The 57,671-nt window shown below is 45.1% G+C and carries 52 protein-coding genes and 2 pseudogenes (2 of these 54 only partly in view); 37 read left to right on the top strand and 17 right to left on the bottom strand.

The genetic code is table 11. The features are described from left to right. From AC0C66_RS20015 to AC0C66_RS19995, 5 genes are all read left to right on the top strand, one after another. A protein-coding gene (locus tag AC0C66_RS20015) for an extracellular solute-binding protein (RefSeq protein ID WP_461845925.1) crosses the window boundary here: on the top strand, positions 1–78 show its 3' portion. Its footprint begins 1,431 nt before the window's first position; only the last 78 of its 1,509 coding nucleotides appear in the window; its start codon lies off the left edge, out of view; its stop codon occupies positions 76–78. A gap of 54 nt (positions 79–132) precedes the next feature. Next, positions 133–1,089 carry an ABC transporter permease gene (locus AC0C66_RS20010; RefSeq protein ID WP_014112973.1) on the top strand — a complete coding sequence of 319 codons (957 nt, stop codon included), beginning with the start codon at positions 133–135 and terminating at the stop codon, positions 1,087–1,089. A gap of 13 nt (positions 1,090–1,102) precedes the next feature. Then, positions 1,103–1,990 carry a carbohydrate ABC transporter permease gene (locus AC0C66_RS20005; RefSeq protein ID WP_014112974.1) on the top strand — a complete coding sequence of 296 codons (888 nt, stop codon included), beginning with the start codon at positions 1,103–1,105 and terminating at the stop codon, positions 1,988–1,990. 8 nt (positions 1,991–1,998) lie between these two features. Further along, complete coding sequence (gene lplD / locus AC0C66_RS20000) at positions 1,999–3,342, top strand: alpha-galacturonidase LplD (protein WP_072182244.1); 1,344 nt, start codon at positions 1,999–2,001, stop codon at positions 3,340–3,342. 75 nt (positions 3,343–3,417) lie between these two features. Next, positions 3,418–4,113 (top strand): YetF domain-containing protein, encoded by a 696-nt coding sequence (locus tag AC0C66_RS19995; protein WP_461845924.1) that lies wholly within the window; start codon positions 3,418–3,420, stop codon positions 4,111–4,113. A 36-nt stretch (positions 4,114–4,149) separates the two neighbouring features. Here AC0C66_RS19995 and hmoA read toward each other — a convergent pair whose 3' ends face one another. The 3 genes from hmoA to AC0C66_RS19980 form a co-directional block, all read right to left on the bottom strand. After that, on the bottom strand, positions 4,150–4,473 hold the full coding sequence (gene hmoA / locus AC0C66_RS19990; RefSeq protein WP_139026428.1) for a heme-degrading oxygenase HmoA: 324 nt from the start codon (positions 4,471–4,473) through the stop codon (positions 4,150–4,152). A gap of 100 nt (positions 4,474–4,573) precedes the next feature. Further along, the gene (locus AC0C66_RS19985) at positions 4,574–4,936 is read right to left on the bottom strand and encodes a VOC family protein (RefSeq protein ID WP_014112977.1); all 363 of its coding nucleotides are present in this window, start codon (positions 4,934–4,936) and stop codon (positions 4,574–4,576) included. Positions 4,937–5,031: 95 nt separating this feature from the next. After that, positions 5,032–5,610 (bottom strand): hypothetical protein, encoded by a 579-nt coding sequence (locus AC0C66_RS19980; RefSeq protein ID WP_461845923.1) that lies wholly within the window; start codon positions 5,608–5,610, stop codon positions 5,032–5,034. A 196-nt stretch (positions 5,611–5,806) separates the two neighbouring features. On the opposite strand from AC0C66_RS19980, the gene AC0C66_RS19975 reads away from it, so the two are divergent. The 4 genes and pseudogenes from AC0C66_RS19975 to AC0C66_RS19960 all read left to right on the top strand — a co-directional run bounded on the left by AC0C66_RS19975 (position 5,807) and on the right by AC0C66_RS19960 (position 8,708). Next, on the top strand, positions 5,807–6,649 hold the full coding sequence (locus AC0C66_RS19975; protein WP_472973685.1) for an STAS domain-containing protein: 843 nt from the start codon (positions 5,807–5,809) through the stop codon (positions 6,647–6,649). Positions 6,650–6,835: 186 nt separating this feature from the next. After that, positions 6,836–7,003 (top strand): YezD family protein, encoded by a 168-nt coding sequence (locus AC0C66_RS19970; RefSeq protein WP_014112980.1) that lies wholly within the window; start codon positions 6,836–6,838, stop codon positions 7,001–7,003. 108 nt (positions 7,004–7,111) lie between these two features. Then, positions 7,112–7,756: a Bax inhibitor-1/YccA family protein gene (locus AC0C66_RS19965; RefSeq protein ID WP_014112981.1), complete on the top strand. Its 645-nt coding sequence runs from the start codon at positions 7,112–7,114 to the stop codon at positions 7,754–7,756. Further along, a pseudogene (locus AC0C66_RS19960) lies at positions 7,756–8,708 on the top strand (DMT family transporter). Before AC0C66_RS19965 ends, AC0C66_RS19960 begins: the two are co-directional and overlap by 1 nt. Positions 8,709–8,731: 23 nt before the next feature. Here the strand turns inward: AC0C66_RS19960 and yetL are convergent. Further along, positions 8,732–9,235 (bottom strand): transcriptional regulator YetL, encoded by a 504-nt coding sequence (gene yetL, locus AC0C66_RS19955; protein ID WP_014112983.1) that lies wholly within the window; start codon positions 9,233–9,235, stop codon positions 8,732–8,734. 159 nt (positions 9,236–9,394) lie between these two features. Between yetL and AC0C66_RS19950 the strand changes: the two genes are divergently transcribed. Together AC0C66_RS19950 and AC0C66_RS19945 are read left to right on the top strand one after the other, a co-directional pair. Further along, positions 9,395–10,504, top strand: coding sequence for an FAD-dependent oxidoreductase (locus AC0C66_RS19950; protein WP_461845922.1), 1,110 nt, complete (start codon positions 9,395–9,397; stop codon positions 10,502–10,504). Between the two features lie 219 nt (positions 10,505–10,723). After that, positions 10,724–11,413: a hypothetical protein gene (locus tag AC0C66_RS19945; RefSeq protein ID WP_461845921.1), complete on the top strand. Its 690-nt coding sequence runs from the start codon at positions 10,724–10,726 to the stop codon at positions 11,411–11,413. A gap of 143 nt (positions 11,414–11,556) precedes the next feature. Here AC0C66_RS19945 and AC0C66_RS19940 read toward each other — a convergent pair whose 3' ends face one another. After that, positions 11,557–12,621, bottom strand: coding sequence for a DUF3900 domain-containing protein (locus AC0C66_RS19940; protein ID WP_072182902.1), 1,065 nt, complete (start codon positions 12,619–12,621; stop codon positions 11,557–11,559). 149 nt (positions 12,622–12,770) lie between these two features. On the opposite strand from AC0C66_RS19940, the gene cypD reads away from it, so the two are divergent. From cypD to AC0C66_RS19905, 7 genes are all read left to right on the top strand, one after another. Beyond that, positions 12,771–15,956 (top strand): bifunctional P-450/NADPH--P450 reductase, encoded by a 3,186-nt coding sequence (cypD, locus tag AC0C66_RS19935; RefSeq protein WP_461845920.1) that lies wholly within the window; start codon positions 12,771–12,773, stop codon positions 15,954–15,956. Between the two features lie 435 nt (positions 15,957–16,391). Further along, positions 16,392–18,311 carry a lipoteichoic acid synthase LtaS1 gene (gene ltaS1 / locus AC0C66_RS19930; RefSeq protein WP_072182904.1) on the top strand — a complete coding sequence of 640 codons (1,920 nt, stop codon included), beginning with the start codon at positions 16,392–16,394 and terminating at the stop codon, positions 18,309–18,311. A gap of 236 nt (positions 18,312–18,547) precedes the next feature. Next, positions 18,548–19,312: a glucose-1-phosphate cytidylyltransferase gene (locus AC0C66_RS19925; RefSeq protein ID WP_014112990.1), complete on the top strand. Its 765-nt coding sequence runs from the start codon at positions 18,548–18,550 to the stop codon at positions 19,310–19,312. Positions 19,313–19,318: 6 nt separating this feature from the next. Further along, positions 19,319–20,287 (top strand): GDP-mannose 4,6-dehydratase, encoded by a 969-nt coding sequence (locus AC0C66_RS19920; RefSeq protein WP_072182905.1) that lies wholly within the window; start codon positions 19,319–19,321, stop codon positions 20,285–20,287. Positions 20,288–20,310: 23 nt separating this feature from the next. Beyond that, a complete protein-coding gene (locus AC0C66_RS19915; RefSeq protein WP_061187089.1) occupies positions 20,311–21,222 on the top strand; it encodes a putative nucleotide-diphospho-sugar transferase in 912 nt (303 codons plus the stop codon). Positions 21,223–21,250: 28 nt separating this feature from the next. Next, positions 21,251–22,414, top strand: coding sequence for a glycosyltransferase family 2 protein (locus tag AC0C66_RS19910; protein WP_072182906.1), 1,164 nt, complete (start codon positions 21,251–21,253; stop codon positions 22,412–22,414). Between the two features lie 14 nt (positions 22,415–22,428). Continuing rightward, entirely contained in the window at positions 22,429–23,364 is a 936-nt protein-coding gene (locus tag AC0C66_RS19905) for a putative nucleotide-diphospho-sugar transferase (protein ID WP_072182907.1), read from the top strand. A gap of 28 nt (positions 23,365–23,392) precedes the next feature. On the opposite strand, the gene AC0C66_RS19900 is transcribed toward AC0C66_RS19905, so the two are convergent. The 3 genes from AC0C66_RS19900 to AC0C66_RS19890 form a co-directional block, all read right to left on the bottom strand. Continuing rightward, positions 23,393–24,622 (bottom strand): MFS transporter, encoded by a 1,230-nt coding sequence (locus tag AC0C66_RS19900; RefSeq protein ID WP_072182908.1) that lies wholly within the window; start codon positions 24,620–24,622, stop codon positions 23,393–23,395. A gap of 110 nt (positions 24,623–24,732) precedes the next feature. Beyond that, positions 24,733–25,440 carry a YjjG family noncanonical pyrimidine nucleotidase gene (locus tag AC0C66_RS19895; protein ID WP_072182909.1) on the bottom strand — a complete coding sequence of 236 codons (708 nt, stop codon included), beginning with the start codon at positions 25,438–25,440 and terminating at the stop codon, positions 24,733–24,735. 92 nt (positions 25,441–25,532) lie between these two features. Next, a complete protein-coding gene (locus tag AC0C66_RS19890) occupies positions 25,533–26,918 on the bottom strand; it encodes an amino acid permease (protein WP_014112995.1) in 1,386 nt (461 codons plus the stop codon). A gap of 248 nt (positions 26,919–27,166) precedes the next feature. Here AC0C66_RS19890 and yfmT point away from each other — a divergent pair, with 248 nt between their 5' ends. From yfmT to AC0C66_RS19860, 6 genes are all read left to right on the top strand, one after another. Then, positions 27,167–28,624 carry a benzaldehyde dehydrogenase gene (gene yfmT, locus AC0C66_RS19885; protein ID WP_014112996.1) on the top strand — a complete coding sequence of 486 codons (1,458 nt, stop codon included), beginning with the start codon at positions 27,167–27,169 and terminating at the stop codon, positions 28,622–28,624. A gap of 13 nt (positions 28,625–28,637) precedes the next feature. After that, positions 28,638–29,498 carry a methyl-accepting chemotaxis protein gene (locus AC0C66_RS19880; RefSeq protein ID WP_072182910.1) on the top strand — a complete coding sequence of 287 codons (861 nt, stop codon included), beginning with the start codon at positions 28,638–28,640 and terminating at the stop codon, positions 29,496–29,498. Between the two features lie 134 nt (positions 29,499–29,632). Then, positions 29,633–31,522: an ABC-F family ATP-binding cassette domain-containing protein gene (locus tag AC0C66_RS19875; protein ID WP_072182911.1), complete on the top strand. Its 1,890-nt coding sequence runs from the start codon at positions 29,633–29,635 to the stop codon at positions 31,520–31,522. A 123-nt stretch (positions 31,523–31,645) separates the two neighbouring features. Beyond that, entirely contained in the window at positions 31,646–32,092 is a 447-nt protein-coding gene (locus tag AC0C66_RS19870; protein WP_072182912.1) for a YfmQ family protein, read from the top strand. Positions 32,093–32,215: 123 nt separating this feature from the next. Then, positions 32,216–32,638, top strand: a complete 423-nt coding sequence (locus tag AC0C66_RS19865) for a MerR family transcriptional regulator (RefSeq protein WP_003223002.1) — start codon at positions 32,216–32,218, stop codon at positions 32,636–32,638. Positions 32,639–32,702: 64 nt separating this feature from the next. Then, positions 32,703–33,893, top strand: a complete 1,191-nt coding sequence (locus tag AC0C66_RS19860) for an MFS transporter (RefSeq protein WP_461845919.1) — start codon at positions 32,703–32,705, stop codon at positions 33,891–33,893. Positions 33,894–33,927: 34 nt separating this feature from the next. On the opposite strand, the gene AC0C66_RS19855 is transcribed toward AC0C66_RS19860, so the two are convergent. Continuing rightward, positions 33,928–34,473 (bottom strand): GNAT family N-acetyltransferase, encoded by a 546-nt coding sequence (locus tag AC0C66_RS19855; RefSeq protein WP_072182913.1) that lies wholly within the window; start codon positions 34,471–34,473, stop codon positions 33,928–33,930. A 191-nt stretch (positions 34,474–34,664) separates the two neighbouring features. On the opposite strand from AC0C66_RS19855, the gene AC0C66_RS19850 reads away from it, so the two are divergent. Continuing rightward, positions 34,665–34,802, top strand: a complete 138-nt coding sequence (locus AC0C66_RS19850) for a hypothetical protein (RefSeq protein WP_014113002.1) — start codon at positions 34,665–34,667, stop codon at positions 34,800–34,802. A gap of 186 nt (positions 34,803–34,988) precedes the next feature. Next, a pseudogene (locus AC0C66_RS19845) lies at positions 34,989–36,137 on the top strand (IS3 family transposase). Positions 36,138–36,202: 65 nt separating this feature from the next. Here AC0C66_RS19845 and AC0C66_RS19840 read toward each other — a convergent pair. Then, on the bottom strand, positions 36,203–37,759 hold the full coding sequence (locus AC0C66_RS19840; protein WP_087987746.1) for an ABC-F family ATP-binding cassette domain-containing protein: 1,557 nt from the start codon (positions 37,757–37,759) through the stop codon (positions 36,203–36,205). Between the two features lie 171 nt (positions 37,760–37,930). On the opposite strand from AC0C66_RS19840, the gene AC0C66_RS19835 reads away from it, so the two are divergent. Then, positions 37,931–39,061 (top strand): DEAD/DEAH box helicase, encoded by a 1,131-nt coding sequence (locus AC0C66_RS19835; protein ID WP_461845945.1) that lies wholly within the window; start codon positions 37,931–37,933, stop codon positions 39,059–39,061. Positions 39,062–39,128: 67 nt separating this feature from the next. Then, positions 39,129–39,569 carry a GNAT family N-acetyltransferase gene (locus tag AC0C66_RS19830; RefSeq protein ID WP_014113006.1) on the top strand — a complete coding sequence of 147 codons (441 nt, stop codon included), beginning with the start codon at positions 39,129–39,131 and terminating at the stop codon, positions 39,567–39,569. A gap of 52 nt (positions 39,570–39,621) precedes the next feature. Here the strand turns inward: AC0C66_RS19830 and AC0C66_RS19825 are convergent, their stop codons facing one another. Continuing rightward, the gene (locus tag AC0C66_RS19825) at positions 39,622–40,641 is read right to left on the bottom strand and encodes an NADP-dependent oxidoreductase (protein WP_461845946.1); all 1,020 of its coding nucleotides are present in this window, start codon (positions 40,639–40,641) and stop codon (positions 39,622–39,624) included. 481 nt (positions 40,642–41,122) lie between these two features. After that, positions 41,123–42,343: an MFS transporter gene (locus AC0C66_RS19820; RefSeq protein WP_088679824.1), complete on the bottom strand. Its 1,221-nt coding sequence runs from the start codon at positions 42,341–42,343 to the stop codon at positions 41,123–41,125. A 336-nt stretch (positions 42,344–42,679) separates the two neighbouring features. Between AC0C66_RS19820 and AC0C66_RS19815 the strand changes: the two genes are divergently transcribed. Further along, positions 42,680–44,143: a formylglycine-generating enzyme family protein gene (locus AC0C66_RS19815; protein ID WP_088679823.1), complete on the top strand. Its 1,464-nt coding sequence runs from the start codon at positions 42,680–42,682 to the stop codon at positions 44,141–44,143. Positions 44,144–44,720: 577 nt separating this feature from the next. Here the strand turns inward: AC0C66_RS19815 and yfmF are convergent. The 5 genes from yfmF to AC0C66_RS19790 form a co-directional block, all read right to left on the bottom strand. Then, on the bottom strand, positions 44,721–45,521 hold the full coding sequence (yfmF, locus tag AC0C66_RS19810; protein ID WP_088679822.1) for a Fe(3+)-citrate ABC transporter ATP-binding protein YfmF: 801 nt from the start codon (positions 45,519–45,521) through the stop codon (positions 44,721–44,723). Between the two features lie 12 nt (positions 45,522–45,533). After that, positions 45,534–46,535 (bottom strand): Fe(3+)-citrate ABC transporter permease YfmE, encoded by a 1,002-nt coding sequence (gene yfmE / locus AC0C66_RS19805; protein WP_088679821.1) that lies wholly within the window; start codon positions 46,533–46,535, stop codon positions 45,534–45,536. After that, on the bottom strand, positions 46,532–47,533 hold the full coding sequence (fecD, locus tag AC0C66_RS19800) for a Fe(3+) dicitrate ABC transporter permease FecD (protein ID WP_461845947.1): 1,002 nt from the start codon (positions 47,531–47,533) through the stop codon (positions 46,532–46,534). Before fecD ends, yfmE begins: the two co-directional genes overlap by 4 nt. A 72-nt stretch (positions 47,534–47,605) precedes the next feature. After that, entirely contained in the window at positions 47,606–48,553 is a 948-nt protein-coding gene (yfmC, locus tag AC0C66_RS19795; RefSeq protein ID WP_088679820.1) for a Fe(3+)-citrate ABC transporter substrate-binding protein YfmC, read from the bottom strand. A 109-nt stretch (positions 48,554–48,662) separates the two neighbouring features. Further along, positions 48,663–49,031: a YfmB family protein gene (locus AC0C66_RS19790; protein WP_014113014.1), complete on the bottom strand. Its 369-nt coding sequence runs from the start codon at positions 49,029–49,031 to the stop codon at positions 48,663–48,665. A gap of 240 nt (positions 49,032–49,271) precedes the next feature. On the opposite strand from AC0C66_RS19790, the gene AC0C66_RS19785 reads away from it, so the two are divergent. From AC0C66_RS19785 to AC0C66_RS19750, 8 genes are all read left to right on the top strand, one after another. Then, positions 49,272–49,619, top strand: a complete 348-nt coding sequence (locus tag AC0C66_RS19785) for a YflT domain-containing protein (protein WP_003223026.1) — start codon at positions 49,272–49,274, stop codon at positions 49,617–49,619. Between the two features lie 192 nt (positions 49,620–49,811). Beyond that, positions 49,812–51,074 carry a pectate lyase gene (locus tag AC0C66_RS19780; protein ID WP_088679819.1) on the top strand — a complete coding sequence of 421 codons (1,263 nt, stop codon included), beginning with the start codon at positions 49,812–49,814 and terminating at the stop codon, positions 51,072–51,074. A 126-nt stretch (positions 51,075–51,200) separates the two neighbouring features. After that, positions 51,201–52,637 carry an anion permease gene (locus AC0C66_RS19775; RefSeq protein ID WP_014113016.1) on the top strand — a complete coding sequence of 479 codons (1,437 nt, stop codon included), beginning with the start codon at positions 51,201–51,203 and terminating at the stop codon, positions 52,635–52,637. Positions 52,638–52,816: 179 nt separating this feature from the next. Next, positions 52,817–54,403: a sensor histidine kinase gene (locus AC0C66_RS19770; protein ID WP_088679818.1), complete on the top strand. Its 1,587-nt coding sequence runs from the start codon at positions 52,817–52,819 to the stop codon at positions 54,401–54,403. A 13-nt stretch (positions 54,404–54,416) separates the two neighbouring features. After that, the gene (gene citT, locus AC0C66_RS19765) at positions 54,417–55,097 is read left to right on the top strand and encodes a two-component response regulator CitT (protein WP_072182775.1); all 681 of its coding nucleotides are present in this window, start codon (positions 54,417–54,419) and stop codon (positions 55,095–55,097) included. 2 nt (positions 55,098–55,099) lie between these two features. Next, positions 55,100–56,059: a tripartite tricarboxylate transporter substrate binding protein gene (locus AC0C66_RS19760; protein WP_072565933.1), complete on the top strand. Its 960-nt coding sequence runs from the start codon at positions 55,100–55,102 to the stop codon at positions 56,057–56,059. 189 nt (positions 56,060–56,248) lie between these two features. Next, positions 56,249–57,550 (top strand): citrate transporter CitM, encoded by a 1,302-nt coding sequence (gene citM / locus AC0C66_RS19755; protein WP_072182779.1) that lies wholly within the window; start codon positions 56,249–56,251, stop codon positions 57,548–57,550. A 55-nt stretch (positions 57,551–57,605) separates the two neighbouring features. Further along, positions 57,606–57,671: the 5' portion of an MBL fold metallo-hydrolase gene (locus AC0C66_RS19750; protein WP_088679817.1), read on the top strand. Its footprint extends 729 nt past the window's final position; the window shows 66 of its 795 coding nt (coding positions 1–66); it begins with the start codon at positions 57,606–57,608; the stop codon falls past the right edge of the window.

Below are 57,671 nucleotides of genomic sequence, written 5' to 3'. Positions count from 1 at the left end.
GCGGTGGAGCTTTGGAAAAAAAGCGGCGGCAATGAACTGATGAAGGACTTGAACAAATTGTATCAATCGTCAAAATAAACCGATGTGCCTGCCGTTCGGCGGGCGCACCGGTACCACGAAAGGAGAACAGATATGGAAACAGTGCCGAAGAAGGGAGATTCACCTGTTCTCACTGCTGGAAAAGGCATCAGCTGGATGGCTGCACTCAAACGGGACAAATGGCTTTATCTTCTTCTTATTCCCGGTCTGCTTTATTTTTTGATTTTCAAATACTTGCCGATGTGGGGCGTGCTGATCGCTTTTAAAGACTATTCGCCATATCTCGGCTTCTGGAAAAGCGAATGGGTCGGCTTTGATTATTTCAAAGACTTTTTTATGAACCCGGATTTTTTCCGGCTGCTGCGCAACACCCTCATGCTGGCGAGCCTGGACCTTTTATTTGCCTTTCCAGCGCCTCTCATTTTGGCCTTGCTTTTGAATGAGGTGAGAAAGGCCGTGTATAAAAGATGCATCCAAACCTTTATTTACGTGCCCCATTTTGTTTCATGGACAATCGTGGTCAGCATCACCTTTGTTTTCTTTACTGTCGATACAGGTGTGATCAACAAATTGATTATGAACCTGACAGGTGAGCAGATTTCTTTCTTATCGGACGCGGACTGGTTCCGGCCGATGATTGTGATGCAAAGCATCTGGAAGGAGACAGGCTGGGGAACGATTTTATTTCTGGCTGCGCTGGCGACGGTTGATCAGGAGCAGTATGAAGCTGCCATTATGGACGGAGCGGGCCGGTTCAGGAGAATGTGGCATATTACGCTGCCGGCAATCAGAAGCACCATTATCGTTTTGTTGATTTTAAGAATCGGCAGCTTTTTGAATCTCGGCTTTGAACAGGTGTATTTGATGACGAACTCGCTCAACCGCAGCGTGGCTGACATTTTTGACACGTATGTATACATGATGGGGATTACCCAAGGCGCGTACAGCTACAGCACAGCGGTCGGTTTGTTTAAATCGGTTGTCGGGATTATCTTGATTTTCGGCGCCAATTACATTGCGAAAAAGTTTGATCAGGAAGGATTGTTTTAGAGGAGGGAGAGGTATGGCTGAAATTCACACGATGCACAACACAAAAGCCGGACGGGTGTTTGACGTCTGCAACATTCTGTTTCTCGGCGGTGTCGGCGCGATTACCATTTTGCCGTTTTTGTACATTATCGCCGGTTCATTTGCGACAGAAGCGGAACTCGCCCAGCGCAGCTTCTTTATATTCCCGAAAACCTTTACACTTGATGCTTACAAGTATGTGTTTTCGACACCGACGTTCATCCGAAGCATGGGCGTATCCATCTTCATTACCGTGGTCGGGACGGCTGTGCAGCTGTTTTTCACCTTTACGATGGCGTATCCGTTGGCGAAGCGGCATGTGAAGGGGCGGAATCTGCTGTTGAACCTGGTGATCTTCTCTATGCTATTTTCCGGCGGCATGATCCCGACGTACCTTGTCGTGAAATCACTTGGCCTTTTGGATACGTATTGGGCATTGATTCTGCCGATGGCGATTAATCCGTTCAACCTTATTATTATCAAAAACTTCTTTCAGCAGCTGCCCCGCGAGCTGGAGGAATCGGCAAAAATTGACGGCTGTTCCGAAATCGGTGTCTTTTGGCGGATCGCCTTGCCGCTGTCAAAGCCGGTTATTGCGACCTTTGCGCTGTTTTATGCGGTCGGGATTTGGAATGATTTCTTCCACGCTCTCTTATATATCAATGACAGTGCAAAATGGCCACTGCAAATGGTGCTCCGCCAAGTCACAATCTTATCGGATTTAACGGCGACCAATGGCGATACGATGCAAAATACCGTTCCGCCGGAGCAGGGAATAAAACTCGCCGTCATTGTCATTGCGACGCTACCGATTTTGGCGGTCTATCCATTCCTGCAAAAACACTTTGCAAAAGGAATGCTGATCGGTTCGGTGAAAGGCTGAGAAAGGGAGTGTGTCATATCAGTACGTTAGATCAAATTAAAATCGCCTATATCGGCGGTGGGTCTCAAGGCTGGGCCAGAAGCCTGATGAGTGATCTGTCGATTGATGAACGGATGTCAGGCACAGTGGCGCTCTATGATCTTGATTTTGAAGCCGCTCAGAAAAATGAAGTGATCGGCAATCACAGCGGAGACGGCAGATGGAGGTATGAAGCGGTTTCTACTTTGAAAAAGGCGTTATCGGGCGCGGATATCGTCATTATTTCCATTTTGCCGGGTTCACTGGAAGATATGGAAATCGATGTCCACTTCCCTGAGCGCTGCGGCATTTATCAGTCTGTGGGTGATACTGTCGGGCCGGGCGGGATCATCAGAGGCTTGCGGGCTGTTCCGATGTTTGCCGAAATTGCCCGGGCCATAAGAGACTACGCACCAGAATCATGGGTCATAAATTATACAAACCCGATGTCTGTCTGTACAAGAGTGCTGTATAAAGTGTTTCCGGGCATCAAAGCGATTGGCTGCTGCCACGAGGTATTCGGCACGCAAAAGCTGCTGGCGGAAATGGTCACAGAAAGGCTCGGAGTAGAGGTGCTGCGGCGCGAAGATATCCGCGTCAATGTACTCGGCATTAACCATTTCACATGGATCACGGAAGCCTCTTACCGCCATATTGATCTGCTGCCTATATTCCATGAATTCAGCGCGCATTATGGAGAATCAGGATATGAGCTAGAGGGGGAAAGCTGGAGGGACAGTGTCTTTCGTTCGGCACACCGTGTTGCGTTTGATTTATTTGAAATGTATGGCGCCATCCCCGCTGCGGGTGACAGGCATCTGGCAGAGTTTCTTCCCGGCCCTTACCTCAAACAGCCTGAGTTATGGAAATTTCATCTCACATCTGTATCATTCAGAAAACAAGACAGAGACGAAAAACGAAAAGAAACAGAACGATTAATCGTTCAAAAACGGGGCGTTGCCGGGAAAGCCTCGGGAGAAGAAGGCGTGAACATCATAGCGGCTCTCCTCGGACTGGGCGAACTTGTAACAAATGTGAATCTGCCGAATCAAGGCCAGGTCGCTAATCTCCCATTACATGCGATCGCGGAAACAAACGCATTCATTACCTGCAACCGTGTCCAGCCGATTGTTTCCGGAGCGCTGCCGAAGGGTGTGGAAATGCTGGCGGCACGACACGTATCCAATCAGGAGGCAGTGGCGGAAGCGGGGTTAACAAAGGACCGCGGTCTCGCTTTTCAAGCGTTTCTCAATGACCCGCTTGTCACGCTCGACCGACGTGATGCGGAGCAACTTTTTGACGACATGCTCTCAAAGAACCATCCGGTATTATAATAGGAGCAGTGACCGTTTAGAAAACGTGCAGTTGACCATAATGATAGTAGCTCTTAAGAAGTAGGTGCTATCAACATGGGAGATTATCTCAATGTAGCGGTAGAATTAGTTTGCGGTTTGGGTATTTTATTTGTCATTTTGAAGTTTCTCGGAAAAACCCAATTTTCTCAAATCACTCCGTTTGACTTTATTTCTGCATTGATTTTAGGGGAACTGGTCGGAAATGCAGTGTACGATCATGAAATTAAGATCAAAGAGATTATTTTCGCTTCGCTGCTGTGGGGACTGCTGATTTATATGATTGAATTCATTACCCAAAAAGTAAAAGGAACCAGAAAGTTCCTGGAAGGTGAACCGAATATCGTCATCCATAATGGAAAGCTCAAATATGAAATGCTAAAGAAAAACAAGCTCGACATTAATCAGCTGCAAAGCCTTTTAAGGCAGGCAGGCTGCTTTTCCATACAAGAAGTGGAATATGCCATATTAGAAACAAACGGGATGGTCAGCGTTCTTCAGAAATCAGATTTTGGCAATCCGACGAGAAAAGATATGAATCTTCCACAGCAAAATGTGTCTTTGCCTACCACGTTAATTCTTGATGGGGAGATTGTGTATGACAACCTGCGAGAAGCAGGGGTAGACGAACAGTGGCTGAAGCAAACGCTAAAAAAGCAGGGAATTGAAAAGACTGAGGATGTATTATTTGCTGAATGGCATCCTAATAAACCGCTGTATGTCATCACATTTGAAGAAAGCAGATCCTCATGAAAAAAGAGCTTGCGGCATAGCCCAAGCTCTTTTGCGTTATTGATGAGTCCCTTGTTTAACAGCTCTTACATGATACATGCTCACTTCAGTGCTGATCAGATAGTCAGGCTTTGGTTTGCCTTTGTTCGCTTTATGGCCGGCGATATGTGCATCGCTTTTTTCCCATTGCTTCCAGTGATCCTCGGATTCCCAGCGAATCATGACAACAACTTCCTCATCACCGCGGCGGACGTTTTTTTCAAGCACTGTCACATCAATTAAACCTTCTTGTTTTTCAATGATTCCTTCAGCGCTGAAACGTTCTATGACTTGATCTGCATGGCCTTCTTTTACCGTCATTTTTCTCAACTGAACAAACATCTGTCTCTCTCCAATCATTCTCATATATGAATGATTGTAAATGAAATTCATTCTCAATGTCAAAGAAAGCGCACGGCGGAATAGAACCGCCGTCGCATCGTTATTCTTTCAATAAAAATACATTGCCATCTTCGTCTTTAAATTGAACGAAGGTGCCCCACTCCATTTGATTGGGCTCACCAAGAAATTCTACACCGTTTGCTTTCATTTTCTCGTATGTACCAAAGATGTCTTCACATTCAAACACGATAGAAGCTTTCATTTGTTCAGAGCCTTTCATCATGGCTTTCGGATAAATAACTAAACGGGTCTGGGCTCCTTGTGGCGCAACCTCCAGCCAGCTTGCGTCAGGTCCCATCGGGTGGTCCGCCGCAATATCAAAGCCAACCTTCTCTGCCCAAAATTGCTTCGCTTTCTGCTGGTCTTCAACATATACAGCAACAGTTGCAATTTGTTTGATCATAGGGAAACCTCCAAGTTGAAAGATAATTATACTATAACCTGTTTACGGGCGAAGTAACATAAAAAAATCAGCCGGAAAAACCGGCTGATTATCGATTAATATGAGCAGCTCACAACATCTATCAGATTTGTGTCTAAGGCGAAATAAACCCAGCGGCGCCGTGAAGAATCCCAGTAAAATCCTCCGACGGATCTTCTGCCAAGAATGATCGGGTAGAACCAAAATGAGCTGCCGTTGGTTAACCAAACATAGGTAAACCGGAAGAGGCAAGGCTGAATGGCAACGGGTTCAACTAAATAAGCAACTCCCTGAGGGCTCTGCGGCTTTTTCGGTTTCGCCGGCTTTTTTGAAGGCGGGGGTCCCTGCGGCGCACCGCCGAAGCCAGGCATAGCACCGCTGCCAATGCCAGGGCCGGAGCCACCGCCGAAGCCAGGCACAGCCCCGCCGCCAATGCCAGGGCCGGAGCCGCCGCCGAAGCCAGGCACAGCCCCGCCGCCAATGCCAGGGCCGGAGCCGCCGCCGAAGCCAGGTACAGCCCCGCTACCAATGCCAGGGCCGGAGCCGCCGCCAATGCCAGACCATGGGTAACCATCTGGATAACGATATTCGTAATCAAAAGCAGGCCATGGCTCATAAAAATGCCCGGCAAACATATAAGGATCAACATAATACATGTGATAACGTCCTTTCTCATTGTAAACTGTACATTTGCAATTTATGCGAGCGGACGTTTATTGGTGCATTCGCCTATGAATGAAATTGGAATGCGCTCAGGATGCAGAATCATTTGATTTTTCCCTAGTCCCATTCACAATTCCGATGTATCATTTTATAATGAAAGAGCTTCTATTATGAAAAAGGAGACAGACCGTGAATATCGATCAATTATTATATCAATATATCATAGACCACACGGCGGATATTACGGAGAAATGGTTCAGTTTGCGATGTCAGCTGAAAGGAGAGCTATATTCCGCCGACAATTTAAGTGAAGAAACGAAAAAGCTCTTAACCAAGCAGCATACGTTTACCAATATAACGATCGCAAGCGCATTCCTTGAGGATCAAACTGAGTTTCAAGAACATATGACAAAATGGGCGCAAACCGTTGCGAAAAACAGGGTTGAGCAAGATGTTCAGGTGCATGAGGTTGTGGAGGCCATATCAAACTCAAGAATCTCATTCTGGGATGCTGTGGTTGCGTTTATTAAAGAGAATCGGGATATCGTCACAGATGAGGATGCCGACCGATGGAACCGCATAGTGAATCAGGCGTTCGATAAGCTGATCATTGAATTTTCTGAGCAGTACCAAAAATTTATGCTGATGAGGCTCACATCTCAGCAGGAACTGATATCTGAGCTGGGCTGCCCGGTGATTTCCATTGCGGATGGAATCGGGATATTGCCGCTAATCGGCTCCATTGATACGAAACGGGCACAGGTCATTTTAGAAACAGTGCCGGTCCGCTGTATCGAGAGAAAAATCACAAGCCTTGTCGTTGACCTTTCGGGTGTTCCGATTGTGGATACCATGGTGGCGCAGCAACTGTACAACCTGTCAAAAACGCTTTTCTTATTAGGCGTCAAAGCCGTATTTTCAGGGATTCGCCCAGATGTGGCCCAGACATCGATTCAATTGGGGCTTGATTTCAGTGAATATGAAACGTACGGCACGCTGAAGCAGGCATTAGAAAACATGGGTGTTCGCTGAATTGTTGAGGAATTGGAAGAAAACAAATAGGACGTTTGACCAGGCATATGATTGTCCGCCATCGGGTGATCATATGCCTTTTTGAATTGGTCAGAAAACACCATTGATTTATCGAAAAAAACATAATATTATAATTCTTATAAGAATACTGTGAATTGAAATGAGTTCAACAGGGGGGAAGGTCTTTTGGTTTCAAAATCAACGATTGATCCGGAAGTGATTGAAAAAATAATCAGCTCGCTGGAAACACTCGATTTCGGCACCATTCAGATTACGGTTCATGATTCTCAAGTTACCCAGATTGAGAAAATAGAAAAGCACCGTTTTTCGCTGAAAAGGAAAGAACCAAAGTGATCGTATAAGGGCGTTTGTTTTCATTAAATTCTCCTTAAAACATATACATATTTCATCCAATTTTTATATAATAGACCTTTAAGATCATTTTTTAGGAGGATTTTTGATATGCAAGCTACGGTTTACGAGAGTAAGCAATCGATCATGCAGCGCATTTTGACAGTCTTTGTCTTCACACTGCTAATCGCGACTGTCGGTCTATTTATCGGCCAATTTGTTCCTGTCGCTTTGATGCTGCCGCTTTCTATTCTAGAAGTAGGGATGATTATTCTGGCCTTCTGGATGCGCAGAAGAAAAGCGGTCGGATATGCGTTTGTATATACATTCGCGTTTGTTTCCGGCATTACCTTATTTCCGATCGTCAGCCACTACGCTTCCATCGCCGGCGCCTATGTCGTGCTTGAAGCCTTTGGCTCTACATTTGTCATTTTTGCCGTTCTGGGCACAATCGGCGCAAAAATGAAGAAGGATTTATCCTTCCTGTGGTCATTTCTGCTGGTAGCGGTTCTCGCGCTGGCGGTGGTTGGCATTTTCAACATTTTCAGTCCATTAAACTCAGCGGCTATGATGGCGTATTCCGTTATCGGAACCATCGTCTTTTCCCTTTATATTTTGTATGATCTAAACCAAATCAAACACCGCCATATTACGGAAGACTTAATTCCGGTTATGGCATTATCGCTGTACCTTGACTTTATCAACTTGTTCATCAATCTGCTTCGCTTCTTCGGCATTTTGAGCAGTGATGATTAATCAGAGAGCGCCTGTCTTTGGATAGGCGCTTTTTGCCATACATAAAAAGGGTGGTGGAGTTATGATGCAAAAACAACTGGGCGCTTATGTTTCCTTGGCAACAGCCATGGGGATCGTCGGCAGCTCGGTCGTCGTCGGCAAGCTGATGGTCGAGCGCATTCCGGTCTTTCTATCCTCGGGACTGCGTTTTTTGCTGGCTGCTATTGTATTGCTGACGCTGCTGTTTTACATTGAAAAAGGGTTTCCGGCTTTGACAAAAAAAGATGTGTTTGTATTGCTGGTACAATCATTCACAGGCGTGTTTTTGTTCAGTATTTGCCTGCTGTATGGTGTTCAAACCCCGATGGTAATCGGTATTTTATCCTTTTTCCTGCTGAGAGAAAAAATAGAGAAAAAGACGCTGATCGGCATTATGCTGGCGGTTTGCGGCGTGCTGGCGATTAATCTATTTGGAGCGGGGAGCCAAGACGGGACGCCACATGCCTTATTTGGCAACATGCTAATCATTGCCGCAGTCATTGGCGAAGCGTTGTTTACATTGCTGGCCAAGCTGTTATCTCCGCATATTTCGGCATTGGCGATTTCGACCTTCGTATCGCTCTTCGGTTTTCTGTTTTTTCTACCGTTTGCTTTGTTTGAGGCCTTTTCATTTGATTTTAGCGTGCCGACAGTTTTGGATTGGTCGTATGTGTTGTATTACGCGCTTTTTGTCACCGTTTTGGCGTTTTACTTATGGTATAGCGGGGTGAGGAAGGTGCCAGCGGGGGTGTCGGGCATTTTCACATCCGTTCTTCCGGTCTCCGCTGTCATTTTGTCAGGTGTGATATTGAAGGAGCCGTTTGAGCTTGTGCATTTGATTGGTATCGCATGTGTCATCAGCGGCGTATTTGTTACGGTTATAAAGAAAAAACAGCCGGATACGTATCCGGCTTCAGAAGAGAAGACGCTGTAGCCTGTCCTGGTCGGACGGGTTTTTTAGTCTTTAAACACGCTTAGCTTTTCAAAAAGATCACCAAGCATCTTCACGAACATGTCTTTTTCCTCGTCGCTGTAGTTTTCCATGACCGCGGAGATTTTGCTGAAATGGCCGGGCAGAAATTGCTCAAGCCGTTCTTTGCCCTCCTTTGTGAGTTCAATGCTGATTCTTCGTTTATCCTCTGTGTGATGCCTGCGGCTGACAAAACCGTCCCTCGCCAGCCCGTCCAGCAGTCCTGTAATTGTTGCTTTCGTGACGTTTGATTGCTTGGCAAGCTCTGTCGGACTTAACGTCTGATCCTTGGCATCAAAGAGCAGCATCAAGATTTTGAATTTTCCTTCTGACAGCCCGCTGCCTGCAAAGTAATGCTCCATCACATGATTCATTTTTTTAGAGATATCAAATAGAGATAAAAACAATTCAAGAGAACCGGCGTCTATATTGGCATACGTCTCGGCGTGCTCTGTTATATGCTTATATTTCGGTAAATGTTTTAATTCCATGATAATAAGCTCCCGTACGTTCGTTGTGACACGATTATAAAGGAGCGAAAACCATAACGCAACTTGGATTGGAGATGATTGACAGCTTTTTGCGAGACATAGTAAAGTAATATAGTTAGGCGCCTAACTATATATAGAGCTGAAAAGGTGGTTATTGATATGAAACATATTTTAATAGCAGGAGGCGGAATCGGCGGATTGTCAGCGGCCATTTCTCTTAGTAAGGCAGGGTTTTCTGTCACCTTGTGTGAAGCGGCTTCAGAAAACCGCAAAACAGGTGCAGGAATTCTTCAGCCGCAAAATGCACTGGCTGTCTTGAAAGAATTGGGCGTATTCGAAGAGTGCTGTAAGCATGGCTTTCAAACAGAATGGTTTAAAACGTTTGATGAACAGGGGAATTTGCTGTTTCAAGTCAGTGAATCCTTTTTAGATGACACACTTCCGGGACGCAATAATATCCTTCGAAAAACGTTAAATGACATTCTCGTTAAGCATGCCGAGGCTGCGGGTGTAAACATCAAGTGGGGGAAGAAGGTTGTCGCCTATGAAGAAACGGTTGAATCGGTCACTGCCGTATGTGAAGACGGAGAAAAGATGAAGGCTGACATTCTGGCAGGCTTTGACGGCATTCACTCCGTTGTTCGCGATATAATGCTGCAAAAGGAGACGGAAAAAGAGCGGCTCGGCATGGGGGCGTGGCGCTTTTATATCGAGCTTCCTGATTTTACATTTGAGGACGCGACATTGATGTACAGAAGCGGAGACATACAAATTGGCGTCGTGCCATTGGCAGAACACGCCGGCTATGTCTTCGTCCTCCAGCCTTGCACGAGCGATTACTGGGATGAGGAAGATACCCGGTTTGATAGAGTAAAAGAGATTCTCTCTGGCTTTTCGGGGCTGGATTTTGTCACAAAGCATATGTCAAAAGAGCATCCTGTCATGTTTAACAAACTGGAACAGGTCGCAGTGCACGAGCCATGGCACAAAGGCCGTGTTGTCATCGGCGGAGACGCCGCCCACGCCGGTGCGCCAACCCTGGCACAAGGAGCGGCAATGGCGATCGAGGATGCTATCGTCCTCGCCGAAGAACTCAAAAATCACGACGACATCAAAACCGCATTTCATGCGTATTACGAAAGAAGAGCCCCAAGAGCGCTCAAAGTCCAGAACCTCTCCTCAGAAATCGTCCGCCGCGGGCTGAAAGGAGAGCCGGGAGCGGAAGAGTTGATTGGGGAGTGCTATGCGGTGTTGAGGGAAGGGTATTAAATAGGAAAAGTCCAGAAAGTGATTTCTGGACTTTTTTATTTTTGTATATTGGAGGAATTAAAATTATAATTTACCAGGTTATACTTTAATCTTCTTTGTGGTGAGTATTGGTAATTAAAGTGCAAGAATTGATATAGTTATAAAGAAGATATCAGTCTATTAAGTAATTAAAGAGGTTCGTTTAATGTCGAAAAAAATGTTAAGAATAAGGAGAAGAATATGGAAAAGCATAAAGATGTATTATTAGAGCAGGTTCAGGAATTTGAACTAGTATTTGAGAAATATTTTAAGGCATTTATGGAATATTTAAATGGAGGAATACTTAAAGATAGTGAGTATGTATTTAATCATCCTACTTTATTTCAACTTTCCAATAAGCTTCAAGTAGTTTATTTAAAACTACCTGCATATTTGAGAAAGAGGCTAATGGAACTTGAGTTCGAAGTTTTTCTGCATTGTAATAATGTGGTCGATTTTTATTCGTTTAGAATTTTCTTATTAGAGAATCAGCGTTTTCAAAGAACGTCTACAATTGCCGAAAGAGTGACTTCTGAAATTGATTTAGCAAAACTACTTATAGAAAATGGCATATTCGAGACATACATAAAGTTACCAAAAAGAAATTTTGAATTTTATAGGGAACAAGCTCAATATAAGATAATGAATGAATTATATGAAAAAAGACTTGAGTCAGAAAAAAATAAAGAAAAATTAGCTCAGAATTATGCACTTAATGAATCTGGAAATGGTTTAGAAATAGATAAAGAGCTTCCAAAAAAAGATGACTTTTTCGATACCGCGATGGAAAAAGTTGGGAGAACAGGAACTATACTTGATTCAGCTGATAATATAGTTGGAAAGACATTTAATCTTATAAAAGCTTTAACCAATATTGGAAAACTTTTCTGACGATAACTGCATTAACAGATAAACGATAAGAAAATTTCAAAAAAATAAATGTGAATAATTTGATGTGCTTAAAAAGTCTTTAATATGGTCTTACTAACTGAACTACATTTCTAAAAACAAGAGAGAAGTACTTAGTACTCCTCTCACATCCCCTTATTCCGTATCCGCTCAATCACCTCATGCAATCCCTCAGGCTTGTAAAACTCCACCGGGGAACTCCCCTTCTCAAACGAAATCGTCTCGGCTTCAATCAGCGCGACATAGCGCCCGTTCACTTTTGCGAGATGAATCGAATCGCCAAAATCCGCTAGCAATCCCTTAATCTCGGTTTCTCCGACTTTCATTTTCAGTTGGGCCTCTGGTGTGTGCTCGATGATTTGGGCGGAGGCTTCGATCACTTGATGGGTGTCGAGACGCTCTTGGATTTCCCGTTTTTCGCTCGCTTCCCAAATTTCGATGTCTTGTTCAAATTGCTTGAGCTCTTCGCTGTTGTCTTCAAATGTCTCGTAGACGTGCTCCTGCACCATGTTCATGACCTGGTTTTTCATGATTTCCGGCATTGATTCGCCGTACTCGACGAATTTTAGAAAGTCCTCGAAATAGCGGGCGTGCGAGGCCTGGTGGATTTTCAGCTCGCCTTCCTCGACCATTCCCTCTTCGGGCATGTACGGGTATTGGATGCTTTTCATGTTTTTTGTCGTGATCGCCATTTCGACTTTTTTAATGAGAGAAGATGCGTCTGAGATGCGGGCGACCTTCGGCTCAAAATCACATTTCATTATGAAGACAAATGACTCGTCGAAGTATTTTCTCGGCACGGCTGAAGCGACGAGGAACACGCCGCCGCGGACTGCGCTCGTGTCGAGGTACGTGCGGACGAACTGCTCGCTTAGCTCGTTAAAGTCTTCTTTTGTTTCCGCCAGTCGCGCCCGGTTGAACATGTTGTAATTCGGGTTGGAATCGAGCTCGTGGCCGGGCTCGACGATAAAATGGCCGATTTTCGTCGGCACCTGCTCGGACTGCGGATGGCGGTCGGCTTTCCGTTTGACGATTTTTTTCAGTTCCCCGTCGAGAAAGTCCTTCAGCTCGCTTTCTTCAAATTCGCCCGTATCAAGGGTCTGGAAGTGCTTGAACTGCTTGTTCGCCTGCTCATCTTTGCCTTCCACCTGTATGACATAAAAGGATAAAAAACGAATTTCAAAATCCATATATAAACTCACCTTATTCGCGTATTGTACAGCTTCTCAAGTATAGAAAAAACAGCAATCATGCGTCAATTGGGAGAACGGAATAATCATGACCATGAAAGGGAAATGTAGTCAAATAGAAGGCATCTCATACGGAAAGGAATGGTTCGATGAAGGAAACAAGCCCGATTCCTCAGCCGAAGACGTTTGGGCCGCTCGGCAATTTGCCTTTAATCGATAAAGACAAGCCGACGCTTTCGCTGATCAAACTGGCGGAAGAACAGGGCCCGATTTTTCAAATCCATACACCTGCAGGCACGACCATTGTAGTGTCCGGCCACGAATTGGTGAAAGAGGTTTGTGATGAAGAACGGTTTGATAAAAGCATTGAAGGCGCCTTGGAAAAGGTTCGCGCATTTTCCGGTGACGGATTGTTTACAAGCTGGACGCATGAGCCTAACTGGAGAAAAGCGCACAACATTCTGATGCCGACGTTCAGCCAGCGGGCCATGAAGGACTACCATGAGAAAATGGTCGATATTGCCGTTCAGCTCATTCAAAAATGGGCCAGGCTTAACCCGAATGAAGCAGTCGATGTCCCAGGGGATATGACCCGGCTGACGCTCGACACAATTGGGCTGTGCGGGTTTGACTATCGCTTTAACAGCTACTACAGAGAAACGCCCCACCCGTTTATCAACAGCATGGTGCGGGCGCTGGATGAAGCGATGCACCAGATGCAGCGTCTTGATTTTCAAGATAAGCTTATGGTCAGAACAAAGCGCCAATTTCATCATGATATTCAAACAATGTTTTCATTAGTCGACAGCATTATTGCGGAGCGGAGATCGAATGGAGATCAGGATGAAAAAGATTTGCTTGCCCGCATGCTGAATGTGGAAGATCCGGAAACAGGTGAAAAGCTCGACGATGAAAATATCCGCTTTCAAATCATTACGTTTTTGATTGCCGGGCATGAAACCACGAGCGGACTGCTTTCCTTTGCGATCTACTTTTTATTGAAGCATCCTGACAAACTGGAGAAAGCGTATGAAGAGGTCGACCGGGTGCTGACGGGTGCAGCGCCGACCTATAAACAAGTGCTCGAGCTGAAATACATACGGATGATTTTAAATGAATCACTGCGCTTATGGCCGACGGCTCCGGCTTTCAGCCTTTATCCAAAAGAAGACACAGTCATTGGCGGAAAGTATCCGATTACAACCAAAGATAGAATTTCTGTGCTGATTCCGCAGCTTCATCGTGATCAAGACGCTTGGGGAGAGGACGCTGAAGAATTCCGTCCAGAACGGTTTGAACATCAGGACCAAGTGCCTCATCATGCGTACAAACCGTTCGGAAATGGACAGCGGGCCTGTATCGGCATGCAGTTTGCCCTTCATGAAGCTACACTTGTGCTGGGCATGGTTTTAAAATATTTCACGTTAATTGATCATGAGAATTATGAGCTTGATATCAAACAAACCTTAACACTCAAGCCGGGCGATTTTCGTATCAGGGTTCAAACACGGCATCAGGAAGCCATTCATGCGGACGTTCCGGCAGCTGAAAAAGCGGCGCCTGATGAGCAAAAAGAGAAAACGGAAACAAAGGGCGCATCGGTTATCGGTCTTAACAACCGCCCGCTTCTCGTGCTGTATGGATCTGATACCGGTACCGCAGAAGGCGTAGCCCGCGAGCTTGCCGATACAGCCAGTCTTCATGGCGTAAGGACTGAAGTGGCACCTCTGAACGACCGGATTGGAAAACTGCCGAAAGATGGAGCGGTTGTCATTGTGACCTCGTCTTATAACGGAAAACCGCCAAGCAATGCCGGACAGTTCGTGCAGTGGCTTCAAGAAATCAAACCGGGTGAGCTTGAAGGCGTCCATTACGCGGTATTTGGCTGCGGTGACCACAACTGGGCGAGCACGTACCAGTACGTGCCGAGATTCATTGATGAGCAGCTTGCGGAGAAAGGCGCGACTCGGTTTTCTGCGCGCGGAGAGGGGGATGTTAGCGGTGATTTTGAAGGGCAGCTTGACGAGTGGAAAAAAAGCATGTGGACAGACGCCATCAAAGCATTCGGACTTGAGCTTAATGAAAACGCCGATAAGGAACGAAGCACACTGAGCCTTCAGTTTGTCAGAGGGCTGGGCGAGTCTCCGCTGGCTAGATCGTACGAAGCCTCTCACGCATCCATTGCCGAAAATCGTGAACTCCAGTCCGCAGACAGTGATCGCAGCACCCGCCATATCGAAATCACATTGCCGCCGGATGTTGAATATCGGGAGGGCGATCACCTTGGCGTATTGCCAAGGAACAGCCAAACCAATGTCAGCCGGATTCTTCACAGATTCGGCCTGAAGGGAACCGACCAAGTGACATTGTCGGCAAGCGGGCGCAGTGCGGGGCATCTGCCATTAGGGCGTCCTGTCAGCCTGCATGATCTTCTCAGCTACAGCGTCGAGGTGCAAGAAGCCGCCTCAAGGGCGCAAATACGGGAGCTGGCGGCATTTACAGTCTGTCCGCCACATAAACGCGAATTAGAAGATCTGGCGGCAGAGGGTGTCTATCAGGAACAAATATTGAAAAAACGGATTTCTATGCTGGATCTGCTTGAACAATATGAAGCGTGTGATATGCCGTTTGAACGATTTCTAGAGCTTTTACGGCCGTTAAAACCGAGATATTATTCGATTTCAAGCTCTCCAAGGGTAAATCCTGAGCAAGCATCAATTACAGTTGGTGTCGTGCACGGCCCTGCGTGGAGCGGCCGCGGCGAATACAGGGGCGTATCTTCAAATTACTTAGCTGAGCGTCAAGCGGGTGATGATGTCGTGATGTTTGTCCGCACACCGGAATCCCGGTTTCAGCTTCCGGAAGACCCTGAAACCCCAATCATTATGGTCGGGCCGGGCACAGGAGTAGCGCCATTCCGCGGTTTCCTCCAAGCACGCGCAGCTTTAAAGCGGGAGGGAAAAGCGCTCGGCGAAGCTCATCTCTATTTTGGATGCAGGAACGATCATGATTTTATTTACCGTGACGAGCTTGAGCAGTTTGAAAAAGATGGAATCGTCACTGTCCACACAGCCTTTTCCCGAAAAGAAGGCATGCCGAAAACGTATGTCCAGCATCTCATGGCTGACCATGCAGAAACATTGATTTCGATTCTTGATCGCGGAGGCAGGCTCTATGTATGCGGTGATGGCAGCAAAATGGCCCCAGATGTGGAGGCCGGACTGCAAAAAGCGTACCAGTCTGTTCATGGCACCGGTGAACAAGAAGCACAAAACTGGCTGAAACATCTGCAGGATACCGGTATATATGCAAAAGATGTTTGGTCGGGGATTTAAAGACTGGAGATATCCAGTCTTTTTTTTGCTCTTTCGAAAAAATTGTGATCACGCTAAACATGAGTGCATACAATAGCCACAGTCCGCCAGAGGGCGGGCTTTCTGCAAAACCTATTTTTCGTTTTTGCTAGTTTATGTTATTCTTATACTCGGTATCTATTTCTTTTTTCAAAGGCACACATGACAAAAGAAACCCTTTTTTTATTTCCGAGAAAAAATGTGAAACGAAATGAAGGCTTCTTTCGTCCAGTGTTTGGTCGAAATGGTTGCAATAAAATTGGTATGGTGCGAAGCATAAATATTCCGGCTTACCGCGGTGTATTTATTTGTTGTGTGATGCCTTGATTTTGTTTGGAAAGAAGGAATTGGAAGGCAGGATAAAGAGCAGGTAAATATGAATGAAGACTTAAAGTGTTTAAGAAAGTAGAGGTTGCCATGAAGAAACTTTTTTCTTACAAACTTAGCTTTTTTGTGCTGGCTGTTGTACTGTTTTGGGCAAAAACGTATTTATCCTACAAGACTGAGTTTAATCTTGGGGTAAAAGGCACAACCCAGGAGATCCTCCTGGTATTTAACCCGTTCTCAAGTGCGGTCTTCTTTTTAGGACTGGCTTTGCTTGCGAAAGGGCGTAAATCAGCCATTATCATGCTGATTATCGATTTCGTAATGACATTTGTGTTATACGCAAATATTTTATTCTATCGTTTCTTTGACGATTTCTTGACATTCCCGAACATTAAACAGTCCGGAAATGTCGGAAACATGGGAGACGGGATTTTCAGTATCATGGCCGCTCATGATATTTTCTATTTCTTAGATATCATTATTTTGATTGCGGTATTGATCTGGAGACCTGAATTAAAACAATACAAAATGAAAAAACGCTTTGCATCTTTAGTGATCCTTTCCGGGGTCGCACTGTTTTTCATCAACCTGCACTATGCGGAAAAAGACCGTCCGCAGCTGCTGACAAGAACGTTTGACCGCAATTATATCGTGAAATATTTAGGTCTTTACAATTACACCATTTATGACGGTGTTCAGACGGCTCAAACGGAAACGCAAAGAGCCTACGCGAGCAGCGATGATTTAACAAGCGTCGAGAATTACACGACGTCTCACTATGCGAAACCGAATGCCGAGTACTTCGGCTCTGCCAAAGGCAAAAACATCATTAAGATTCACCTGGAAAGCTTCCAGTCATTCCTGATTGACTACAAGCTGAACGGTGAAGAGGTGACGCCGTTCTTGAATAAACTTGCACACGGCGGGGAAGATGTGACGTATTTTGATAACTTTTTCCATCAGACAGGCCAGGGAAAAACATCTGATGCCGAGCTGACAATGGATAACTCCATCTTCGGTCTTCCTGAAGGCTCCGCGTTTGTGACAAAAGGCGAAAACACATATCAGTCACTTCCTGCAATTTTGGATCAAAAGGAAGGCTACACAAGCGCCGTCCTGCATGGTGACTACAAATCGTTCTGGAACCGTGACCAGATTTACAAACATATTGGATATGATAAGTTCTTCGACGCAAGCAGTTATGATATGTCAGATGAAAACATCGTGAATATGGGACTCAAGGATAAGCCGTTCTTTACTGAATCGATTCCAAAACTTGAATCTCTTAAACAGCCGTTTTACGCCCATTTAATTACGTTGACAAACCATTATCCATTTAACCTGGATGAAGAAGATGCGTCCATTAAGAAAGCGACAACCGGTGATAAAACAGTTGATAATTACTTCCAGACAGCCCGTTATCTTGACGAGGCGCTTGAGCAATTCTTCAAGGAGCTGAAGGAAGCCGGTCTGTATGACGACTCAGTCATCGTGATTTACGGTGACCATAACGGTATTTCTGAAAATCATAACCGTGCGATGAAAGAAATTCTTGGAAAAGAGATCACAGATTATCAAAACGCGCAAAACCAGCGTGTGCCGCTGATGATCCGTGTTCCTGGCAAAAAAGGCGGAGTGAACCATACGTATGGCGGCGAAATTGATGTCATGCCGACACTTCTGCACTTACAAGGAATTGATTCGCAGAAATATATCAACTTTGGTACTGATTTATTCTCTAAAGACCACGACGATACAGTGGCGTTCAGAAACGGAGACTTCGTGACGCCGAAGTACACATCTGTCGACAATGTCATTTACGATACGAAGACTGGTGAAAAACTGAAAGCGAATGAAGAAACGAAAAATCTGAAAACAAGAGTGAACCAGCAGCTGAGTCTGTCAGACAGTGTCTTGTACAAAGACTTGCTGAGGTTCCACAAACTCAGCGATTTCACAGCCGTTGATCCGTCTGACTATCATTACGGCAAGGAAAAAGAAATCAAATAAGACGAGAAAGAGCCTTGAGCGGGCGCATTGCCTTCGCTCAAGGCTCTTTTTTTTGGTTACATAACCAACTTGAAAAAATAGATTCCATTTGGTCACCAAGGCCGCCTTTCTCTCATATCATTACAGTAGATTTTGAAACCGGTATTGAAGTGGACAAATTATCGGGGAAACGCCTTGATAGATTGTAAAGATGTACCAGGTTTCGAACTCAATATTCATAGAGATGAGGGGTAGAGATGAAAGCGGTCATTCTCTGCGGCGGAAAAGGAACGAGAATGAGTGAAGTCACGAATGACATTCCTAAACCGCTCGCCATGATAGGCGGCAAACCGATTCTATGGCATATTATGAAAATCTATCAGTACTACGGAGTAAACGAGTTTATTCTGCTTTTGGGCTATAAAGGAGAAAAAATCAAAGAATACTTTCTCGACTATGAATGGAAGCACAACAGCCTGACTCTCGACAGCTCTACGGGAGAGGTACAGATGCTGGGGCAGCCTGAAACGTGGAAAATTACGTTTTTGGAGACAGGGGAAGACACACTGACAGCCGGAAGAATCTTGCAGGCAAAAGACTATATCGGCGATGAAACGTTTCTGCTCACCTATGGGGACGGGCTGGCCAATATCAATCTTTTCCATCTCATCAGCTATCATCAGACAAAAGGGGCTGCCGCGACTGTCACCGGCATTGACAAAGTCTCGCAGTTCGGCACCTTGACGGTTGAGGACGGCATGGCGAAAACATTTTCTGAGAAGACATCAAGTGACGGAATCATCAACGGCGGATTCTTTGTTCTCAGTCCCAAGGTTTTCGATTATTTGCCGAAGGACGGGAACATGATGTTCGAAGATGAACCGCTGAAGAACCTTGCCAAAGACGGGGAGCTTGCCGTGTACCGCCATTATGGATTTTGGACGGCCATCGATACGTATAAAAATCTCTTAGAAGTCAACAAAATGTGGGATCAAGGACAACAAGTATGGAAGGTATGGTGAACTGATTTGAGTTTCTGGAAAAATAAAAACGTATTTGTTACGGGGTGTACAGGTCTTTTAGGAAGCTATTTGGTGAAAGAGCTGATCGAACAGGGCGCAAAAGTTACGGGGCTTGTCAGGGATCATGTGCCTCAATCCAACCTTTATCAGGGAGAACATATCAAGAAAATGAACATCGTGCAGGGCTCTCTTGAAGACTTGCCTGTGATTGAACGCGCGCTTGGCGAGTATGAAATTGACACAGTCTTTCACCTCGCTGCACAAGCAATTGTCGGCGTGGCCAACCGCAACCCGATTTCTACCTTTGAAGCGAATATCCTCGGCACATGGAATATTCTCGAAGCCTGCCGCAAGCATCCGTTAATAAAGCGGGTGATTGTCGCTTCAAGTGATAAAGCTTACGGCGATCAAGAAAACCTTCCGTACGATGAAAATATGCCGCTGCAAGGCAAGCATCCGTACGACGTCTCAAAAAGCTGCGCAGATCTGATCAGCCACACGTATTTTCATACGTACGGGCTTCCGGTCTGCATCACGCGTTGCGGGAACCTGTACGGCGGCGGGGATTTGAACTTCAACCGCATCATTCCGCAGACGATTCAGCTTGTGCTGAACGGGGAAGCGCCGGAAATCCGCAGCGACGGGACCTTTGTTCGCGACTACTTCTATATTGAAGATGCTGTTCAGGCTTATTTGCTTCTGGCAGAAAAAATGGAAGAAAACAATCTTGCCGGAGAGGCCTTTAACTTCAGCAATGAGATCCAGCTGACTGTACTTGAACTGGTAGAAAAAATCTTGAAGAAGATGAACAGTGATCTGAAGCCGAAAGTGCTGAACCAAGGAAGCAATGAAATCAAACATCAATATTTATCCGCGGAAAAAGCAAGAAAGCTGCTGAATTGGACACCGGCCTACACCATTGATGAAGGACTTGAAAAAACGATTGAGTGGTATACGGAATTCTTCAAAAAGTAATGTGAAACGAGGTGAACATGACTGTGACCAGCGCGTATTGCACCGTTTTATCAAAAGGGAGATTATATCAGGCAGTCGCCTTATTTAAGTCTTTAGAGCAAGTTGACCAAGACAGTCCCATTTTTACGCTATGCATGGATGAAGATACGCACCGCGTGTTACAGAAACTGAAGATGAAGCAGCTGAATCTTGTGCCGGTGGCCGCGCTCGAAAATGAAATGCTTCTGAAGCTGAAGGAAACTAGAGATCAAAGCGAGTACTGCTGGACGATGAAGCCGATCTTTCTGCAAGCTGTGCTAAACAGCAATCCCGAGCTGGAGCGTGTAACGTATATTGACGGAGATCTCTTTTTCTACGCTGATCCGTCGCCGATTTTTGAAAACCAGCCGGACTGTTCGGTGCTGCTTTCACGGGGGGATATCGTAATCCCTTCTTTTGAGAAAGAGCAGATTGACATGCTGCAGCGTCTTTTAGGCAAATATAACTCAGGCTTTATCAGCTTCAAGCATGATGATGCCGGCACGGACTGCCTGGAGTGGTGGAAGGAACGCTGTCTTGAGGAATGCAAAAATGCCCCGGGTGAAGGGAAATTCGGTGATCAGGGCTATTTGGATTATATGTCTGAGCTGTTTCCGAATGTGTGTGACATTACGACACCCGGTGTGAACATCGGCCACTGGAACTACGGACAGCATACGTTTTCCTGGGAGGATGGCCGGATTGTGCTGGAGGATGGTAGCCCGCTGATCTTTTACCATTTCAGCGGATACCGAATCGTCAGCATCAATCAAATCAAACAGATTCATGAAACAACCCGCACCGATCTGCCGTTTATGCATGAACTGTACCAAGAGACGCTGCCGCATATCATTCAGCACATCAAAACGTTAGACCCTGAATTTAACGGTTTTGCTTCAAAAGATGACAACAAATAAATGATTAAATACAGGAAGTGAAAATGAAGTGAAAGCAAGCGTTATTATTCCTGCATATAATTCAAAGGAGCGCCTGTATAACAGCCTTCTGTCATTAAACCAGCAGGAGTGCGATGAAGAATTTGAAGTCATTGTAGCAGACAATGGCTCTGAGGACGGGACGCTCTCAATGCTTGAGACATTTCAAGCAGACTTTCCGCTGATCTTTACACGGATTAAGGAAAACAGGGGCATTGCGTACGGAAGAAATCAGGCAGTTCGCAATGCCAGAGGAGATATCTTGATTTTCCATGATAGCGATATGCTTGCGGCAAAGGACCTTGTGGCAAAGCATATTAAAGCCCATGAGAACGAAGAGAATCTCGTCGTGTGCGGTTTGTTTTGGAAACGGATCTACAGTTTTTATTATGAACGCTTTGAAGATGAACATAAGGAACAGCTCGCAAAGCTCGTAGACGAAATGCCGGAAAAAGACAAACAAAAGCTGCTGCAGGAAGCGGACATCAAAAACGGAAGCTTTCTGGATAAAAGCTTTGACCTCGATACCGATTTTATTGACGTGCTCAAGCGGATTTTAGAGGAGTACGGCGATGACCTGAAAGGCTATCATATGCCATGGCGCTTTTTTATCACGAATAACTCTTCTGTTAAACGCAAGCATGTGGTTGACCTCGGTTTATTTGATGAAGGCATTGTGCGGTACGGGTTTGAGGATTATGACCTCGGGATCAGACTTCATCAGGCCGGACTGACGTTCAGGCTGCATCGCGACATTGTCAGTGTTCATCAGGAGCACCCGAGCAATTGTAAGTCTGTAGACGATATTCGGGCAAACATTACCTATATGTGCGATAAATACAACAATATTCGCTCCTTAGACGTTCATCTCGCTTTTAACGGGCCGTTCCCTCCTGACATGACGAACGGCATCATGGCTGATATTCATAAGCTTTTGGAATCTCAGAAATACGACTTGCTGCTGAATGTGTTTCTTGAGCTGCTCCATGTTGTTAAAGAGCGCAACATTGACCCGGATTGGCGAAAGAAAGCCCCAAGGGTGACGGCGAAAAGCTTTGATTTGCAAACTGTCCGTAAGCTTCTGCCAAAAGCGAAGAAAAAGCTTGGCGTGAACGATTTTGCCAACGCACTGTATGCGCTTGTCAACGATTTGCTGCACGTGGATCTTAGATAATTGGATGTGGTATAGTGAGTACATTTCATTTTTCAACGATAGTGTCAAGGACGCATATCTTTAAGCTGATGCCCATGATTCATTCTCTCCATGAGCATTGCGATGATTTTCATTTGTATGTGCTGTGTGTCGATCAGAAAGCGTATGAATTGCTTCAGCACGTACCATGGGAGCATGTGACCTTTGTGCAGCTGCATGAAATGGAAGACCCGGAGCTGCTGCAAGCGAAAAGCAATCGAACGTTTCATGAATATTGCTGGACATTGAAGCCGGCCTTTCTGTTCCATGTCATGAGCAAGTGGGGTGACGCAGAATACTTTGCTCATATGGATACCGATCTGTTTTTCTTTTCTGATCCGGCACGTATTTTTACGGAAAACCCAACGGCTTCTCTGTATTTGACCGATCACCGCAACTCGCCGCGGTTCATAACCTACTATGAGCGGACCGGCCGCTTTAACACAGGCTTTGTCGGTGCCGGGAATACGAAGGAAGCATATGAAGCGGTGTGGCAGTGGAGACAGGAGTGCATTGCATTTTGCACGGTAGAAATGGATACGGAACGAAAGACGTACGGTGATCAAAGATATGTGGAGAAATGGCCAGCGCAGTATAAGGGTGTGCATGTTGTCAAGTCAATCGGAGCCAATACAGCGCTTTGGAATATCGAAAACTATAAGGTCGGGCATAAGGACGGCCGCGTGTATGTAGATGAAACGCCGCTGATATTCTATCATTTCTCCGGGTTTACACTCATTACGGAAAAAGAGTTTAATCTTTGCTGGTATTACCGAATTGAAGATGAAGCGACAGTTGAAATGATTTATATGCCGTATGTATTAAACCTGAAAAAATGGATTGACGAAATTCAGTCAGCGTTTCCGGACTTTGCGGACGGCTTTATCCCGAAGCACGCAGTGCCTGACACTCATTTTATACAGCTGGATTAAGAAACCCCTGCCGGATGGCAGGGGTTTTTCAGCTATGCCATTCTCTCAGCTTCTGATCGCTCGGCAATAGGAAGGCTAGGATGCCGAGGACAGGGAGAAAGGCAATGGCAATCATCGTCGGGGTCAGTCCCGCGGCGTCAATCAGAGCGCCCAGCGCCACAGCGCCGATCGCGCCCATCCCGAAGGCGAGCCCGACGGTCAAACCTGACATTGTGCCGATTTTTCCAGGGACAAGCTCCTGTGCGTAGACAACCGTTACGGAAAAGCTCGACATCAGAACCAAACCGATCAATGCAAGCACGCCATAGGCGAGCACCGGTCCGGCAAATGGAAGCAAAATCGCCAGCGGCGCCGAGCAGAGCAGCGAACCGAGGATCACGAAGCGTTTTCCGAAACGGTCTGCAAGCGGGCCACCGAGAAACGTGCCGACAGCGCCGAACAGCAAAAAGACAAAAATATAGCTTTGTGCCTGCTGAATGCTTACGTGATATGTATCCATCGCGTAAAACGTGTAAAAGTTGCCGATCGCACTCGTATACCAAGAACGTGCAAAAATGAGAAATATAATAATGATAAGAGCAGATACAACAGACTTGGTGATGGCCGTGTTTTCAGCTGTTTTCTTTTGTTTGTCTGACCTCTGGGCAAGGCTTCCGATACGTGCGGCATACCATCTCGCAATATACAGCAGAAACATAACCGCGAGCGCGGCGACAAGCGTGAACCAAACGGCGCCGAATTGTCCGAGCGGCACAAGAATCAGCGCGGTAATCAGAGGCGCCATCGCCTGGCCTGAGTTTCCGCCCACCTGATAGATCGACTGGGCGAGCCCGCGTTTTGTGCCGGCGGCCATATACGCCACACGGGAGCCTTCCGGATGGAAAATGGCGGAGCCTAATCCGATAAAAAACACACAGCATAAGATCGTTATGAATGAAGGGGCAAATGCAAGGCCCAAAATGCCGAGCATGCTGGCGGTCAAACCGATTGGCAACGCGTACGGCCGCGGCCGTTTATCGGTATACCAGCCGACGACAGGCTGCATCACAGATGACACCATGTTTAATGTGAAAGCGATGATGCCGAGCTGTGTAAACGTCAGGCTCATGGAGCGTTCCAAAATAGGGAACATGGCCGGAATCACGGCTTGCAGCGAATCGTTGAGCATATGGCAGATTCCGATGATAATCAAAATCGGATACACCGTGGTGCCGGGTTTTTGAACTGTTTTTTCTTTTAGCGGGGCGGCGATAGCCAAATGAGTCTCCTCCTTACATATATAGCCAAAGCATACCACCATATTATTCATAAGGTGAAGAATTTATCAAGAGGAAAAAAGACTCTTCTAAAAGAAACCCGCCAGCATGATTAGCAGCTGACGGTATGTTCGATATTCAAAATGTGATACAGCTCTTCAAGCTTGTGAATCTCATAAGTTGGCATGATCTCTGACTCATTTATCTTCATGTCAGGGTTAACCCAGCAAGTATCAAGCCCGGCGAGCTGTCCGCCTTTGATATCAGCAGTGAGTGAATCGCCGATGATTAATGTGTGCTCTGCCGAAAATTGGGGAATCCGTTCAAATACGTAATCGAAGTATTCCTTCATCGGTTTTTGAAAGCCTGCATCTTCAGAAACGAAAATATCCTTGAAGAACGGAAATAATCCTGAATCACGGAGGCGCTTGTACTGTGTCTTAGACACGCCGTTTGTCACGATATACAAATCAAACTGATGCTGCAGACTTGAGATGAGATCGAAGGCGCCGTCAATAAGCTGATGCCCTTCTTCAAGAAAGCTGCGGTATTTTTGTTCAAGCAAGGCACCATCCGCCTCATAACCGTATTCCTTGAACAAAGCAGAAAAACGGGTGTTCACGACTTCATCCCGTGTCATTTTCCCTTCTTCAAAGGCTCTCCACAAACTTTGATTGATTGTTTTATACTGCGTCTTCATTTCAGCTGTTAAAGGAATAGTCTGATCTTCAAACAGCAAACGCAGCGCTAATGCTTCTGCCGCTTTAAAATCAAGGATGGTATCATCTACATCAAATAATAAAGTGCGGTATTGTTTCATCGGTTTGTCTCCCTTTCTCATATGTACTCAAAAGTATAGCACATAAAAAAAGGAAAAAGCCGGCGGGTGAGGCACCGCCGGCTGAAAAGAGATTATTTGTTTAATAAGCTGTGTTTTCTTGCATACAGGAAATAAACCAGCGTTCCGACAGCGATCCAGATGACAAATGAAAGCCATGTGACGCCGGGAAGGCTGTACATGAACCATAGGCAGATGCCTGCACTGATAATCGGCACAACCGGAACAAACGGCACTCTGAAGGACGCTTTGATTTCCGGGTATTTCTTTCTTAACACAATGACAGCAATTGAAATGACTGTAAACGCCGCCAGCGTTCCCATGTTCACCAGGTGGGCCAGCGTTCCAAGGTTAATAAACCCGGCGATTCCCGCTGCAACGATACCAGTCAGCCATGTATTGCGGAACGGGGTTTTAAATGACGGATGAACCTTTGCGAACAATCCAGGCAGAAGGCCGTCTCTGCTCATGGCAAATGTCAAACGGACCTGAGCGTACAGCAAAGCGAGCATAACCGTCGTAATCCCGATAATCGCACCGACAGAAATAATTCCGGCAACAGCGTCCTGGCCGACGAATTTCAGCGCAAAGGACACCGGATCTCCGACATTCAATTTCGTATAAGGCATCATGCCTGTCAGCACAAGCGATACCGTGATGTACAGAACGGTACAAACGGCAAGAGCTGAAATAATGCCGACGGGCATGTTTTTTTGCGGATTTTTCACTTCCTCTGAAGCGTTAGACACCGCGTCAAACCCGAGGTACGCGAAGAACACAGTTGCCGCGCTGACAATGACGCCTTTCATCCCGAACGGCATAAAAGGAGACCAGTTATCCGGTTTGACATAGCCGAGGCCGACAATAATGAACAATAAAATGATCCCAATTTTCATCAGTACGATGACGTTGTTAAAACGTGTGCTTTCCTTGACGCCTCTGCTGACTATCGCAGTGATGATGAGAATGATCACTGCAGCCGGAAGATTAAACACGGCGCCCGGCGTGCTTCCTGGCGCTCCTGACAGTGCAGCAGGAATATGAAGGTTGAAGCCGGCAAGCAGTGATTGAAAGTATGATGACCAGCCGGTGGCAACCGCTGATAATGCAATGACATATTCAAGCATGAGATCCCATCCGATCAAAAAGGCGAGCAGCTCTCCAAGTGTCACATAGGAGTATGAGTACACGCTTCCCGAAATCGGAATCGAAGACGAAAACTCAGCATAGCAGAAGGCAGCAAGCGCACAGGCGAGCCCGGCTAAAATAAACGATATGATGAGGGCGGGACCTGCACCGGTTGCGGCCACTGTTCCTGTAATGACAAAAATCCCTGTACCGATCACACAACCGATACCAAGCAAGGTTAAATCAAATGCGCTTAACGTGCGGGCAAGGCTTTTTGACTTGCTCTGTGCACTCAATGTTTCAAGCGGTTTTTTTCTGAATAATGAACTCATCAAAAGTTCCTCCCGGAAAATTCAAAATATTCTAATCATTATATACAGTTCTTGTTGTATTATATTGTCGAAATTTGGCGCAGTCAATCATATATTTTTCTGCTTTAAATGATAGAAGCGAAACAGCGTTGTCGTAAGATAGGATAGTAATTTATTACTAATAACATATTCAATTTTATGCAGGGCGAACCGATAGAAAAAATAGATTCGCCCAATTTTGACTTGCGGTTAAAAAGGAGATGCTGACCATGTTTCAATATGAAGAGTTGAATAAACAATTTATCGGCGGGAAATGGCAGGAGGGCAGCAGCCCAAATGTATTGGAAAACAAAAATCCTTATACTCAAAAAACATTCACAACCTTCCAAAAAGCGACTGTTGACGATGTAGATGAAGCGTACCGGGCAGCGGCGCTGGCGAAGAAAAAATGGGATGCGGTCAATCCGTTTGCAAAAAGAACCATTTTAGAAAAAGCCGTCACGTATATTGAAGAGAACGAAGAAGCCATTATTTATTTGATTATGGAGGAGCTTGGCGGGACAAGGCTCAAAGCGGCCTTTGAAATCGGGCTTGTCAAAAACATCATGAAAGAAGCGGCGACGTTCCCTGTCCGCATGGAAGGAAAAATTCTTCCGTCAACAATAGACGGCAAGGAAAACAGATTATATCGCGTGCCGGCAGGCGTTGTCGGTGTCATCAGTCCATTTAACTTCCCATTCTTTTTATCTATGAAATCAGTGGCGCCCGCGCTTGGCGCAGGCAATGGCGTTGTTTTAAAGCCGCATGAAGAAACGCCGATTTGCGGCGGTACGCTGATTGCGAAAATTTTTGAGAACGCGGGAATCCCAGAGGGGCTGCTGAATGTCGTTGTCACAGACATTGCAGAAATTGGAGACAGCTTTGTGGAACACCCGGTACCGCGGATCATCTCATTTACAGGTTCTACGAAAGTCGGCAGCTACATCGGCCAGCTTGCGATGAAGCATTTTAAAAAGCCGCTTCTTGAACTCGGCGGCAACAGCGCCTTTATCGTGCTTGAGGATGCGGATATCGAATATGCGGTCAATGCGGCAGTGTTCAGCAGATTTACCCATCAAGGGCAGATCTGTATGTCAGCCAACCGCGTACTTGTTCACTCATCAATTTATGATAAGTTCCTTGAAATGTATCAGGCAAAAGTGGAATCACTGAAAGTCGGCGACCCGATGGACCCTGATACGATTATTGGGCCATTAATCAACAGCAGACAGACGGACGGGTTGATGAAATCTGTTGAGAAAGCGATTGAAGAAGGTGCTGTTCCAGTCAAGCTTGGTGGATTTAACGGGACGATCGTGGAACCGACGATATTAAAAGATGTGAAACCATTCATGAGCATTGCCAAGGAAGAGCTGTTCGGACCTGTCGTTTCCTTTATGAAGTTTGATTCAGAAGACGAAGCGGTGGATATCGCAAACGAAACGCCGTTTGGCTTGAGCGGTGCCGTACATACGTCAAATCTTGAACGCGGCGTGGCTTTTGCGAAGCGCATTGAAACAGGCATGATTCATGTCAATGACACGACAATCAATGATGAACCGAACGTGGCCTTTGGCGGTGAAAAGCAATCCGGTCTCGGCCGATTGAACGGCGAGTGGAGCCTTGAAGAATTTACTACACTGAAATGGATCTCGGTCCAGCACGAAAAACGCAGCTTCCCTTATTAATGAATAGGAGTGAATGGAATTGAGCATAAGAACGGAAAAAGAAACCGCAGATCTTCTGGACGCGTTTATCAAAGTAGCCCCTTATCTAAACAGCCTGGTCCAAGATGATATTACAATCGGCATTTACGATACGGAAAAATTACTTGTGAATATACCGGCCAAAACCTTTTCTCTAAACGTAAAAGCCGGTGATCCGTTGCAGGAAGGGGATATTATCACAGATGCCATCCGCACCAATCAGAAGAAGACGAGCATGGTTCCGAAAGAATTGTTCGGCTTCCCATTGATTGCACGTGCCATCCCGCTCCACGACGAGAATGGAAGAGTGATAGGGGGCGTCGGCCTCGGAACGAGTCTTGAGGAGTCATCAAAGCTGCATGATGTGGCGGAAAGCTTATCAGCTGTCGTTGAACAAACGGCCGCAGCCATTTCCGATATTTCTGAATCAATCAACGGGTTTTCAACTCAAATGTCGGGCATTTCCTCTCAGGCGAAAAAGGTAAGCGAAAGCGCCGGTGAAATCGCCGATATTTCAGTAACCGTGAAAGGCATCTCTGACCAAAGCAACCTGCTCGGCTTGAACGCCGCAATCGAAGCGGCGAGAGCAGGAGAGTCCGGAAAAGGCTTCTCTGTCGTCGCAGATGAGATCAGAAAGCTAGCGACGCATTCAAAAGAAAATGTCGGCCAGATTGACCAGATCACGAAAAAAATCCACAGCCTGCTGAAAGGGCTGGAGGAATCAATTGAGTCGATTAATCAGCATACAGACGGTCAAGCCGCTGCCGTTGAACAAATTTCCGCCACGATGCAGGAGATTTCAGGAAGTGCACAGCATCTCGCAAAAATGGCAGAAAAAGCGCTAGAAGAAGAATAAGAGACCGGGGACAAATGTTCCCGGTCTTTTTTCTATCCTGTATTTCCATGAAATTTGTCTGACGTTTTACTAGTTTTATTCCAGCGGCTGATTTAAAATGTACACATGAACTTACGTGAGGATTGATAGGAATCATGAGTATATTAAAAGCGGAAAATCTTTACAAAACATACGGAGATAAAACATTATTTGACCATATCTCCTTTCATATTGAAGAGAATGAGAGAATCGGATTAATCGGACCGAATGGAACAGGAAAATCAACGCTGCTGAAAGTGATCGCCGGCTTGGAATCTATTGAAGAGGGAGAAATTACGAAATCCGGCAGTGTGCACGTCGAATTTCTTCATCAAGACCCGAAGCTGCCTGCGGGGCAAACTGTGCTGGAGCATATCTATTCCGGTGAATCGGCTGTGATGAAAACCTTGCGTGAATATGAAAAAGCGCTGTATGAACTGGGGGAAGATCCCGAAAATGAACAGCGCCAGAAGCACCTGCTGGCGGCGCAGGCGAAAATGGATGTGAACAACGCGTGGGATGCGAACACCCTGGCGAAAACCGTATTGTCTAAGCTGGGCGTCAACGACGTAACAAAGCCAGTCAACGAGCTCTCAGGCGGCCAGAAAAAACGGGTGGCCATTGCCAAAAACTTAATACAGCCAGCTGATCTGCTCATTTTAGACGAGCCGACGAACCATTTGGATAATGAAACGATTGAGTGGCTTGAAGGATATTTAAGTCAATATCCCGGCTCCGTCATGCTGGTGACGCACGACAGGTATTTCTTAAACCGTGTCACGAACCGCATTTATGAGTTAGAACGAGGCAGCCTCTACACGTACAAAGGCAACTATGAAGTGTTTTTAGAAAAACGAGCGGAACGGGAAGCGCAGGCTGAGCAAAAGGAAACGAAGCGGCAAAACCTGCTGCGCCGCGAACTGGCCTGGCTCAGACGGGGAGCGAAAGCCCGTTCCACAAAACAAAAGGCGAGAATTGACCGAGTGGAGACGCTTAAGGAGCAGAAAGGCCCCCAGTCATCGGGCTCACTCGACTTTGCGATTGGCTCCCACCGTCTTGGCAAACAGGTCATTGAAGCGGAGAACGTGATGATCGCTTATGACGGCCGCGTGCTCGTCGACCGCTTTAATGAATTGGTCATACCGGGTGAACGGATCGGGATTATTGGACCGAACGGCATCGGAAAAACAACGCTGTTAAACACCCTTGCCGGCCGTCATACTCCAGACGGCGGCCATATTACGATCGGACAGACGGTCAGAATCGGCTACTATACTCAGGATCACAGTGAAATGAATGGCGAGTTAAAGGTCATTGAATATATAAAAGAAACGGCGGAGGTCGTAAAAACAGCGGATGGCGATATCATTACAGCTGAACAAATGCTGGAGCGTTTCCTCTTCCCGCGTTCGATGCAGCAGACGTATATCCGCAAGCTGTCCGGAGGGGAAAAACGCCGTTTATACTTGCTTCAGGTTCTCATGCAGGAGCCGAATGTCCTGTTTCTCGATGAGCCGACGAACGATTTGGATACTGAAACATTAAGTGTTCTAGAGGATTATATCGATCAGTTCCCTGGCGTCGTCATCACCGTATCCCATGACCGCTACTTCCTTGACCGTGTCGTCGACCGTTTGATTGTGTTTGAAGGAAATGGCGTCATTTCCCGCTTCCAAGGCTCCTACAGCGACTATATGGAGGAGTCAAAAGCGAAGAAAACCGCTGAAAAACCGGCGGCTGAAGTCAAACTGGCTGAAGCCGAGCCAAAGAAAAAACGAAAAAAGCTTTCTTACAAAGATCAGCTTGAATGGGACGGCATCGAAGATAAAATTGCCCAGTTAGAAGAGAAGCATGAGCAGCTCGAAGCTGATATCGCCGCAGCAGGCAGCGATTTCGGAAAAATCCAAGAGCTGATGGCCGAACAGGCCAAAACAGCGGAAGAGCTTGAGGCTGCTATGGACCGTTGGACAGAATTGTCTCTTATGATAGAAGAGCTGGAAAGCTAAAAAAGCGCGGCCTGCAGCAGGCCGCGCTTTTTTCACATAATGTACAAAAACGAACCAGCCATCCTATGATAGGATGGAGTTGTGTGTCAGCGGCACATGGAAAGCTAACGGAGATGATGAAGTATGACATGGACGATCGTGATGTTAATCCTCATGAGTTTGGTGAAAATCGTATTAACCTGTCTTCCAACAGGCGTTATGGAATGGCTGCTCAGCAAATTCGCGGTGCACGCCAAGCTGAGTGACGAAAATGCTGTTCTCTCCCTGGATGGAAAACGTATCGAAGGTGAAGAGAAACAGAAAGTAATTGCCCAATTTAACGAAGCTGTCTTCCTGGAAAAGTATTATATATACCCAGGTGACGAAGAGCGTTATTTACATCCGGAAAACGGCGGCACGCCGCTGGTGATAGATACGAAAAAAGGCAAAAAAGATGTGAAGCTGTTTGTATACAGCTATGACGACCATATCGACGTCGTGAAGCAGTACAAGAAGAAAGTGATTGCGTATCAATTGCTTTCTGAAAGCCTTCAAAGGCAGTCTCTGTCAGTGACAGGAAGTTTGGCTTAAACAGGATAGTGAAAGACGGGTGATTGATGCACTCGTCTTTTTTATTGATTTTTAAAACTTAACGTTTACGTTAAGGTTCAAAAGGTGTATAATGGTAAAAGAAACGGCGAAGGGGGATTTACCTTGGAATGGATGAAGATTGATCAAGTAGCCAAAAGAAGCGGGCTGACAAAGCGGACCATCCGGTTTTATGAAGAAATCGGCTTGATTCCGGCGCCGAAACGGACAGACGGCGGCGTGAGGCTTTATTCAGAGGATGATATGGAGGAGCTTGAGAAAGTCATCAGTACAAAAGAGGTGCTCGGTTTTTCCCTTCAGGAGCTTCAGCATTTCATGGAAACCAGCCGCCAGCTAGAGTTAAACAAAGAGGGGTATTTGTTGTCACTGGATCCTAAGGAACGGAAAGAAAAACTGGAGGAAATTCAGGAAACCCTGAATCACCAGTTGGATTTGATTGATGAGAAAATCCGCACATTCGAAAGCTTTAAAGAACGCCTGCAAGGCATGAAAGGTAAAGCGGAACGTGCCATTCAATCAATCGAATGAAAGTTTGCCAAACGCTATTTTTGTAGCGTTTCTTTTAATGGAATAAAGATGGAGGTCAGGTCAAATGGATAAGACAAAACAAGTGAATCAGAAAACGGGCTTGCTCAGTCAGCCGAAAGCTGTATGGGCTGTCGCTTTTGCCTGTGTGATTTCCTTTATGGGAATCGGGCTGGTCGATCCAATTCTTCCGGCAATTGCCGCACAATTACATGCTTCACCTAGTGAAGTATCACTCTTGTTTACAAGTTATTTGCTTGTTACCGGATTTATGATGTTTTTCTCAGGAGCCATTTCCAGCCGCATCGGCGCGAAATGGACATTAATTCTCGGACTTATTTTTATTATTGTGTTTGCGGCGCTTGGCGGCAGCTCAAGTTCAATTGCTCAGCTAGTCGGCTATCGCGGCGGCTGGGGATTAGGTAATGCTTTGTTTATTTCAACAGCGCTTGCGGTTATCGTCGGCGTGTCAGTCGGGGGCAGCGCCCAAGCAATTATTTTGTATGAGGCTGCGCTCGGTCTCGGGATTTCTGTCGGGCCGCTTGCAGGCGGAGAGCTTGGAAGCATGTCATGGCGCGCACCGTTCTTCGGGGTATCTGTCCTGATGTTTATAGCGTTAATTGCGATTTCTTTCATGCTGCCGAAATTGCCAAAACCGGCAAAACGCGTCGGTGTGTTTGATGCCATGAAGGCGCTCAAATATAAAGGGCTATTGACGATGGCGGTATCTGCGTTCTTATACAACTTTGGATTTTTTATTTTGCTTGCTTATTCTCCGTTCGTACTGGATTTAGATGAACACGGTCTCGGATATGTCTTCTTCGGCTGGGGCCTTCTGCTGGCGATTACGTCAGTCTTTACGGCGCCGCTCGTACACAAAGCGCTAGGCACAGTGCGTTCACTCGTCGTTCTCTTTATCGCCTTTGCGGCCATTCTCATGATCATGGGGATCTGGACAGACCATCAGACACTGATTATTACATGTATCGTTGTCGCCGGTGCTGTCCTCGGTATGGTCAACACCATCATGACGACAGCTGTGATGGGGGCTGCGCCTGTTGAACGATCAATCGCGTCTTCAGCCTACAGCTCAGTCCGCTTCATCGGCGGCGCACTCGCTCCGTGGATTGCGGGAATGCTGTCAGAACACTTCACCGCAAGCACACCATATACAGTAGGCGGAATCGTCGTTTTTGTCGGCATGCTTGTCCTTCTCATGGGACGTAAACATTTTGCCGGAGTTAAGGCGGGTCATTAATAACGAAAGACACTGCGCATATGCAGTGTCTTTTTTAATCATGGAACCTTCCCATTACAACCGTATTGTAGTAGTTTCCGTCAGAAAGCAATTTCTCCTTTTTTAAGATTCCTTCTGCTTCAAATCCGTATGTCTTATATAGTGAAATGGCTCTTTCGTTTGTTTCCAGGACATTCAGTGAGATTTTTTTAATTCCGTTGGTATCCGCCCAAGAGAGAGATTGCTGTAAAAGATGCTTCCCGATGCCATAACCCCAAAATTCTTTTAACACGCATACACCGAACTCCGCTTTATGCGAGGATCGCTTTAAGTCAGTTCCCTCACATCTGGAAAACCCCGCGAGCCTGTCCTGCACTTCAGCAACTAAAAATAAGTTTCTCTCTTTCTCAGTATCTTCCTTTATCCGTTGTTCAAAACTCGATGCATCTATGAAATCCTCACCCTTCTCGCGATCCATGTATTCCGTTTCTCCATCAATTTTCAGCCTTAATGCAGACAGCTTCTGTGCATCCTCTGCACAAGCTGATCGAATGGTGTATTGAAGTTCATTTACATTGAATTCTTTTTTGCCGATGATCATGTTATACCCCTTCACTATCAGTAAGTATTATTCGTTATAATGGCATTATAATCGAATTGGTGCAGGAAAGGACATCCACTTCGGTCAGGCATCGACGCGGCGGGCATTTATTTTGAAGAAACTGAGGATGTATCCGTTCATTACGATTGCCATATCAGGTGATGGTTCATGCTGAAGAGGGGACGTTTGCCATGGATAAGGCAAAGCCTGACGAATATGATCAGAAGTGTTTACAGGTGCTCTATCATTACATACACAGCGTCATGAAAAACAGCTTTTCGGTTGAATGGTTCACCGCATGGGCTGATGAAAAGAGAGCTGACACTTGATGAATTCACATCGCCATTGCAGCTCATTTTAAAAGACAGAGAGCTCCTGAGAATCGTTCAGAAAAAATGGCACTAAAAAAACCCGCCCTTCGGGACTGACCCCATAATATGAGACAAATAAAAAACACCTTCTAGTTTGAAAACGGATAGTTGTTATCCGAAATTAGACTTGGAGGTGTTTTTTCTATGGGGACAAGAGTGAGTTATCCGGTTGAAGTGAAACTGCAGGCTGTAGAAATGAGATTGGCAGGCGTGCCTATGAAAGAGATCATGCAGGAATTGAATATTAAGAATAAGACACAGGTTCAGACATGGGTTAGATGGCATAAGGCTGGGGATATACATCGATTCGAACAGCCTGTTGGAAAGCAATACACTTACGGAAAAGGTCCAGAGTATTCTTCCGAATTAGAGAAACTGCAGGCAGAGAACCGTTATCTGAGACAACAGAATGAAGTTTTAAAAAAGTACAACGAATTGGAAAGGAAGTTGATAGCGAAACGTCAGTCGAACTTGTAGAAGCATTGCATAGCACAATGACCGTGCAGGATATCTGTATTCATTTAGGTATCTCTCGAGCGTCCTATTATCGTTGGAAGAAGAATCTGATGAAAGATTATCCCAAGCGCCATTTGGAAAAACAAATCGGCACGTTGTGCCGAGAGCACAAGTATCGATATGGATATCGAAAAATCACAGCCATACTAAAAAAGAGAATGAGTATTAACCATAAAACGGTTCAACGTATTATGCAGAAAAATCAATGGCAGTGCCAGGTTAAGGTGAAAAAGCGCAAGAAGAATGGGCAGCCATATGCCGTAGTCGATAATATATTGGATCGGAACTTTCAGTCTGATCGCCCTCTTGAAAAACTAGTAACGGACATCACATATTTGTTATGGACAGAAACAATTGTACCTTTCCAGTATATTAGATTTATACAATGGAGAAGTGATTGCTTTTACGATTGGCGATAAGCAGGACACAGACTTTGTCTTAGACACACTTGATCAGCTGCCAACACTGCCTGAGAACTGCGTGTTACATAGTGACCAAGGTTCTGTGTATACATCTTACGAGTATCAAAAAGCTGTTAACACAAAAGGCATTACCATGAGCATGTCCCGCAAAGGGACGCCCGCTGATAATGCCTCCATCGAATCGTTTCATTCCTCACTAAAGTCTGAAACGTTCTATCTTAACAGCATTGATCGAACTACGACCGCCATCGTAGAACGCACTGTCATAGAATACATTCATTATTATAACAATATTCGTATTCAAACGAAACTAAACAACCAATCACCGATAAACTATCGGCAATTGGCTGTTTAAAAGGTGTTTTGATCCCTGTCTCAAAAACGGGGGTCAGTCCCTTCAGCAGGCGGGTTTTCTTCGATTTAAAGCACTTTTGTCGTCCAAGACTCGCAGTTCCATGTTTCTGTCGCGATATCCATATAAAACTCTGGCTCGTGGGAAATGAGCAGAATCGAGCCTTTATATTCTTTGAGGGCGCGTTTTAGCTCTTCCTTTGCGTCGACATCCAAGTGGTTTGTCGGCTCATCGAGCACCAGCAGGTTTGTTTCCGAATTGATCAGCTTGCATAATCTGACTTTTGCTTTTTCGCCTCCGCTTAATACGGAAACGCGGCTTTCGATATGCTTTGTTGTCAGTCCGCATTTTGCCAGAGCGGCACGGATTTCATACTGCGTGTAAGAAGGGAATTCGCTCCATACCTCTTCGATGCACGTATTGTTGTTTGTCTCCTTGACCTCTTGCTCGAAATAGCCGGTAAAGAGATGCTCGCCGCGTTCTACAGAGCCTTCAAGCGGCTGGATTTCGCCAAGCAGGCTTTTCAGCAAGGTAGTTTTTCCGATCCCGTTTGCGCCGTAAAGAGCGATTTTTTGGCCGCGCTCCATGCGGAGGTTGAGCGGACGTGATAGCGGGGAATCGTAACCGATCACCAGATCCTTCGTTTCAAAAATCAGCTTGCCTGACGTTCTCGCCGGCTTGAAGTGGAATTCCGGTTTTGGCTTTTCTGCCGCCAGCTCGATCATATCCATCTTATCGAGTTTCTTTTGGCGGGACATCGCCATGTTTCTCGTGCTGACACGGGCTTTGTTGCGGGCAACGAAATCCTTCAGCTCTGCGACTTCCTGCTGTTGCTTTTTGTAGGCGGCTTCAAGTTGCTGTTTCTTTACCTCGTAGACTTCCATAAACTGATGGTAGTCGCCGACATAGCGTGTCAGTTCTTGATTTTCAACATGATAAATCAGGTTGATGACGCTGTTTAAGAACGGAATATCATGGGAAATCAGGATGAACGCGTTCTCGTATTCCTGCAGATAGCGTTTCAGCCATTCAATATGCTGCTCATCAAGATAGTTGGTCGGCTCATCGAGAAGCAGAATTTCCGGCTTTTCAAGGAGAAGCTTGGCGAGAAGAACCTTGGTGCGCTGTCCGCCGCTCAGATCGGTGACATCGCGCTCTAATCCGATATCGCTCAAGCCGAGGCCGCGGGCGATTTCTTCCACCTTGGAATCAATGATATAAAAATCATTGTTCGTCAGCGCGTCTTGAATTACGCCGACTTCTTCAAGCAGCTTTTCGAGCTCGTCGGGATCAGCTTCGCCCATTTTGTTGTAAATCTCGTTCATTTCTTCTTCCATCGCAAATAAATAATGGAATGCGTCTTTCAGGACGTCACGGATGGATTTTCCTTTTTCCAGCACGGTATGCTGATCCAGATAGCCGACACGGACATTTTTTGACCATTCGACTTTTCCCTCATCAGGTTCAAGCTTTCCGGTAATAATATTCATAAAGGTTGATTTTCCTTCACCATTTGCGCCGATCAGTCCGACGTGCTCGCCTTTTAACAGGCGGAAGGAGACGTTATTAAAAATGGCCCGGTCACCGAAGCCGTGGCTTAAATCCTTTACAGATAAAATACTCATGTTTACACCTCTATCGTTTGAACACGCACAATCGGCGTGAAATATTCACCCTTTTGATTATAAAGGAGGAATCGGAATGTTGAAAGGTATAGGAAAGAAAAAGAAAAATTGCGTTCAGGGCGAGGTTTTGAGATACTATGGAATAGATTTCAGGAATTGAGGAGAACAAAAATGACGCAAACTTGGCCATTTTTACATAATGCACAATCATTTATACAAGAGAATTGGAATGCTTCCGGCTTTCAAAAGCCAACCCCTGTTCAGGAGCAGGCAGCACAGCTGATTATGGACGGAAAGGATGTCATCGCGGAATCTCCGACAGGCACAGGCAAAACACTTGCATACGCACTGCCGGTCTTGGAACGGATCAAACCAGATCAGAAGCATCCGCAGACGGTGATTTTAGCGCCTTCGCGTGAGCTGGTGATGCAGATTTTTCAGGTGATTCAGGATTGGAAAGCGGGCTCAGAGCTGCGCGCGGCTTCCTTAATCGGCGGGGCGAATGTGAAGAAGCAGGTCGAAAAGCTGAAGAAACATCCGCATATCATTGTTGGTACGCCGGGCAGGGTGTTTGAACTGATTAAAACGAAGAAACTCAAAATGCATGAAGTGAAAACGATTGTACTGGATGAAACGGATCAGCTTGTCCTGCCGGAGCATCGCGAAACGATCAAGCAGATCATTAAAACGACATTAAAAGACCGGCAGCTTCTATGTTTTTCTGCCACTCTTAAAAAGGAAACAGAAGACGTGCTCCGTGAATTGACGCACGAGCCTGAGATTCTGAATGTGGCTAGAAGCAAAGCGGAAGCAGGCAAAGTGAAGCACCAATACCTCATTTGTGACCAGCGTGACAAAGTTAAGCTGCTGCAAAAGCTTTCAAGACTTGAAGGCATGCAGGCGCTTGTGTTTGTGAGAGACATCGGAAACCTGAGCGTATACGCGGAAAAACTGGCGTACCATCATGTGGATCTTGGCATTCTTCACAGTGAGGCGAAAAAGATGGAGCGGGCGAAGATCATTAAAGCGTTTGAACAGGGCGAGTTTCCGCTGCTGCTGGCGACTGACATTGCCGCGCGCGGCTTGGATATCGAAAACCTGCCGTACGTGATTCATGCTGATATTCCTGACGAAGACGGCTATGTTCACAGATCAGGCCGAACAGGACGGGCTGGGAAAGAAGGCAACGTGCTGAGCCTCGTAACGAAACTGGAAGAATCAAAGCTGAAAAAAATGGCGAAGAAGCTTGGCGTGGAGCTGAGTGAAGCTGTTTATGCAGGCGGAAAATTGAAGATGAAATAAAAAGGAGGGCGGAAAGCCCTTCTTTTTGTTGTAAAATAATAGAAAAAGGTTCGTGCGGGGTGAGGAGATGGCTTCAATAGACAGATTTCAAATATTGAAGGAGCCTGAGCTGAAAATTCTTGAACAATGGTTTGAAAATGAGGATACCATGCGAAGAATGGATGGGATGCTGCCATTAGATGTGTGGTATGCACGAGTGAATAAAGATGAAGACAATACTGTCATCATGGCATATGACGGGCAGCTGCCGGCAGGGATGGTTGTTATGGAGTTCGTGGGGGAGCGGGCGTATATTGGATTGATCGTAAATCCCTTGTGCCGGCTTCAAGGGTACGGAAAACAGATATTAAAAAAACTGCTGAATGACCCTGATTTTACTAGAGTGCGGGAATGGGCTGCATGCATTGAAGAAGACAATCGAATCAGTTTGGCTTGCTTTCAAGCAGCTGGATTTACTATGGAAGAACCTGATGAAGATGGCTTTCTCACTTTGATTCTTCGGACCTGACCATACACAAAAACAAGGAGGGCAAAAAGCCCTCCTTGTTTTCATTATCATGTCAGCTCGGATCACTGACTTTGATCAGCTGTTTTCCTTTATTTTCGCCTTTAAATAAGCCGAGAAACGCGTCAGGAATGTTTTCGAAGCCTTCTGTGATGGTTTCCTCGTAATGGAGCTTTCCGTCCTTCAGCCATTCGGCCAGCTGTTTTGCTCCCTCAGAAAAGCGATCGGAGTAGTCGCCTACAATAAACCCTTGCATCAGAGACTTCGTTTTGATCAGCTTCGATTGGACGCGAGGTCCTATGTCATCTGCTTCACTTTCCGCGTTGTAGGAAGAAATGGCGCCGCACACCGGAATGCGGGCAAATTCATTGAGCAGGTTCATGACCGCATCTGAAATCGGCCCGCCGACATTGTCAAAATACACATCGATACCGTCAGGACAAGCGTCTTCAAGCGCTTTCTGGATATCTTCTGCTGTTTTGTAATTGATGGCTTCGTCAAATTGCAGCTCCTGTTTTAAAAACGCGATTTTCTCATCGGAGCCTGCGATGCCGACGACTCGCGCGCCTTTGATTTTGGCAATCTGCCCGACAGCTGAACCGACGGCTCCCGCAGCTCCGGAGACGACCACGGTTTCACCTTCTTTCGGGCGCCCGATGTCCAGCAGTCCGAAATATGCCGTCAAGCCGGTCATTCCCAAAATGCCGAGATAGGCCGAAGCGGGAGCGAGGCTTGTATCAATTTTTCGCAAGGCAGACTCGCTGACAGCCGAAAATTCCTGCCAGCTTAGGTTTCCGATGACGATATCGCCTTTTTTCAGATGCTCACCGTCTGACACGACTTCAGCAATAACCCCGCCAGAGAGCGCTTCATCCAAGCCGAACGGTTCAACATATGACTTCGTATCCTGCATACGGCCGCGCATATAAGGGTCAACCGATACATAAAACGTTTTGACAAGCACTTCACACTGCTGGGGTTCAGGGACGGGGATCGTTTCAAAGCGGAAGTCTTCATGAACGGGAACCCCTTGCGGACGTCTGGCTAATTGAATCTGCTGCTGAGTTTTTGTCATATTCATCCTCCTATTACTTGATTGACACCAATGTAACACGGACTAGTGATGAAATACAAAAGGTAAACCGGCATACAAAAAAGGTTATAGAGGAACTTATGCTTTCTACAAGCTCTTTTGTTTAAAAGTTCTCTTTAGTCATTTATCATTATTAGAAAAAAGAACAGAAAAAGAGCTTCTGCACACTAGTTAAGATTGGCTAGTGTATATGTCGATTCTTCTTCATATTCTTGCAAGCATCTGCTAGGGGGAGCTTAGTCGTTCACATTTTGCTTTCCCATCAATCTGCCATAGCAAAGTCTATGCAATTGTTTTGCATCTGCAAAGCATTGCTCAATTTTTTCTCTTTTATGCTGAGTTTTTCTGAAACAGACAATCGATTGTACTCGACCATTTTCTTTTTCAATTTAGTAATGTTTACTTTTTAATAAAACACGCGGAAAAGCAAACGAAAACATATTAATTAAATTTTAGGTATTTATTAAAAGCTTATAGGTTTATTTACCTTTTTCTTGAATTGCAATTGAGAAAATCCATATATTGCGGACACTAATAAAAGAATACCTGCTGAAACATAAACTAAACGAACTCCAAGGAAATCTGAAATAGCTCCTATAGCCAGAATTGAAAACATAAAAATGAACTGTACTAAAGAAGACCTTGCAGACATTATATTAATTCGAGTTTGCTCGGTTGTTATGTTCTGAATAAATGTTTCTTGTGTAAGATCTCTTAATATATAAGCCGGCCCCATAAAGAGAACCAATATTAGAGCTAAGTATGAATTACTTATAAATCCATATATTAAAGTTAAACTTCCATATGAGACAGCACCAATTAACATAAAATTAATTAACTTATTTTGAAATCTCTCCGACAGCTTATATATTATAAATCCCCCTATCATCGAACCTAAATAGTATGCTCCATTAATAAATCCCCACCATGATTCTCCTTTATGCAAGACTTCGTTAACGAAAGCTAAAGAGACAGACCCTATCCAAATCATTCCTGCCCATGACTCAATTAAATCCATAATAATAATTGTTCTAAGTTTCTTTTGGCTAAATAAATACCGCCAACCACTTACTATACTCTTATTGGGAGAATTTTTTTCACGTATGACAGAATTAGCGTGGCCGTGTGGTAGACAAAATAAAAGAGAAATAAGAGATGTAAACAACAAAAAGATAGTAAGTATAATAGTATATCCCTCACCTAAAAATGCAATTATGAGACCACCTAAAGACCAGCCTACAAATTGAAAAGTTTGGTCCACTGTAGATAATAATCCATTTGCCTTTACTCTTTTATCAGGAGAGATTATTTCCCCTATAATTGCACTTTTTAAAGGTGAGAACCATCCATTAAAAAAGGAAATACAGCTAATAATAATAAAGACTAAAATGAGAGTTTGATTAGAGTAAGTTCTTAATAAAGAATAGAACAAACATATTAACAACAGCATTTGTATCAATTGAGAAATAATTATTGTAAGATGCAGTTTTAATCGAATTGTTATTAACGGTAATATAGCACTTCCAAAAATACGAAAAATAATACTTATTAATGTCACCAGAGAGGCGATGGTTGTCGAATTGGTCATTTTAAACAAAAACGAAATCACTACCATAGTATATAGAGAAAAACCTAAATTTGTAGTGGTCTGGCTAAATAAAATAGAATAATAACCTTTACTCATATGTATCCTCCCTTGGAATAACTTTTCTCGGTAAAGAGCTTAAACATATTTAAACACCTTAAAACAACAAAAGTAAAGAAAAAATTTCCTTGTAAACTATTTACTTTTATTCTATTTATTGTTATTGTTTATTTGAGTTCTCTGACTATTCTATCAATAGCCAGGGAACCACATATCTTATTAAAGGGGGGAAAACCATGAAAAAATTAAGAAAAAACTGGAGAAAATCGATTGTTAGCCCGGTTCTTTATACTAATGAAAAATGGTAAACATTTAGGGAATAGCATTTAAATGCTATTCCTTATTTCAATAAACAAATCGGGAGGTTATCGTAAATTGACTCTATTAATGCAAGATCATAAATCAATTTACAATAAAGATATAGAAATATTAATTGAAGTTGAAGAACTTATTACTTCTGTTCCGGAAAATAACAAAAATGATTTTAAGAGTTTAATCGATAATAGAATTATGACTCTACTAAATAAAATTCAACACCCTGTAGCAGCTGAAAATGTGTTTGGTATGTGTATTGCTTATCCGAATACTTACATAAGGTATAGATTAATTGATTTCGTTGAAAAATGGGTACCTTATTTCTCTGCTGTAGAAACTATAATCAATCTAACCCAGGATCCGGATGATTTAGTTTCTTTTAAAGCTATGGATGTCTGTGCAAATCATAAAATTGAAGAATCGGTAGCATATTTGTCTTCGATCATTGATGATGTCAGGGAGAGTATAAGCTATCCTAAAAAACCTGTGGGATTAGGGGCCCAAAAAGTATTAAGTACATTATTAGATATATTCGGTGTTGAAAAAAATGAAGAGCTAGTAATGCTAAAAAATTATTTTGATCAAAATGGTATCCTTCCTAATAACTTTGACTTTGAAGAAAAAATTCCTCAAAGTCTAATAGAGGAATTCGAAAAAACAGAAGAAGATGGGATGATTTTAATTCCGGGTGGCTTTTTTGAATTCGGTTTAAATGAAAATGAAATTCCTGACAAAACATTTAATTGGAAAGATGCTGTTCCTAGACAAAAAGTATGGTTACCTCCATTTTTTATTGATAAGTATCCTGTTACAAATAAAGATTATGATATCTTTACCGAGTTCATAGAGGAAAATGGGCATATATTCTGTCATCCTAATGAACCGCAGAATAAACAACATAGAAGAAATACATATTGGGATGATAGGTATTTAGATAATCATCCCGTTACAGGTATAGATTTTTATGATGCATTTGCTTACGCAAGATATAAGGGGAAAGAATTGCCAACCGAGTTTCAATGGGAAAAAGCTGCTCGAGGCGAAAAAGGTAATATCTGGCCTTGGGGAGATAAATTTGATCCTGCAAAGGTTCAATATGCTGGAAGTCTTTATAATGAACCCATTACTTCTTTAAAGTCCTGGAGAGAAAATTTATTAAAAGCTCATGCTGATAAAGAATTAAATCATTTAACAAGTGATATTTTTGAACAAAATGGTGAAAGTCCCTATGGAGTATGCGGTATGATCGGCGGAACATGGGAGTGGACTAGAAGTGAGCTTAAAACAAAGAGAGCTTTCCACCCTATTTTTGAGAATGTACCATTTAATAGTGTTAACTCATTTGCCGTTCTTAAAGGAGGATCATTCTTCTCTCATCCAGGCTTAATGTTCCCTTCCTTTAGAGCAAAAGATATTCCTTTCTGTCGACACAATGAAATGGGAATTAGATGCGTAAAGAATATTCCAGTATATAAAATTAGAGAATCAATTAATGGGCCAATTACTAATAAAGCAATTTATTAATCATCCTAGATTAGAGACTTGATAAAAGTATACTAACATTGTGTAATAATGTTCAGCTTGTAGAAAAAACAATGTTTTTTCTACAAGCTTTTATTTTAAATGTTTTTAATAATTATCGGATTGAGAATCAGAAAAAGAGACATTAAGCCCAAGCTTCGTTGAGTATTACGATTTTCAATATATTTTGTGGAAAATATACAATATTCCGTTAATTTATATTTCGATTTTTAATTGAACCTGCAATAGCAAATCCCTTTACAACTGATTTGATTCTTTCTTTTTCTGATACACAAGCTAATTTTGTCACTTTTTTTGGTCTTTCCACACATTTCGAGGGATGACTTACTATAATTCTTTCGGTCTTTTCTATGTCTTGTTGAGATTCGAAGAGATATACAACTTTAACAAGTTGGTCAATAAGAACAAATTTAATTTTATGTTAAGAGTATCTCGTGTGGAACATGAGAAGAATAACGTGTTTTTTTAGTTAAACATCAATTAAAATGTGAGAATGAAATATTATAAGGGAAAATGAAGGCTGTCAAGTTTCTCGACAGCCCTAGGCATTCCCTCCTTTTTATGTCGCCCGTAATTTCGGGCACAGGCCCGTCGGCAGGCACATGGGCTTCTGGTCGATCGGGCTTCTCATGATGCAGCATTCCAAGCCGAAGACTTCACGGAAAAACGGCTGGGTAAACACATCTTCCGGTGTTCCGGCATTGTGTATTTTTCCGTCCAGCACACTGATCAGATAGTCAGCATATTGAGCGGCCTGGTTTAAATCATGGAGCACCATCACAACGGTGCGGCCATGATCGCGGTTTAGCTTTTTCAGCAGCTCGAGCACTTCAATCTGGTGTGAAATGTCTAAATACGTGGTCGGTTCATCAAGCAAAAGCAAATCAGTGCCTTGCGCAAGCGCCATGGAAATCCATGCTCTTTGTCTTTGGCCGCCTGACAGGGCATCCAGTGTCCGTTCTTTCAGCTCAATCATGCCCGTTGCGTCCAGCGCCCACTCTACCATGTCGTGATCCTCTTGGGTATGCTTGGATAACAGCTTTTTGTGAGGATGTCTGCCGAAATAGCATAATTCCTCTACCGTCAATCCTTCAGGAGCCTGAGGAGATTGAGGAAGAATGGCCAGTTTTTTTGCGACTTCTTTTGACGGCTGGCGGTGTATATCTTTTCCTTCCAATAGGACCGTACCGCTTTTTGGAGCCATCAGCCTGGCGAGCGATTTGAGGATTGTTGATTTCCCGCAGCCATTGGCGCCGATGAGCGCAGTGATTTTTCCTTCTTCTATCTTTAAATCGACTCCGTCAATAATCACTGTGCTGTCATATGAAAGAGTGAGCTGGTCTGCAGCCAGTTTTCCCATGGTATCCTCTCCCTACTGTTTCCTCGCTTCGAATTTCAATAAATATAAAAAATAAGGCGCGCCGATCACGGCAGTCAATATTCCGGCCGGTATTTCAACCGGAGGCATGACGCCGCGCCCTAACGTATCTGCAATTAATAATATAATAGCACCAATCAATGCTGATGCAGGCAGTAAATATTTAGCTTTTTCTCCGGTAAGCCGTCTGGCGATATGCGGAGCAAGCAAGCCAATAAAACCGATTGAGCCGACGACGGCTACACAGCTTCCCGCCAGTGCAACCGCGGTGAAAATCAGGATGAATCTCAGCCGGTTTGCGTTTTCGCCGAGACCCTGCGCAAGCTCATCACCGAGTGACATAAGATCCAGCTTCGGTATGAGAATGCAGACGATCGGAAAAAGAACCAAAAGCCATGGTGCAAGCAGCTTGACTTCTTCCCAGTTTCTTCCCCATAGGCTCCCTGTCAGCCAAATGAGTGCAGCATTCACGTCGCCCGGAAACTTGACCATCATATATTGCATCCCGGCGTGGCAAACCGCGCCTAAGGCAATGCCTGATAAAGCCAATGAAGAGGGCTGAATGCTTTTTTTGCGGGCTATCATTAATAATAGTACAGCAATAATGGCTGCTCCGGCAAATGCAGAGAACGGAAGCACGTACACCGGCGATTCAGGAAAGATCAGAATGACAGCCATCGCCGCAAGTCCGGACCCTTTTGAAATGCCGACAACGTCCGGGGAAGCGAGCGGGTTGCGGATGACACCCTGCAAAATCGCTCCGGCCGCGGCAAGCCCGGCACCGGCCAAAATCGCTAATATAATCCGTGGAAGGCGGTATTGCTGGATGATGAATTCAAAGGAATGATCCAGTCCCAACAAGTTCGTCACTACCGCATCCGGTGAAATGTATAATGCACCGAAGCCGATGCTGATGACGGACAGAACGATCAGAATCACGGCCAATATGAGTATCGCCAGCAAGGGGCGTTTTTGTTTTCTGGTTGTTTTCTTCATTTCAGATTTCGCCCTTTCCTTGCCAAATATAAGAAGAACGGTGTTCCGATAATCGCGGTGACGATGCCGACCGGTGATTCATAAGGAAATGCAATCCACCTGGCCAGAACATCTGCGTACACCAGCAATATGGCACCGAGCAGCGCCGAAAACGGAAGCACGTATTGATAATGTTCTCCGATCAGCTTGCGGACAATATGTGGAACGAGCAGTCCGACAAAGCCGATCGGCCCGGCGACAGCTACGGAAGCACCGGATAGAATTAAAATGATAAAGCTGATCAGAATCCGGATGCTGTTCATATTTTGCCCAAGCCCTTTTGCTGTTTCGTCTCCGAGACCAAGTACAGAAACAGAACCGGAAAACACGAGGGCAAGCCCGATGCCGATGACAGAAAACGGAGCGATGGTCATGACGTCCTGCCAATTGCTTCCGTCAATCGCGCCTGTCATCCAGTACAGAACATCCTCTCCCGACTCATTTAAAATAATGATGGCCTGTGTCATGGAGGAGAGGAACAGATGCACCGCCATTCCCGACAATGCCAGCTTGACAGGTGTCATTCCGCCGGATGAGGCAATCATATACACAATCGCGCCGCCTGCAGCCGCACCCGCAAAAGCGAATACAACGGAAGAATAGGGCGATGCCGGCAGAATGACGAGAGAAGCAACGACAAAAAGCGATGCACCCGCATTCACACCGAAAATTTGAGGTGAAGCCAGAGGGTTTCTGGTCATGGCCTGCATCAGCGCCCCTGCTACGGCCAGGCTGGCGCCGACGAAAACGCCGATCAATGTGCGGGGAAGGCGAAGAGTAGAGATGATGAGCTGTTCCTTTGAACCATCCCATACAAAAAGATATTTCAATGAATCTATGATCCCGATGTCTGAGGCTCCTACTGAAAGATTCAGCCCAAGCCCGAATATCAAAATGATCAGTGCGATGATGAACATCATCAGTCTTGATGATGAGCGCCGTTTGGGTGAATGATACAACAGTCTCACTTCCTTACTGCGTCTGGTTGCAAAAACGAAGAAGCAAGGATATCCCCTCGCTTCTCATTTGTCCTATTTATTATACACTTTTTTAAGCACGTCTTTGGCGCTTGTTTCACTAGACTTGATGCCTCTGAATCTTGTCCAAGTGTCACGGTCCGCATCATAGACTTGTCCGTTTTTCACCGCTTTGAGATTTTTCCAGAGCGGGTTCTTTTTCCACTCATCTACAATTGTCTTGCCTTCGTTGGCTGAGATGAACAAAATATCAGGATCGATTTTGCTCAATTGCTCGAGGCTGACCTCTTGATAGGCGTTATCTGACTTCACAGCGTGTGTAAAGCCAAGCATTTTAAAGATTTCTCCGTCATAAGATGATGACGTATGAAGCTGGAAGGAATCTGCTCTTGCAACTCCGAGAACGATGTTGCGGTTTTCGTCTTTCGGGAGTTCCCCTTTTAGATCGTTGATGACTTTTTTGTGCTCGGCAAGCTTTTCTTTACCTTCATCTTCTTTATTTAATGCTTTAGCAATGGTTGTAAAGCTGTCGATCGTTTCGTCATATGTCGCTTCCCGGCTCTTTAATTCTATCGTCGGGGCGATTTGTTTCAGCTGTTTATAAATGTTTTTATGGCGCTCAGCGTCAGCGATAATTAAATCAGGCTTCAAGGAACTGATGACCTCAAGATTTGGTTCGCTGCGTGTGCCTACAGATGTATAATCAATGGAGCTGCCGACAAGCTTTTTAATCATATCTTTTTTGTTGTCATCGGCGATGCCCACCGGCGTAATGCCAAGATTGTGAACGGCATCCAAGAATGAAAGCTCAAGCACTACCACCCGCTTAGGTGTGCCGCTTACTGTTGTTTTTCCTTCTTCGTCATGGATCACTCTGGAATCCTTAGACTTGCTTTCGCTGCTCCCGCTGTTATTCTGGCTGGATGAACAGCCGGATACAATGAAGCAGGCGATTAATAAAACACTCATGATGGCAATCAACTTGTTAGAATAGGTGCGCATGTCATTCTTCCTTTTTTTAGATTTAGTAATGAGAATCATTATCACATGTAAACACTATAATAGCATGGCTCATCATGTCAATATTTTTTTAGTAAAGAAAGCTTCGGTTTTACTGCTTTCTCATGAAAGCATCATCAGACACAAATAAATGGTATACAGCATTGCCGTGTCTGCGGGATAAAAATGCATTGGCATTGGTTTTAGAGGTTTCGAGCATTTCAGCGTTGACATATGGAAGGAGAGCGCCGAGATAGCCGGACAATTTCTTTTCTATTTCTTCTGCGAGTGCGAATTCAATGTCGCCGATATTCATAATAATCGAGAAAACAAAGTCGATATCGATATGAAAATGTTCCTCAGCAAAGACCGCAAGCTCGTGAATTCCGGGTGAACAGCCGGATCGCTGATGAAAAATCTGTTTGACTAAATCACTCACAACCCATGCATTATATTGCTGTTCTGGTGAAAAATATTGCATTAGACATACCTCCTGCTTGTACGGATAAAGTGCAATTCATGATCGTTTGCTCCGCGCAGCGGTTTCTCTTTGATTTTGACTTTTCTGAAAATAGTTCCGTTCCTACCACTTTACCATGGGCCGAAAATAAATGGCTACTACCATTCTTCCTGTTTTTCTATTCAATGTTCTGGAATCTGTTTCGTCCATAGGTGATCGGGTATGAAAGAAATATAGTAATCATGAAGGAGGAATGTCGGAATGAAACCAGTTGTAAAAGAGTATACAAACGACGAACAGCTCATGAAGGATGTAGAAGAATTACAGCAAATGGGTGTTGCGAAAGAAGATGTATACGTCTTAGCTCACGACGATGACAGAACGGAACGGCTGGCAGACAACACGAACGCCAACACGATCGGAGCCAAAGAAACGGGTATTAAGCATGCGGTAGGAAACGTGTTTAATAAAAAAGGAGACGAGCTCCGCAATAAAATTCATGAAATCGGTTTTTCTGAGGATGAAGCCGCTCAATTCGAAAAACGTTTAGATGAAGGGAAAGTGCTTCTCTTTGTGACCGATAATGAAAAAGTGAAATCCTGGGCGTAATGCAGGGAAAAAACCCAAAAGGCCAACTTCGGCTTTTTGGGTTTTTTTGCGGTCTTTGCGGTGTAGTTTTGCAGAATGCCGCAATAAGATAGCGGAACATTTTCGGTTTTGGATGTCCCTCAATTTGCTATCATATCTTTGTGAGAAATTGGAATATAATCTCACAAAATAGAAAATGGGGGTTCATAGTGAATGAAAAAAGTGATGTTAGCCACGGCTCTGCTGTTAGGGTTGACTCCAGCTGGCGCGAACGCGGCGGATTTAGGCCATCAGACATTAGGATCAAATGATGGCTGGGGCGCGTACTCGACCGGTACAACAGGCGGATCAAAAGCGTCGTCCTCGAATGTGTATACCGTCAGCAACAGAAACCAGCTTGTCTCGGCATTAGGCAAGGACACCAACACAACGCCAAAAATTATTTATATTAAGGGAACGATTGACATGAACGTCGATGACAATCTGAAGCCGCTTGGTTTAAATGATTATAAAGATCCAGAGTACGATTTGGACAAATATTTGAAAGCCTATGATCCTAGCACATGGGGCAAAAAGGAGCCGTCGGGGACACTAGAAGAGGCGAGAGCACGCTCTCAGAAAAATCAAAAAGCACGAGTCATGGTGGATATTCCTGCAAACACGACGATCGTCGGTTCAGGGACAAATGCCAAAATCGTGGGCGGAAACTTCCAGATCAAGAGTGATAATGTCATCATCCGCAACATCGAATTCCAGGATGCTTATGATTATTTTCCGCAATGGGATCCGACTGACGGCAGCTCAGGAAACTGGAACTCACAATACGACAACATCACGATAAACGGCGGCACGCATATATGGATTGACCACTGTACATTTAATGACGGCTCACGTCCGGACAGCACATCGCCAAAGTATTTCGGCAGAAAATATCAGCACCATGACGGCCAAACCGATGTCTCTAACGGCGCTAACTATATCACGATGTCTTACAACTATTATCACGATCATGATAAAAGCTCCATTTTCGGATCAAGCGACAGCAAAACATCTGATGAGGGCAAATTAAAAATTACGCTTCACCATAACCACTACAAAAATATCGTCCAGCGCGCACCGAGAGTCCGCTTCGGACAGGTTCACGTATACAATAACTATTATGAAGGCAGCACAAGCTCCTCAGATTATGCCTTCAGCTATGCGTGGGGAATCGGAAAATCATCTAAAATCTACGCTCAAAACAATGTCATTGACGTACCGGGACTGCCAGCTGCTAAAACGATCAGCGTATTCAGCGGGGGAACGGCTTTATATGACTCAGGTACACTTCTAAATGGCACGCAGATCAGCGCATCGGCTGCAAACGGGCTGAGTTCTTCTGTCGGCTGGACACCGTCACTGCACGGCACAATCGATGCTTCCGCGAATGTAAAATCGAATGTTATATCTCAAGCGGGTGCGGGTAAACTAAATTAAGAATGTAAAAACACAAAGGGCTGCTCACCTTTGTGTTTTTTAATTAATTAAAATGTTTATTAACTTAGTTAAGGAGTAGAATGGGAAAGGGGATCGGAAAACAAGTATATAGGAGGAGACCTATTTATGGCTTCAGAAAAAGACGCAGGAAAACAGTCAGCAGTAAAGCTTGTTCCATTGCTAATTACTGTCGCTGTGGGACTAATCATTTGGTTTATTCCCGCTCCGTCCGGACTTGAACCTAAAGCTTGGCATTTGTTTGCGATCTTTGTCGCGACAATTATCGGCTTTATCTCCAAGCCCTTGCCAATGGGTGCAATTGCAATTTTTGCATTGGCGGTTACTGCACTAACTGGAACACTTTCAATTGAGGATACATTAAGCGGATTCGGGAATAAGACCATCTGGCTTATCGTTATCGCATTCTTTATTTCCCGGGGATTTATCAAAACCGGGCTCGGTGCGAGAATTTCGTATGTATTCGTTCAGAAATTCGGGAAAAAAACCCTTGGACTTTCTTATTCACTGCTGTTCAGTGATTTAATACTTTCACCTGCCATTCCAAGTAATACGGCGCGTGCAGGAGGCATTATATTTCCTATCATCAGATCATTATCCGAAACATTCGGATCAAGCCCGGCAAATGGAACAGAGAGAAAAATCGGCGCATTCTTATTAAAAACCGGTTTTCAGGGGAATCTGATTACATCTGCTATGTTCTTAACGGCGATGGCGGCGAACCCGCTGATTGCCAAGCTGGCCCATGATGTCGCAGGGGTGGACTTAACATGGACAAGCTGGGCAATTGCCGCGATTGTACCGGGACTTGTAAGCTTAATCATCACACCGCTTGTGATTTACAAGCTGTATCCGCCGGAAATTAAAGAAACACCGGATGCGGCGAAAATCGCAACAGAAAAACTGAAAGAAATGGGACCGTTCAAAAAATCAGAGCTTTCCATGGTTATCGTTTTTCTTTTGGTGCTTGTGCTGTGGATTTTTGGCGGCAGCTTCAACATCGACGCAACCACAACCGCATTGATCGGTTTGGCCGTTCTATTATTATCACAGGTTCTGACTTGGGATGATATTAAGAAAGAACAGGGCGCTTGGGATACGCTCACTTGGTTTGCGGCGCTTGTCATGCTGGCCAACTTCCTGAATGAGCTAGGCATGGTGTCTTGGTTCAGTAATGCCATGAAATCTTCTGTATCAGGATTCTCTTGGATCGTGGCATTCTTAATCTTAATTGTTGTGTATTTCTATTCACACTACTTCTTTGCAAGCGCGACAGCCCACATCAGCGCGATGTATTCAGCATTTTTGGCTGTGATCGTGGCAGCTGGCGCACCGCCGCTTTTAGCAGCGCTGAGCCTCGCATTCTTCAGCAACCTGTTCGGGTCAACGACTCACTACGGTGCTGGAGCGGCTCCAGTTTTCTTCGGAGCAGGCTACGTTCCGCAAAGCAAATGGTGGTCCATCGGATTTATCCTGTCGATCGTCCATATTGTCGTATGGCTTGTCATCGGCGGATTATGGTGGAAAGTACTAGGAATATGGTAGAAAGAAAAAGGCAGACACGGTCTGCCTTTTTTATTTTAAAGCAATTCCCTTATCTTCATTCAACTAATCTGCAAAACATATTTCCTCCTATTGTTTACTTTCAAAGATATGGATTTTGAAAAATGAGAAAATTCCCTATGAAAAATGGTATGATCTAGGTAGAAAGGACGGCTGGTGCTGTGGTGAAAAAGCGGTTCCATTTTTCCCTGCAAACAAAAATAATGGGGCTGATTGCGGCTCTGCTGGTTTTTGTCATTGGTGTGCTGACTATTACGTTAGCCGTTCAGCATACACAGGAACAACGGAGACAGGCAGAGCAGCTGGCGGTTCAGACGGCGAGAACCATATCTTATATGCCGCCGGCTAAAGAGCTCATTGAGAGAAAAGGCGGACATGCGGCTGAGAAGCAAGAGGTCATTGAACGAATGATAGAACAGACTGGCGCGTATGCCATTTATGTGTTGGACGAAAAAGGAGACATTCGGAGCGCCTCGGGTAAAAGCGGCCAAAAGAAACTGGAGCGCAGCAGAGAAATTTTGTTTGGCGGCTCGCATGTTTCTGAAACAAAAGCGGATGGACGAAGAGTCATTAGGGGGAGCGCGCCGATTATTAAAGAGCAGAACGGATACAGCCAAGTGATCGGCAGCGTGTCTGTTGATTTTCTGCAAACCGAGACAGAGCAAAGCATCAAAAAGCATCTGAGAAACTTGAGTGTGATCGCTGTGCTTGTGCTGCTGCTCGGATTTGCCGGTGCCGCCGCACTGGCGAAAAGCATCAGGAAGGATACGCTTGGCCTTGAGCCGCATGAGATCGCGGCTCTTTATCGAGAGAGGAATGCAATGCTTTTCGCAATTCGAGAAGGGATCATTGCCACCAATCGTGAAGGCGTCGTCACCATGATGAACGTATCGGCGGCCGAGATGCTAAAGCTTCCCGAGCCTGTGATCAATCTCCCTATTGATGATGTTATGCCGGGAGCCAAGCTGAAGAGTGTGCTTGAGCAAGGAGAAATGCTGCCGAACCAAGAGGTAAACGTCAATGATCAAACTTTTATTATCAATACGAAAGTGATGACTCAAGGCGGGCAGGCGTATGGGATTGTCGTAAGCTTTCGGGAGAAAACAGAGCTGAAAAAGCTGATCGATAAACTGACAGAGGTTCGCAAATATTCAGAGGATCTCAGGGCGCAGACCCATGAATTTTCAAATAAGCTTTACGCGATCTTAGGGCTGCTTGAGCTTGGTGAGTATGATGAAGCCATTGATCTGATTAAAGAGGAATACGCGATACAAAATGAGCAGCATGATATTTTATTCCATAACATCCATTCGCAGCAGGTGCAGGCGATTTTGTTAGGAAAAATAAGCAAAGCATCGGAAAAGAAGGTCAAGCTGTCTATTGATGAGAACAGCTCGCTCGCGCCTCTTCCTTCACATATCGGCTTGTCTCATCTCATTACGATTATCGGCAACTTAATTGATAACGCTTTCGAAGCTGTAGCGGATCAAAGCGTGAGGGAGGTATTGTTTTTCATCACGGATATGGGCCGTGATATTGTCATCGAAGTATCAGACACAGGGCCTGGTGTACCGCTTGATAAGACAGAAGCTGTGTTTGAAAGAGGTTATTCCTCAAAGGGGATGAAGAGAGGCTACGGTCTGGCCAATGTGAAAGACTCAGTGCGTGAACTGGGCGGCTGGATCGAACTGGCGAATCAAAAAACTGGCGGTGCGGTATTCACTGTGTTTATACCGAAGGAGAAATAAAGGGGGAATCCATATGATTCACATCGCGATTGCGGAGGATGATTTTCGGGTTGCGCAAATCCATGAGAGATTGATTGAACAGCTTGATGGATTCAAGATTATCGGCAAGGCGGCCAATGCCAAAGAAACGTTGGCGCTTTTGGAGAAACAAAAGGCTGATTTGCTTTTGCTGGATATTTATATGCCGGACGAGCTTGGGACCACATTGATTCCTGAGATAAGAAGCCGATTTCCTGAAGTGGATATTATGATCATCACAGCGGCTACAGAAACCCGTCATTTGCAGGAAGCGCTCAGGGCAGGGATTGCCCACTATTTGATCAAACCCGTAACGGCTGACAAGTTCAGACAGGTGCTGCTTCAGTATAAAGAAAAAAGGAAGCTGCTTTTGTCTCAGCCAGAGGTCAGCCAATCCATGATTGATCATATTTTCGGGAACAGTGTGAAGGCATCTTTGCCGGCAGAGGATTTGCCGACAGGCATTAATTCGATTACACTGCGAAAAATTAAGGAAGCGCTTCGAACTGCATCAGAAGGATTGACAGCGGAAGAGCTTGGAGAAAAAATGGGAGCGTCACGAACGACTGCCCGCCGCTATGCCGAGTACCTTGTGGCAAAGGATGAAGCAAGAGCCGAGCTTGAATACGGGATTATCGGCAGGCCGGAGAGAAAATATTATTTGGCGGCGGACTAGATATGAAAAAATGTATGATTCTATTGATTGCTTTATTGGTCTTTATGCAGGGGGACATCAGGCAGGCGGCTGCGCCGCGCCTGCCTGACGGGCCGATTGAAATTGTCGTCCCCGCTGAACCTTCTGGCGGCTGGGATGTCACAGCGCAGGCGATCCAAGCCGTTTTGAGGAAGAAGCAGATCGTGAAGGATGAGGTTCATATCGTCTATAAACCCGGCGGCGGGGGAGATAAAGGCTGGAAATATGTCAACGAAAGCAGCAAACAGACCATCAGCATGACGTCCAGTTTAATACTGAGCAATGATCTTCTTGGGCAAAGCAAATTAAAAATTGACGATTTTACTCCGCTCGCCATTCTCTCCAAGGAATGGCAGACGGTTGCATTGCCAAAAGGATCGGCGTTAACTAACGGCAAGGATTTGCTGAATGAAATTAAGATGCATCCCGGCAAGGTGAAAATCGGCTTTGCCCCGGGCCTCGGCAATGATGATCAGCTCTCGTTCGTCAGAGCGGCAGATATGTACGGCATTGACTCTTTTGACATTCAATTTTTGCAGTATGACAGCAGTGAACAGCTCATTCAGGCGCTGATCAGACATGAGATAGAAGCGGCTTCAATGACACTTTCTGAAGCGAAACCATATGAGCGGCACGGCGATATCACGTTAGCTGCTGTAACGTCTGATAAAAGACTTCCCGGTTTTCCTGATGTACCAACGTGGAAAGAGCAGGGGATTCCGTTTGTTTTTTCACATTGGAGAGGGGTTTTGGGTCCGAAAAACATGTCGGAGGAAGAGATTTCTTTCTGGGATCAAGCGCTAAAGAAGGTCACATCCTCGCCTGAATGGAAGCGGAAAATAAATGAACTGGACTGGGAAAGCTTTTATTTGAACAGCAGGGAAACGAAACGGTTTCTTGACCAGCAATCCGCTTTTTACCAAAGCATTATGACAGGGAATTAAGATCCCGGCATTCCGGGATCTTTTTGATGTGCCCAAAAATGATCAAAAAGAACAAAACGGTTATAAAAAATTAAAAATACATAAAAACCAAATTATTTACTTGCGAGTGGTTTTCCCATACGATGGCAAAAAGGCAAGGGGAAGTAAGGGAGAAAAAATGTAAGCGGATTCATTTAAGGGGGAATGGATGTGTTAGCAATTTTAGGCTTTCTCATGATGCTCGTGTTTATGGCATTGATCATGACAAAACGGCTTTCTGTTTTGACAGCATTAGTTTTGACGCCGATTGTGTTTGCACTTATCGCCGGATTTGGATTTACTGAAGTTGGGGACATGATGATTTCGGGGATTCAGCAAGTCGCGCCGACTGCGGTCATGATTATGTTTGCGATCTTATATTTTGGAATTATGATTGATACAGGGCTGTTTGATCCGATGGTTGGCAAAATTTTAAGCATGGTCAAAGGCGACCCGTTAAAAATTGTGATCGGGACAGCGGTTCTTACGATGCTCGTCGCCTTGGACGGAGACGGTTCGACAACGTATATGATTACGACAAGTGCCATGCTTCCGCTCTATTTGCTGCTTGGCATCCGGCCGATTATCCTGGCGGGAATCGCGGGAGTCGGCATGGGAATCATGAACACGATTCCGTGGGGTGGCGCGACGCCACGGGCGGCGAGCGCGCTGGGGGTTGATCCAGCCGAGCTTACAGGGCCGATGATTCCTGTCATTGCAAGCGGAATGCTTTGTATGGTGGCGGTTGCGTATGTGCTTGGAAAAGCGGAACGAAAGCGCCTTGGTGTGATTGAACTGAAACAGCCGGCCAATGCCAATGAACCGGCGGCTGCGGTTGAAGATGAGTGGAAGCGGCCGAAGCTTTGGTGGTTTAATTTATTGTTAACGCTTTCTTTAATAGGATGTTTGGTATCGGGTAAAGTCAGTTTAACCGTACTGTTTGTCATTGCGTTTTGTATTGCACTGATTGTGAATTATCCAAACCTTGAGCATCAGAGACAGCGCATCGCAGCACACTCCAGCAACGTGCTGGCCATCGGCTCCATGATTTTTGCTGCGGGGGTATTTACGGGGATTTTGACAGGCACCAAAATGGTTGATGAAATGGCGATTTCGCTTGTGTCTATGATTCCTGAACAAATGGGCGGGTTGATCCCGGCGATTGTGGCCTTAACAAGCGGCATTTTCACATTCCTGATGCCGAATGACGCGTATTTCTACGGGGTGCTGCCGATTTTATCAGAAACGGCTGTCGCATACGGTGTGGATAAAGTGGAAATTGCCAGAGCCTCTATTATCGGCCAGCCGATTCATATGCTGAGCCCGCTTGTGCCGTCCACTCATTTACTTGTCGGACTTGTCGGAGTTTCTATTGACGATCATCAAAAATTCGCCTTGAAATGGGCGGTTCTCGCAGTGATCGTCATGACGGCTATCGCTCTATTGATCGGTGCGATCTCTATTTCCGTATGATAATTCAGGCGTAATGACACACACTAACGGCATACAACATACCGGAGGTGTCATCATGAGTGATCCTTATATGCCGATGACTTCAGTCAGAAGCGGAACGGGGTTCGAAGCGGCAAAAGGG

The sequence above is a fragment of the Bacillus sp. VA13 genome (assembly GCF_055710085.1).
The sequence above is the reverse complement of the archived record's forward strand: the minus strand, read 5'-3'. Positions and strand labels throughout refer to the sequence as shown.

What these genes read in the sequence shown, in the direction of transcription:
- AC0C66_RS20010 (WP_014112973.1), top strand. Translation starts at nt 133, where the DNA reads ATGGAAACAGTGCCGAAGAAGGGAGATTCACCTGTTCTCACTGCTGGA.
- AC0C66_RS20005 (WP_014112974.1), top strand. Translation starts at nt 1,103, where the DNA reads ATGGCTGAAATTCACACGATGCACAACACAAAAGCCGGACGGGTGTTT.
- AC0C66_RS19995 (WP_461845924.1), top strand. Translation starts at nt 3,418, where the DNA reads ATGGGAGATTATCTCAATGTAGCGGTAGAATTAGTTTGCGGTTTGGGT.
- hmoA (WP_139026428.1), bottom strand. Translation starts at nt 4,473, where the DNA reads ATGTTTGTTCAGTTGAGAAAAATGACGGTAAAAGAAGGCCATGCAGAT.
- AC0C66_RS19985 (WP_014112977.1), bottom strand. Translation starts at nt 4,936, where the DNA reads ATGATCAAACAAATTGCAACTGTTGCTGTATATGTTGAAGACCAGCAG.
- AC0C66_RS19980 (WP_461845923.1), bottom strand. Translation starts at nt 5,610, where the DNA reads ATGTATTATGTTGATCCTTATATGTTTGCCGGGCATTTTTATGAGCCA.
- AC0C66_RS19965 (WP_014112981.1), top strand. Translation starts at nt 7,112, where the DNA reads ATGCAAGCTACGGTTTACGAGAGTAAGCAATCGATCATGCAGCGCATT.
- yetL (WP_014112983.1), bottom strand. Translation starts at nt 9,235, where the DNA reads ATGGAATTAAAACATTTACCGAAATATAAGCATATAACAGAGCACGCC.
- AC0C66_RS19950 (WP_461845922.1), top strand. Translation starts at nt 9,395, where the DNA reads ATGAAACATATTTTAATAGCAGGAGGCGGAATCGGCGGATTGTCAGCG.
- AC0C66_RS19945 (WP_461845921.1), top strand. Translation starts at nt 10,724, where the DNA reads ATGGAAAAGCATAAAGATGTATTATTAGAGCAGGTTCAGGAATTTGAA.
- AC0C66_RS19940 (WP_072182902.1), bottom strand. Translation starts at nt 12,621, where the DNA reads ATGGATTTTGAAATTCGTTTTTTATCCTTTTATGTCATACAGGTGGAA.
- cypD (WP_461845920.1), top strand. Translation starts at nt 12,771, where the DNA reads ATGAAGGAAACAAGCCCGATTCCTCAGCCGAAGACGTTTGGGCCGCTC.
- ltaS1 (WP_072182904.1), top strand. Translation starts at nt 16,392, where the DNA reads ATGAAGAAACTTTTTTCTTACAAACTTAGCTTTTTTGTGCTGGCTGTT.
- AC0C66_RS19925 (WP_014112990.1), top strand. Translation starts at nt 18,548, where the DNA reads ATGAAAGCGGTCATTCTCTGCGGCGGAAAAGGAACGAGAATGAGTGAA.
- AC0C66_RS19895 (WP_072182909.1), bottom strand. Translation starts at nt 25,440, where the DNA reads ATGAAACAATACCGCACTTTATTATTTGATGTAGATGATACCATCCTT.
- AC0C66_RS19890 (WP_014112995.1), bottom strand. Translation starts at nt 26,918, where the DNA reads ATGAGTTCATTATTCAGAAAAAAACCGCTTGAAACATTGAGTGCACAG.
- yfmT (WP_014112996.1), top strand. Translation starts at nt 27,167, where the DNA reads ATGTTTCAATATGAAGAGTTGAATAAACAATTTATCGGCGGGAAATGG.
- AC0C66_RS19880 (WP_072182910.1), top strand. Translation starts at nt 28,638, where the DNA reads ATGGAATTGAGCATAAGAACGGAAAAAGAAACCGCAGATCTTCTGGAC.
- AC0C66_RS19875 (WP_072182911.1), top strand. Translation starts at nt 29,633, where the DNA reads ATGAGTATATTAAAAGCGGAAAATCTTTACAAAACATACGGAGATAAA.
- AC0C66_RS19870 (WP_072182912.1), top strand. Translation starts at nt 31,646, where the DNA reads ATGACATGGACGATCGTGATGTTAATCCTCATGAGTTTGGTGAAAATC.
- AC0C66_RS19860 (WP_461845919.1), top strand. Translation starts at nt 32,703, where the DNA reads ATGGATAAGACAAAACAAGTGAATCAGAAAACGGGCTTGCTCAGTCAG.
- AC0C66_RS19855 (WP_072182913.1), bottom strand. Translation starts at nt 34,473, where the DNA reads ATGATCATCGGCAAAAAAGAATTCAATGTAAATGAACTTCAATACACC.
- AC0C66_RS19850 (WP_014113002.1), top strand. Translation starts at nt 34,665, where the DNA reads ATGGATAAGGCAAAGCCTGACGAATATGATCAGAAGTGTTTACAGGTG.
- AC0C66_RS19840 (WP_087987746.1), bottom strand. Translation starts at nt 37,759, where the DNA reads ATGAGTATTTTATCTGTAAAGGATTTAAGCCACGGCTTCGGTGACCGG.
- AC0C66_RS19835 (WP_461845945.1), top strand. Translation starts at nt 37,931, where the DNA reads ATGACGCAAACTTGGCCATTTTTACATAATGCACAATCATTTATACAA.
- AC0C66_RS19830 (WP_014113006.1), top strand. Translation starts at nt 39,129, where the DNA reads ATGGCTTCAATAGACAGATTTCAAATATTGAAGGAGCCTGAGCTGAAA.
- AC0C66_RS19825 (WP_461845946.1), bottom strand. Translation starts at nt 40,641, where the DNA reads ATGACAAAAACTCAGCAGCAGATTCAATTAGCCAGACGTCCGCAAGGG.
- AC0C66_RS19820 (WP_088679824.1), bottom strand. Translation starts at nt 42,343, where the DNA reads ATGAGTAAAGGTTATTATTCTATTTTATTTAGCCAGACCACTACAAAT.
- yfmF (WP_088679822.1), bottom strand. Translation starts at nt 45,521, where the DNA reads ATGGGAAAACTGGCTGCAGACCAGCTCACTCTTTCATATGACAGCACA.
- yfmE (WP_088679821.1), bottom strand. Translation starts at nt 46,535, where the DNA reads ATGAAGAAAACAACCAGAAAACAAAAACGCCCCTTGCTGGCGATACTC.
- yfmC (WP_088679820.1), bottom strand. Translation starts at nt 48,553, where the DNA reads ATGCGCACCTATTCTAACAAGTTGATTGCCATCATGAGTGTTTTATTA.
- AC0C66_RS19790 (WP_014113014.1), bottom strand. Translation starts at nt 49,031, where the DNA reads ATGCAATATTTTTCACCAGAACAGCAATATAATGCATGGGTTGTGAGT.
- AC0C66_RS19785 (WP_003223026.1), top strand. Translation starts at nt 49,272, where the DNA reads ATGAAACCAGTTGTAAAAGAGTATACAAACGACGAACAGCTCATGAAG.
- AC0C66_RS19780 (WP_088679819.1), top strand. Translation starts at nt 49,812, where the DNA reads ATGAAAAAAGTGATGTTAGCCACGGCTCTGCTGTTAGGGTTGACTCCA.
- AC0C66_RS19775 (WP_014113016.1), top strand. Translation starts at nt 51,201, where the DNA reads ATGGCTTCAGAAAAAGACGCAGGAAAACAGTCAGCAGTAAAGCTTGTT.
- citT (WP_072182775.1), top strand. Translation starts at nt 54,417, where the DNA reads ATGATTCACATCGCGATTGCGGAGGATGATTTTCGGGTTGCGCAAATC.
- AC0C66_RS19760 (WP_072565933.1), top strand. Translation starts at nt 55,100, where the DNA reads ATGAAAAAATGTATGATTCTATTGATTGCTTTATTGGTCTTTATGCAG.